Raw genomic sequence first — 57,671 nt, forward strand, 5'->3', positions numbered from 1 at the left:
CCGTCATACACACCATCCGCCTTGGAGTTGCGCCTGCGTTCGCGGCTAACCGTGCTCACGGACACCCCAATGGTACCCGCGATGAAACTAAGTGAGCATTTTCTTTGGAGTAACACACTTATTGTGTATCTTTGCTCCGGGGTTAATTGTTTATACATACGCAATACAAAATTAGTTAATCCCAGGGAGGGGGACGAAAGTTCCCCTCCTTTTTTGTATTGCTTAAGTTATCCGACGATGCTCTTTGGGGGCTTCGCGCCCCCAGCCGCAAGGCAAACCTCCGCGGTGTTTTTCATGGGTTATTCACCACGGAATGTTTGCACTTCTAAGTGGAAAGAGCAAACAATGGCAACTTTGGTAACGGAAACTGCCGGCTTGCTGGCACATCGCACCCTTATATTTGGGCTGCACATTGCCTTTCAGGATGCAAACACAAAAAAGGAGGACGCACCCTGCGGTGTATCCTCCCTGTAGCTGTTGGTTGCCGATGGGCTGATTTACATGACCCCGTCCTCGCGGAGCTTCTGCTGCCACTTCCAAGCCGATGCAAGTACATCGCCAAGCGGAGCCTCGGCTTTCCAGCCCAGCACGGTGTTGGCACGCGTGCAGTCGCCCCATATCTTTTCGATGTCGCCCTCGCGGCGCGGACCGAACTTCCAGTTCACCTTTACGCCGGTAGCTTGTTCGAATGTGTTTACTATCTCCAGCGTAGAGTTACCTTTGCCCGTGCCGATGTTGAAGTATTCCAGCGGTTCGGTATCCTTGTCGAGTACGCGGGTCATGGCTGCCACATGAGCCTTGGCCAGGTCTACAACGTAGATGTAATCGCGTATGCAGGTGCCGTCGGGAGTATCGTAATCGTTGCCGAAGATGGTCAGTTGCTCACGTATGCCCATGGCCGTCTGCGTTACAAAGGGAATGAGGTTGTTGGGCACTCCGTTAGGCAATTCGCCGATGAGGGCCGACGGGTGGGCGCCTATAGGATTGAAGTATCGCAGAATGATGCTCTTGATGGGAGCTCCGCTGTGTATGTCGTCGTAAATGATTTGCTCGTTTATTTCCTTCGTGTTGCCATAAGGAGAAGTCGCCTTCTGGTGAGGTGCATCCTCTGTTATGGGCAGATTCTCCGGCTTGGGCTGGCCGTAGACGGTGCAGGATGAAGAGAAGATAATTCCCTTTACATCGTACTTAGGCATCAGTTCCAGGAGGTTAACCAGCGAAACGACATTGTTACGGTAATAGAGCAAGGGCTTCTGTACGCTCTCTCCCACTGCCTTGGAAGCGGCAAAGTGGATAATTCCCTTGATGTCGCTGTACTTCCTGAACACATTCTCGGTAGCTTCCTTGTCCTTGAGGTCTACCTGCTCGAAAGCAGGACGTATGCCGGTAATCTGCTCAATACCGTCAAGCACCTTGATGTTGGAATTAGAGAGGTCGTCTACTATGACCACTTTGTAACCTGCCTGCTGCAACTCTACAGTTGTATGCGAACCAATAAAGCCGGTACCACCGGTAACAAGAATTGTCTGTCTCATTTGTTGTTTAGGTTTTAAAGTTCTTTCTGCCTGCAAAGTTAATAATAATATTTTGTTCGGAGTAATGGGTTTGTATGATTTTTTGTGGCCTGCGGCTTCTTTATTGCAATCCGAAGAGAGTCTTGAGGCCGCCGTCTACGCCGCTGAAACCCATGAAGGCCAACGACAACAGGCCGGCCGTAACCAAAACGATGGCCATGCCCTGCATGCCTTTAGGTATGCGGACCATAGACAACTGCTCGCGTATGCCGGCGAAAACCACCAGCGCCAGGGCAAAGCCCAAGGCCGTGGAGAAAGCATAGACAATGCTCTCCAGCAGGGTGAAGTCCTTCTGTATCACCAGTATGGCTACTCCCAAGACCGCACAGTTGGTGGTTATGAGGGGCAGGAAGATGCCCAAGGCCTGGTACAAAGCCGGCGAGGCTTTCTTCAAGATGATTTCAACCATCTGGACCAATGCGGCTATCACGAGGATAAAAGCCAAGGTTTGCAGGTACTGCAGGCCCAAAGGCGTAAGGATGTACTGCTGGATGAGAAATGTTACCACTGTAGACAAGGTCATCACAAAGGCAACTGCGGCACCCATGCCCAAGGCTGTATCTATCTTCTGAGATACCCCAAGGAAAGGACAAATGCCCAGAAATTGGGACAGGATAATGTTGTTGACGAATATCGCCGATATGAAAATCAAGATGTATTCCATAATGTGCTACGCTTTCTTTAGTCGGTTGAAAATCGCAATCAGATAGCCCAAGGTGATAAAGGCACCCGGAGGCAGAACGAAAAGAAGTACGTTGACGGTTTCCGGCAAGAGCTGGAGGCCGAATACACTGCCTGCTCCCAGCAGTTCGCGGATGGCTCCCAGCAGGGTCAGTGCAAAGGTGAAGCCCAAGCCGATGCCAATTCCGTCGAAGACGCTTGCCACCGGCGTGTTCTTGCATGCAAAGGCTTCGGCACGCCCCAGGATAATGCAGTTGACAACAATCAGCGGGATGAAGATGCCCAGACTCTTGTCCACATCGGGCGCATAAGCCTTGATGACAAGCTGGAGTATGGTTACAAAGGTTGCAATCACAACCACGAAGACGGGTATGCGCACCTTGTCGGGGGTGATGTTCTTGATACAGGAGATGGCAAAGTTCGTGCAGATGAGCACTGCCATGGTAGCCAGACCCATCGACAAGCCGTTGATGGCGCTGGTGGTTGTAGCCAAAGTAGGACACATACCCAGAAGAAGCACAAAGGTGGGGTTCTCCTTGATTAATCCGTTTTTAATGATATCTGAATAGCTCATAATGCAAGTTATAAAATCAATTCATGCGGAACGCGAGCTCCGTCGTTATTTTCCGGCGGCTTTACGCATGGCTTCGTGCGCCACGCCGACGGCTTTCAAGAAGGCTCTTGAGGTAATGGTAGAAGCCGTGATGGCATCAACGTCGCCGCCATCCTTGCTAACAGTGAGCGCTGCTGTCCCCGGATTCTTCCCTATAATGCTGCCCTTGCCGTCCTTCTGGAACCATTTGTCGGCCTTGGCGCCAAGTCCTGGCGTCTCGGATGATGCAAGGATGGTGTAACCCAGTATCTTGCCATCGGCCGAGAAGCCAACGAGGACCTTCATATCTCCGCCAAATCCCATCGTACTACTTTCCACTGCAGCGCCTCCGCCGGCAACTTTGTGAACCACGGATACCACTTCTTTCTCGTCTACCAGCTGCTTTACGGTGTCATTGGCTATAACTTTCACCTTGCGGGTACCCATCACCGCCCTGATGCCATTTGCCAGAGTTCTGTCAGCCTGCATGGCTATAGGGCCGGCGGTTACATGGTTCACCACGGCCAGCAAGCCGCCCGTAATCAGTGCCACGGCAACAAGTACAAGCACCATGTTGGTAAGTGATGATTTAATCTTTTCCATAACGCTTCGGCTTTACATAGTGATTAATCAGCGGAGTGAACCCGTTCATGATGAGGATGGCGAACGACATGCCCTCCGGATAGCTTCCCCAGTTGCGAATGACGACCGTGAGGAAACCGATGGCGACGCCATAGATGAGCTGCCCCTTGTGCGTCATGGGCGACGTAACATAGTCGGTAGCCATGAAGATGGCGCCCAGCATGAGGCCTCCGGTCAGTATAACCTGAAACGGATTGGCATAAACGGGACTCGCCCAGTGCAGCAGTGAGCTGAAAACAAACACGGTAGCGAGGATGGAAACAGGCGTGTGCCAGGTTATTATCTTCTTCCACAGCATGTAGGCAAGACCTAACAGCAAGGCCAAAGTAGACACCTCGCCAACCGTTCCGGCGCCAAATCCGTTGCCAACATTGCCTATCAGCAGGCTCATGCTGTCCGGAATGCCCGACAGGAGATTTACGTCGCCCGTCTTGATGGCTTCCTTCATATAATAAAGAGGTGTTGCGGCAGTCTCTGCATCCAGATGTTTCGTGAGCTGCCCCTGCACAGGCCATGACGTCATGGCTGCGGGGAAGCTGACCAGCAGGAAGCAACGGCCAACCAACGCAGGGTTGAACGGGTTGCAGCCCAGGCCTCCGAAGGTCATCTTACCGATGCCAATGGCCACCAAGGCGCCTAACAGCACAATCCACACCGGCAGGTTACTGGGCAGGTTGAGACCCAAAAGCAGACCCGTGATGACGGCAGAACCATCGGTAAGTGTTGGCTCACGCCGGAGGATATACTTTGTAATGGCCCACTCGAAGAACACGCATGCCGCCACACTTGACAAGCAGACGACTGCCGACCCGAGGCCGAAGAAGTAGAAAGAGGCCAACAACGCAGGCAGCAAAGCTATGATTACACCGTGCATGTTGCGCTCTATGCTATCGCTTCCGTGGGCATGGGGAGACAGCGAAACGATTAATTTATTCATCTTATTTCTGGTTTCTCGATTTGATAATTGCCATCACCTGCCCCTTGCCCAACAAGATGTTGTCGAGCAGCGGACGATGAGCAGGACACGTGAACTGGCAGGAACCGCAGGATATACACGAAACGATATCCTCCTGCTCGGCCTGTTCCCAACGATGGAGTGACGACAGCGTGGCCAGCAGATAGGGCTCGAGCCCCATCGGGCACACGTCAACACACTTGCCGCAGCGTATGCACGGCTCTACTGGTTTGCGCCGCGCATCGGCATCGGTGAGCACGGTAACGGAGTTGGTACCCTTGCATACCGGCACGTCTACGCTGCTAACGGCCTTGCCCATCATCGGACCGCCGGCCAAGACCTTGTTATCTCCCTCCGGCATACCGCCGCAGCAATCAATCAGCTGACCGAAAGGCGTGCCCATGCGAACCAGGAAATTGCCCGGCCGTTGCAGCTTCTTACCCGTCACGGTGGTGTATCTTTCAAAGAGAGGCTTATGCTTCATAACTGCCTGATATACAGCAAAAGCAGTGCCCACATTCTGAACAATCGCTCCAACATTGACCGGAATGGCCGGAGGAGCCGGCACCTGGCGCCCGATAACGGCATCAACCAGCTGTTTCTCGCCGCCTTGCGGGTATTTCATAGCCAGCGGAACGACTTCTATATTATCGTTACCGGCCGTTTTTTGCTGCAGGAGTTCAATGGCTTCAGGCTTGTTGTTCTCTATGCCGATGTAGCCTTTCTCTACCTTGGCTGCCTTCATCAGCAGCTCCAGTCCAACCAGTATCTCGTCTGCATGCTCCATCATGAGCCGGTAATCAGACGTGATGTAGGGTTCACACTCCACGGCATTGATGATTACACACTCTGCTTTGGCGGTCGGAGGAGGCGTTAGCTTGATGAAAGTGGGGAAGCCCGCGCCTCCCATTCCGGTGATGCCGGCGCTCTTCACGCAGCCGATGATAGCCTCGGGCGTAAGCTCAGGGTGCGCAGCCAGCGTCTCCAGCTTGTCCGTGCGGTCGATACCATCCTCCCATTCGTCGCCCTCCACGTTTACAAAAATACACGGAACGCGGTAGCCGGTGGCATCTATGGAGGTGTCAATCTTCAGCACCGTACCCGATACCGACGAGAATATGGGGGCCGAGACAAAGCCGCCGGCCTCGGCAATGAGCGTTCCCACCTTCACCTTGTCGCCTCTGGCAACCACTGGCTTGGCCGGAGCGCCAATGTGTTGGCTCAGCGGGAAGACGGCCACTTTGGGCAGTTCGGCCGGCCGGGTAGTCACTTCGGAGGTCAGTTTATTTTCCTCCGGATGTATGCCTCCTATCTTGAATGTATGCAGTTTCATGCTTCCACCTCTTTCCTTTCTGTTGTTACCGGCTTCCTTACCAGGAAGTTAACCTTGATGATGGCGCCCGTTGGGCATTCGTCTACGCACTTGGTGCAAAGCCGACATTTGTTGAAGTCGATGTACGAAAGGTTGTTCTCGATGGTGATGGCATCGAACTTGCACGCCTTCTCGCACTTGGAACAACCGATGCAGGCAGCCAGGCAGCCCTTGCGGGCTATGGCCCCTTTATCTTTGTTGACGCAACTTACGAAGATGCGCCTGCCCTTCGGCCCCTTCTTCCGCAGTTCGATGATGTGGCGCGGACAGGCTTTTACGCACGCCCCGCAGGCCGTACACTTCTCCTCATCTACCTCCGGAAGTCCTGTCTCGGCATTCAGATGGATGGCATCGAAGCTGCATGCCTGCACACAATCGCCGCAACCGAGGCATCCGAAGCCGCAGGCAGTCTCACCGGCACCGGCAGCGTGCATGGCCGCACAGGTGCGCAGGCCATCGTAAACGGCTGTACGAGGCCGGGCAGCGCACGTTCCGTTGCATCTCACTACCGCCACCTTGGGTTCCGTCTGTACAGCAACCATTCCCAGCGCGTCGGCCACCTGACTCATCACAGCCTGTCCGCCAACAGGACAAAGGAGGCCTTCGAGCGAGCCCTTGTCGGCTGCCTTCACCAGCGCATCGGCCATGCCGCTGCATCCGGGAAAGCCACAACCGCCGCAGTTGGCACCCGGCAGGATGTCCAAGACCTGCTCAACACGGGGGTCTTCCTGTACGGCAAACCGTCTGGACACTCCGTAGAGTATTACCGAAGCTACCAGTGCAATGGCACCGAGCACGATTACCGCAACCAAAATAAAATTCATAAGTCCTTGATTTTGTCTTAGTTTTCTATCTTAAAAGAGATTTTTTCCTTTATCCGGTTTCTGAAAAGGTACAGCAGCACATAGTAAGGCAGCAGCGAAGCCAGGCCGGCCAGCGCGGCTACAGCTTCGTTGCCGGTAGCCAATGTTACGGCCACAATGACCGCAACCAGCACCACAAGAGGCACTCCGAACCCCAAACCTACGGCCCGGAAGCCCGTAGCGGCATCGGTGCTCACGGTTACCTGCTGCCCTACGGCATAGGAGCTGGCGTCAGGGCAGATAACGTCGATGAGTTTCTCTTTGCTTTCGGCGGTATTACAATAGCCCGCAACCTTGCACGAGGAGCATGCCGACGTCTGGAGGATGCGTACCTGCACGCAATCGCCATCTATCCGTTCAATCGTTCCGGTATGCCTAATCTTCTCACTCATGCAACAAACTGCTTATTCTGCTAAGTAGACCTTACAATCGCAAAAGTAGTGTTTTTTCCCCGAACAAGCAATAAAAGATACTTTAAAAATAAAAAAACCGGGTTTTTTATTTGCTTATTCCACGATTTGGTTTATATTTGCATGGAATTAAATACATCGACAATGAAACCAACAGAGCAGACAACACAGCAGATTGAGCGCTTCATCAACAAGGTTGCACAGAAGTTTCCATCCAGTGAGGAAGCCTCCATCATCACTGACATACACCTGCGTGTGACCCAGGAAAGCGGCGAGATGGTGGCATTCGACGATGACGACCAGGAGATTACCCGCTGCGTAATTGAGCAGTGGATAGACAATAAAGACGAGGATTTCTACAAGAGCATAACCGTTGTACTGCGCAATGAGCTGAAGAAACTGCACACTGCATGCGACAACATCGGCATCCTGAAGCCTTACAGCTTTGTGCTCGAAGACGACGACAAGGAGAGTATATCCGAGCTGTACGTGGCCGACGACGAGACCGTCATCATTGGCGGAGACCTGATGGACGGTCTGGACAAGGAGCTTGACAACTTCTTCGACGACCTGATGAAGGAGAAGTAGCCCCCCACTCTGCCTGCGGCTGCGGGCGCATGAGCCGTAGGCAAACGCGCTTACGGGCTCCATTGCAACCGCAGCCACTGACTTTCAGGGCGGTTGCATCAATAACTAACCGAGGCAACTCGCCGCTATCTGTCAGCTTCACCTTATTTAATTATAGCAATAAAAAAGCCGGCCACGCAGCCGGCTTTTGTTGTTCGTGCCCCAGCCGGAGCGCAACGGCCCGGCCGTGCGCCCAACTGCAGGGGGCTATAATTTTATCTTTTTTTTCTTTGCCTTGCTCTCATTGTGCATCCGGTCCAGCGCCGTTACCACGTAAACGTACTTGGTCTTGCCGTCAACATAGGGCAACTCGAAGTACGTTTTGTCCGTAACGGCCGCTATCTTCGAGGCGTCATCGAGGTTTACACGTTCTCCATGAGCGAACCGATAGACCACGTACTGGCGCGCTTCGTTCTCCCATCCCTTGCCTTTGGGTGCCGTCCAGAAGAGCACGTAGCCACCCGAAGTCCACACGGGTTTCAGCTTGCGCGGCTTCTTAGGCGCCTTCCTGTCGATGAAAGGCATCAAGGGCTGCAGGGCGGGATGCTTCCAGTACACGTTCCGAAGCATGCTGCCGTAGTTGCCCATGTTGTCGACGGCAGCCTTGGCGTACCACAGCACGGTGCCTCCAACGTTGGGCATCTGCAGGTGCAGCTGGTGTTTGGCCGGCATCTGGTTTAGCTGCGGGTTCGCCGGGTCGGGAAACTTGACGGTGCGCTCAATGCTCTCGCCAATGAAGAGCGGACGGTTAGAGGCGTGCCGGTCCCACCACTGTATGAGCGTCTGGTAGTCGGCAGCCTTGTTGCCTATCTCCCAATAGAGTTGCGGTACGCAATAGTCAACCCATCCGTTGTTAACCCAGAGGAGCACGTCGGCGTACAGGTCGTCGTAATTCTGCAGTCCCGAAGTGTTAGAACCCACCTCGGCGCTCTTCTTGTTGCGGTAGATGCCGAAGGGCGAAACGCCGAACTTGACCCACGGCTTGAGCTCGTGGATGTGCTCGCCCAGCTCCTTGATGAAGATGTTCACGTTGTCTCGGCGCCAGTCGCCGATGTTGCTGAAGCCGCGCTTGTTGCGCTCGTAGAACTGCGCATCGGGTATCTGCTGGCCTGCGGCGGGGTAAGGATAGAAGTAATCGTCCATGTGCAGGCCGTCGATATCGTACCTTCTCACGATGTCTTCCACCACCTTAATAATATAGTCGCGCGTTTCTTTGAGCGCCGGGTTCAGTATGTACTGGCCTGCATAGCTAAAAACCCAGTCCGGGTGCTGCATGGCAACGTGGCTGCGGGCCAGCTCCGTGGTGCTTTTAGTCTTGGCCCGATAGGGATTAATCCACGCATGGAGCTCCATGCCGCGCTTGTGGCACTCGTCAATCATCCACTGCAGGGGGTCCCAGTAGGGCGATGGCGCCTGCCCCTGGATGCCTGTAAGATAGCGGCTCCACGGCTCCGTCCGGCTCGGATACAGGGCATCGCACTCTGCCCGCACCTGGAAGATGACGGCATTCACGCCGTCCTTCTGCAGTTCATCAAGCTGGTACGTGAGCGTTTGCTGCATGGCAGCCGTGCCCATGCCCTCGAATTGTCCGTTAACCGTCTGTATCCACGCTCCGCGGAACTGGCGTTTGCCACCGTCGGCATACAGGGCCGCAGGGCCGCACAGCAACAACAGCAGGAGCAACCGGAAAGTTCTCATGTTCAAAAAAGTCTTCATTCTACAAAACAAATTTTGCGGGCAAAGTTAATAAGAATAATCCACAAATCGCTCTCCGATGTCAACAAAAAGCATTATCTTTGCAGCATGACAGGACAATACATCATCATCGCCATCGTCCTTACGGCCTGCGTGGGTTATGCCGGCTACAGGATATATAAGGAGATAAAGCTGAACATTCTTTGCAAGAACTACGGTTGTGCAGGCTGTGCGTTCTATGAGAAATGCAAGAAGAACAGAAAAAAATAGGCCGAACATTTGGCATTACCGATTATTTGATTTACCTTTGCAATCGCAAATGCGAATGGTACCTTGGCCGAGCGGTTAGGTAACGGTCTGCAAAACCGTGGAGAGCAGTTCGACTCTGCTAGGTACCTCACTTTAAAAAACCGGAAACAACCTGCCAAAAGGTTGTTTCCGGTTTCTTGTTTAGGTACCTTCAAGAGGCCGACTGGGCACGTTTTACAAGCCGGCAGGCCACCTTTTACCTCACCAATACATAATTACCAACTTTTTACCGCTATCTGGTAAAGGCTTTACCAGTATCTGGTAAAGGAATTACCAACATGTGGTAAAGGCATTACCACTATGTGGTAAAGGCATTACCAGCATGTGGTAAAAAACTGGTAAACGTGTGGAAGCGTGGCAGGAGACGCCTTGCGCCATGCCCGGAAGAGGCCGGACGGCAGGCTGCCCTACTCGGCTTCTGCAGCCGGAGACCGACTGCACAGGCCGCAGTGCTGACTTAAAGAACTATACGGGGCCGTTGGCAGGGTCGTCTCTGAAGAGGTCGTCGGCTGCGCGAAGCTCGTCGTCATCGAACCACTGGCTCAACTTGGCCTTGGCCTTTGCCTTCACTTCGTCCGAAACTTCGTTCCATACCTTGTGCAGCACGTAGATAAGCACGGCCAGGTCGTCACCCAGTCCGGCGATGGGGATGGCATCCGGCACCACGTCCAGCGGACTGATGAGGTAGCCCAGGGCGCCGATGATGATGGCTTTGTCCTTCATCGAGACCTTGTCACTCTCCAAAGTATAATACAAAATGAGGGCAGCATAAACGAGCTTGGCCCCCGCCCGCTTGGCTATACGCTGTATCTTGTCGATAAATCCCTTGTTGGAGAACTTATCCTTGTAGCTCATGAAATCGGGTAATTGAATGTCCATCAGAGTTTGCAGTTTAGGTTTGGTTTTCAGAAAATCAGTAAGCGAGCACTTTTTCGATGTACCGCTCTATCCTGTCATCATAGAGCCGGCGGAGCTTGAGCTTGATGACTGTTTCCATGACGACGCGGTAAAGGAGTGCGAGCAGCAGTCCGATGCCCACCGAGAGCAGGATGGTGAGCTCGCCGAAGGGGAGCTTCTCGTCCGGGAAAGCGGCCTGTACGAGGATGGGGATGACCATCAGAATGCCGTAGACTGTGTAGCGGCTCTTCTCCGAACCGCGGCTGTCGATGATTGCCTGCTTGTCGAAGAGATAGCCGGAAAGTTCCTCACGGCTCACCTGGAAATCCTCCAGACGGGGGAAGCCGGGCTCTTCGCCGTAATCGCGTATCTTGTTTGTCACGCTGTGTTCGTAGTCGTTGAGTATGTCTCTTGTATCTTCCATCTTTCTGTAAACGTGGTTTTGTGTTGTTTATTGCCTTTTAGTTCGTCTTTATCTGCCCGCCGGGGTTCAGAGTTCTGCCAGCGGCACGCTCCGCAGGTCGTCCAGATACTTCTTCCGTAGGCCATAAAAGCGGGCCCAGCTCTCGTTGCTCATCATGCGGTCGAGGTCTATGTCCAGTTTCCATCGGCCTGCAGACTCCAGCCGGTCGACCATAGTTCCCATCGTGATGTTATCGAGCGACTCGGCCGGTTGGAACACCGGTTCGGCATCGCCGCTGTCACCCTGATGGTTCTCCGTTATCAGGTTCACCTTTACCATGTCGTGCAGCAGGTCGCTGGTGATGCGTATGGGGATTTCGGTCTCCAGCTTCAGTTCCAGCGCCGTGTAGGGTTTCTTGCCCTGGGCGAACCGCTTGCAGATGCGGCTCAGCAGCAGCGCGCTGAGCAACAGGCGGTAACGGTGGCTCAAATCGGCCGTGGTGGTGAGGAAAGCAAAGTCCTCCAGGTTCTGGTTCGTGTAGCTCAGCTCGGCTCCGAAGAGGCAAATCGTCCACGAAATCTGCAGCCACAGCATGAACAGAGGCAAGGCCGCAAACGAGCCGTAGATGGCATTGTAGCCCGAGAGCAGCATCTGGAAGTGGATGTAGAAGAACTGCAGCAGCTGCATGGCCACGCCGGCAAGGATGCCGGGAACGAGCGCGCTGGTGAGCTTAACCTTGGTGTTGGGCATGAAGATGTACAGAGCCACGAACACGACCGACATGAGCACGTAGGGCATCAGGTCCAACAGGAAGCGCATCAGGGGGCCAAGCAGGAGGAATTCGTTGAGGTTATCGACGACAACTGTCATGAAGATGGACAGTCCAGAGGTAAAGACGATGAACACGGGAATGAGCACGAACATGGCCAGATAATCGGTAAAGGTTCGCAGGATGCTGCGTTCCTGCGTTACCTGCCATATATCGTTGAACACGTGCTCTATGTTCCTGATCAGCAGGAGCACCGTACCGAGCATGACCACAAGCCCTACACCGAGGATGAGTCCGCTGTGGGTATGCACCAGATAGGAGTTTACAAAGGTAATGATGGTATCGGCCACCTGCGGCTGAGCCGACAAGGCATCGCGGAACCAGAGTTCTATGTACTTGGAATAGCCGAACCCCCGCGCGATGGCAAACACCACCGCAAGGATGGGAACCAGTGCCAGCATCGTGCTGTAGGTAAGCGCCGAGGCGGCGTCTATCACGCCTTTGTTGATGAAAAAGCGGACGGCAAGATACAGCTTCTTCAGCACTCCATAGACAAGATAACGCAAGGGAGAAACCTCTTCCAACGTAATCTGCCAGATATCATGGGTCATGAATTGAATAATTCGCTTGATGTTCATGGCTACTGTATCTATAATTCCTTAACTGCTTGCTAACTATAAAGAAAACAGTGTCCTCGTAAGCCGGGTTCTGTTTCCCTTGCGGGAGCCCTGTCATTTATCTACGCTGTGAGTCACCCCACAGCTCCAGCATTCTACCCTCCGTCGTTGTTCACAGGAACATCGGACGAGCAGCCCTCAAACGACGGTTTACATGAACTTGCAGCCTCCAGCGGCACGGCCTGATAGTCACCCATCAGCCGGTGGTCTCTTACACCACCTTCTCACCCTTGCCTGTTTACCAGGCGGTCATTCTCTTCTGCCTACACCTACTGTTACCAATAGCTTCTACTTTCGGAAGTGGAGTGCTCTGCGCTGCCCGGACTTTCCTCTCGCATCCATCAGATGCCAGCGATAGGGCCGGGACACTGTTTTCAGAATGCAAAGATAAACATAAAAATCCATACCGAGGCTCCCCTGGGCCACATTTTTCAACCTCGCAGCCTCATCAAGTGGCCTGACACGCCGCTCTGCAGGCTGTTTAAACGAATGTAAAAAGCCGCAGGCCGGCACTTAAGAGCCGTTAAGGAGTGATTTTGAATTGTTAAAATGGAATAAAGATAACGGACATTCTGGCAGTTTCACGTTTTTTGCTCCTATATTTGCATGCAGTCAGGCGAAGGAACGGACGGCGCTGCCAACACAACGCGAACAAACCCCGGCAGCCCGTGCCATTCACATAACGACAGCCGGTAAGCCAAAAGCCGAAAGCCAAACAAAGGAAAATAAGATTTTTAATAAAACAATAACAGAAATGAAAAAGTATTCTAAGTATTTGCTTGGTGCCATGTGCGTAGTCGCACTTGCATTTTCAGCCGGTGCCTTTATCAAGGCAAATGCGGCAACAGAGAGTACAACCGTGGCCGGACAACCGGTAGATCTCACCTATGCTGCCGACAAGGCGCTGCCCGCGGTGGTACATATTAAATACGTACAGAACTCGAAGGTGGAAACCGTCGACGTGCCCAGCAACCCGTTCGAAGACTTCTTCGGCGACTTCTTCGGCTTCGGCCAGGGCGAAGGGAACGGCAACGGAACCCGCCGGCAGAAAATCCAGACACCGAAGAAACAGGCCACCGGCTCGGGCGTCATCATCTCCCCCGACGGCTACATCGTAACCAACAACCACGTGGTTAACGGTGCCGACGAGCTTACCGTTACCCTGAACGACAACCGCGAGTACTCGGCACGCATCGTGGGAACCGACCCCGCCACCGACCTGGCACTCATCAAGATTAACGGCAAGAACCTACCGGCGCTGCCCATCGGCGATTCCGACAAGCTGAAAGTCGGCGAGTGGGTCATTGCAGTGGGCAATCCCTACGGCTTCAACAACACCGTTACGGCCGGCATCGTGAGCGCCAAGGCCCGTTCGCTCTATGCAAACGGCGTGGAGAGTTTCATCCAGACCGACGCTGCCATCAACCCCGGTAACTCCGGAGGCGCACTGGTAAACGCACAGGGCGAGCTGGTTGGCATCAACGCCATGCTCTACTCGCAGACCGGCTCGTACAGCGGCTACGGCTTCGCCATCCCTACCACCATCATGAACAGCGTGGTGGCCGACCTGAAAAAGTACGGTACCGTACAGCGTGCGCTGCTGGGCATCAAGGGCGGAGATGTGCTTAACTACATCAACGCGCAGAAAGACAACGGCAAGGATGTTGACCTTGGCACCAACGAAGGTGTGTATGTAGACTCTGTTGACCCTGATGGAGCAGGCGCATCTGCCGGTTTGGAGAAGGGTGACGTGATTGTCTCGGTCGACGGAAAGAATATTGCCAAGATGGCAGAGCTGCAGGAAATCATGGCCAACAAGCACCCCGGAGACAAGATTACCGTTACTTACATGCGCAACAAGAAGAAGAACAGCAAGACTGTTGTGCTGAAGAACGCCCAGGGCAACACCAAAGTAATCAAGACGGCCGACCTCGACGTGCTTGGCGCCAGCTTCGCCCCGGTGGGCAACGACACCAAGCAGCAGCTCGGCATCAACTACGGACTCGAGGTGCTGAAGGTGGACAACGGTTCGTTCAAGAGCGCCGGCATCAGCAAGGGCTTCGTTATCCAGCAGGCCAACGACGTGGTCATCAAGACCATTGACGACCTGCAGCAGGTTGTCAAGAAAGCCTCAACGAGCAAAGACCCCGTTATCTACATCAAGGGGATATGGCCTACAGGCAAGAAAGACTACTTTGCCGTTCAGGTAGAAGAATAGACAAAAAGTTTTTAATCCATCCTTTTAAGGGGGCGGTCCTGTATGCAGGCTGCCCCCTTTTTGCATGTCAGCCTTCGGCAAAGTACCAGGAACGGGGCGAAAGAGCATGAAGTCGCCCTCCTGAAGTCGTTCAGGCAGAGTGCAAAAGATATGCTTCGGGAACTTTCGACAAGTGTCGCACGATCGTGTGACAAGTGTCGCATAATCGTGCGACACCTGTCGAAAGTTGCTGCCGGCTGCCTGCAAGTCGGCTGCAACAGCCCTGCAGCCCCGCCCGGGCGCAGCTCCCGGCACCCGATAGCAGCAAGGCTGGCAGGGCAGTCGTATTTGTCGTTTTATCATTTATTTAGCAAAAAAATTTGCACAGTCCATCCGAAACCCTTAAATTTGCATTTATTCATCAACAAGGTAACGCTTAATGAGACAACTGAAAATCACAAAATCCATCACAAATCGAGAGAGCGCTTCACTCGATAAATATCTGCAGGAGATAGGGCACGAAGACCTCATCTCGGTAGAAGAAGAGGTGGAGCTGGCTCAACGCATCAAGAAGGGCGACCGGAAAGCACTCGAAAAGCTGACCAAGGCCAACTTGAGATTTGTGGTTTCAGTTGCCAAACAATACCAGAACCAGGGTCTCAGCCTGCCCGACCTCATCAACGAGGGCAATCTGGGACTTATCAAGGCCGCCGAGAAGTTTGACGAAACCCGTGGGTTCAAGTTCATCAGCTACGCCGTGTGGTGGATCAGGCAGAGCATTCTACAGGCCATCGCCGAGCAGAGCCGCTTTATCAGGGTGCCGCTCAATCAGGTTGGCTCGGTTAACAAGATTAACCGCGTGCTCAATAAGTTTGAGCAGGAGAACGAACGCAGGCCCAACATAGACGAGATAGCGGAGAAGGTGGACCTGCCGGAGGACAAGATAGAGGAGGCAATGAAGATAAGCGGGCACCACGTGTCAATGGATGCCCCGTTCCTGGACGGCGAGGAAAACAGCCTGCTGGATGTACTGCCTAACGAGGATGCGCCCCCTGCCGACAACGAGTTGGTGCTGGAGTCGCTGCGCGACGAGATATCACGCGCCCTGGCCACGCTCAACGAGCGCGAGCGCAGCATCATCGAGGCCTTCTTCGGCATAAACCAACCCGAGATGACGCTCGAAGAGATAGGCGACAAATACGGCCTCACGAGGGAGCGAGTGCGCCAAATCAAGGAGAAAGCCATACGGCGACTGCGCCATAACACTAAGAACAAACTGTTGAAGTCCTACTTAGGACAATAGATAAAAAGATGAAGAAACTTAACAGGTATTTTGCCTTGTTGCTGCTGGCCGTGCTGACAGCAACCGTGGCTACGGCCAAATCAAAGGTATCAACCATTTACGCGTTCGGCTTTGCAGCCTCTTTCAACGACTCTACTGTTTATTTCTCTGATATTCAGGAGATTCCCAACGCCTACTTAGACGCAAAGTCTAACTTCCTTCTCAGCAGGGAGAACTACTCCTACCAGCTGCGAGATTACCTGAACGAGAAGGGGCAGAGCAACCGCACCTGCGTCATCATATACGCTCCGGAGCGCAAGGACGTGGAAAAGAAGTTTGTAACTCTGCGCAAAAAATACACGAGCAGCAAGAAAGGGAACAAGCCTTTCGAGGTGAAGTACCTTCCCTCCAACGAGTTCAGGTTCAAGACCATAGTGCCTTACGAGGTTGAGGCCGAGCGCAGCAGTGAGGAGACCCAGGGGGCTGATGCAACCCCGCAGCAGTAACGCCCGGGCGTTGGCAGCCGGGAACAACATCTGAAACTGTACGGTATGAGTGTTCAGCCATCCATCAACAACTTCTGCATAGCAGAACATCATGTAAGGATAGTCTTCGCCGATTCTCCCCATAACGACATGCGTCTGTTGCCCTCTTTCGAGCCGTTCCGTGAGAGTGAGACTGCAGCCCCACTCTTTTTCAGGCTCACGGTAGACGACTCGCTGAAGCCATACCCAAAGGAAAGGCGCGAACCCATACGCACTTTCGACACCGGTAACGGCGATACCGTTATCGACAAGCTCGACGATGGGGGCTACCAGTACATCATCAAGAACCTAAACGGAGCCGACTGCTGCCTGCTGATAGCCAATAAAGACTTCAGCGACTGCCGCTGCGCGCTCAACGGAAACTACAACATGCGCTGCTTTGGGCTTAACAATGCACTCATGCTGATATTCGCCTTTGCGGGCAGTTTTCATGATACGCTCCTCGTTCATGCCTCGCTGGTACGGCAGAATGGCTACGGCTACGCCTTTATAGCCAAAAGCGGAACCGGCAAGAGCACGCAGGTGAGCCTGTGGCTGCGGTACATCGAGGGCTGCGACCTGATGAACGATGACAACCCAATCATCCGTATAACAGACGGCAAGCCCTACATCTACGGCGGTCCGTGGAGTGGTAAGACCCCTTGCTACCGCAACGTGAAAGCCCCGCTGGGCGCCATCACCCGCATTGACCGGGCCAAACAGAACAGCATAGAGAAGCTGCCGCCGGTTCAGGCGTTTGCCTCTTTTCTGCCTTCCTGCTCGGCTATGAAGTGGGATATCGACATCTACAACCACATTTGTAACATCATTACGAAGGTTGTAGAGACAACAGGAATCTACACACTCCACTGCTTGCCCGACAAGGAAGCTGCACTGCTATGCCACAGAACGATATCAAAGTAAGGGAAATCCAGGTATCCAATGCCGTCCTGTTGCCTGAAATCGTCAGGATGCTGGATGCAGGGCACACGGTTACCCTCCGCCTGAGGGGGTTCTCCATGAGGCCTTTTCTCGAAGATAACCGTGACAAGGCGCTCCTTACCAAGGCCGGGGACGTACGCGTGGGCGACCCTGTACTGGCCGAGATAAGCTCGGGGCATTTCGTTCTGCACCGCATTGTACGCCTTGAGGGCGATGCGGTGACACTGCGCGGAGACGGCAATCTGGGGGTAGAACACTGCAGGCTGCAAGACGTAAAGGGAGCCGTCATCGGTTTCTACCGCAAAGGCAAAGAGACGCTCGACCGCACCGACGGGGTCAAGTGGCGCCTGTACTCCTTTGTGTGGATGCACCTCTTCCCCGTGCGCCGCTACCTGCTGGCGGCCTACAGGCGTATTTGGCTCAGGTTCTTCAAGCCTGTCTGAGAGTAATCAACAATTAAACAACGCAGATATGAAAGCAAAAAAAGGGTTTAATCTTCGCACGGTGTACAATGAAAACATCATTGTGGCCGAAGGTAAAGAGAATATCGACTACAGCAATATCATCAGTATGAACGAGAGTTCGGCCTATCTCTGGCGGAACATTCAGGGCAAGGAGAGCTTTACGCCCCAAGACTTGGCCCTCCTGCTGACCGATGAATACGAGGTAGACGAGGCCACCGCACTGGCCGATGCGCAGAAAATAGCCGACCAGTGGAAAACTGCCGGCATCGTGGACGACTGAAACAACCACGCCACCAACTAAAAAAAGAGCCTCTGCAGCACAATGTTGCAGAGGCTCCTTTTGTTTGGGAATAAAGCCATTGGCTACCGGAGATGCTCCATGAACCAGCTGCTGATTTGCCGCAACAGGTGGTTGCGCGTGTTACCTCCGTAGATGCTGTGGTTGCGGTTGGTGTAAAGGTTCTCCTTGAAGTCCTTGTCGGCCTGAACCAGAGCTTCGGTATATTCGAACGTGTTCTGCGGATGCACGTTGTCATCAGCCACGCCGTGGCAGATGAGCAAGGCTCCGTGGAGCTTTTCGGCACGGCCAATCGGGTTGAGTGCATAACCTTCCGGGTTCTCTTTTGGGGTGCGCATGTAGCGCTCGGTGTAAACAGAATCGTAGTACTTCCAGTTGGTCGGGGGAGCCACTGCAACGCCCGCCTTGAACACATCGCGGCCTTCGCTCATGCTCATCAGGGTGTTGAAGCCGCCAAAGCTCCATCCCCAGATGCCTATCCGGTCCTTATCAACATAGGGCAAGCTGCCCATGTAGAGGGCTGTTTCTACCTGGTCGCGCGACTCGAGGTCGCCGATGTGCAGATAGGTGCATTTCTCGAACTCTGCTCCCCGGCCGCCGGTACCGCGTCCGTCGACACAAGCAACGATGAAACCTTGCTGTGCCAGATAGCTGTCAAAGGCTCCGCCACTGCCCATTGAGCCCGCATTCCAGGCGTTCTTGACCTCTTGGCTGGCCGGTCCGCTGTACTGGAAAAGGATGACCGGATATCGCTTGCCGGCATCAAAGTCAGCAGGTTTGAGCATCCAGCCGTCCAGTTTCACGCCTTCTGACGTGGTGAAGCTGAAAGGCTCGCGCTTGGAGAAGCCGTACTGTGCAGCTTTCGCCTTCAGTTCCGCATTGTTTTCCAACTCCGAGAGCACCTTTCCGCCGTTGTCCCTTACCGTATATAAATAAGGTGTATTGTAGTCGCTCCACGTGTTGACGAAGTATTTATAGTCGCCTGAGAAGATGGCGCTGTTCCATCCTTCTTGGTTGGTGAGCCGCTCGGTCTTGCCGTTCTTGTGGGTAACGAATATCTGGCGGTCGTGCGGATTGAGCGCGGCGGCCTGGTAATAAACGTCACCCGTGGCCTCATCGTAGCCATATACGGCGGTAATGTCGTAGTTGCCGTCGCCTATCTTGCGCTGCATGGCGCCGTTCATGTTGTACACGTAGAGGTGCAGATAGCCGTCCCGGTCGCTCGGCACAAGGATGGCAGACTTCCCGATGAGCACTCCTTCCATGGCTTCCTCTTTCACGTACCGCTTCGATTCCTCCTTCAGCAGCAGCTGCGACACGGTACTTCTGGGATTTACGGCATACAAGTTGAGCTGGTCCTGATGGCGGTTCATGGTGTAGATAATCACCTTCTGCGCGTCGTCAGTCATCTTGATTCTCGGAATATAGCCGTCGGCATCGAGCGGAACCAGCAGCTGCCGGGTCTGATGACTCTTGATATCGTAGCTCCAAGCGGTAACTTTTGAATTGTCTTCGCCGGCCTTCGGGTACTTGTAGGAATAGAGTCCGGGGTAATCGGAGTAAGCTGCGTTCTCCGGATATGAGCCTTTGAACAACTGGAGCGAATAGGTTTTAACCTTGCTCTCATCGTACTTTATCCAGCAGAGCATAGTGCCGTCGGCATTGAAACAGAATGATTGGTTGAAGCCGAACTCCTCTTCGTTCACCCAGTCGGGTATTCCGTTGATGATTTCATTAAACTTTCCGTCCTTGGTTACCTGGCTTTCAGCGTTGTCGTAAAGCAGTTTTACCAAGTAGATGTTGTTGTCTCTCACGAATGCTACCTGCGTTCCGTCGGGCGACCAAAGGGGAACTTGCTGCTTGCCACCGTCGGAGAGGCGTTCCAGCTTGGTGCTCTTGATGGTGTAGATATAGAAATCGGCCTTATAGGAGCGGCGGTAGATGCGCTCGGTACGGGTGCGGATAAGCATCTTCTGACCATCGGGCGACATGATGTAGCCATCAAAATCGCTTATCTTTTCACCCATTGTATTGTTCACATCGAACAAGACGGCCGTCTGCTTGCCGGTCTTGAACGAGTACTGCACAATCTGCTTGCCGTCCTGGCTAATCTGTGCATACTGGTCGGTACCGCTGATGGGGTCGATGCCGCTAATGGTTTTAGCCGCAAAAGTGCCGTCGTTCAGCATACGGATATCTATCTTCCCGGCAGCAGAAACAGCCGAGGCCAACATCAAAGTGGCCGCACATACGCATAAACTCTTTCTCATAAATGATGTTTACTGATTACTTACATGCAAATGTAGCTAAAAAATCTGATACCAGGTAACATGCAGCAACAAAAATAGACGATAATCTCCATCTCCCCGCTTTCACCTCTTCTCCACCCCGCCTGCCACGTTTCGTTGTCAAATAACAAACAGGAAAAGGGACTGATGACGAAAAATTTGCTTACTTTTGCATACTATATGGAGCAATTATACAATGATTTTGGCAGCTGGATACGCGGCAAATTCGCCTTCCGCGTGCAGAAGCTATCGGTAGACGGAGGCTTTTCGTGCCCCAACCGCGATGGCCGCATCAGCTTCGGTGGATGCACCTACTGCGATAACCGCACCTTCAACCCGGCCTATTGCGACCGCAGCAAATCCGTTACCCGGCAGCTGGAAGAAGGCAAGCGCTTCTTTGCACGCAAGTATCCTGACATGAAGTACCTGGCTTACTTTCAGGCTTTTACCAATACTTACGCCCCTTTGCCGCAACTGATGGACATGTACGAGGAGGCTTTACAGGTAGAAGACATAGTCGGAATAGTAATTGGAACACGCCCGGACTGCGTTTCCAGCGCCCTGCTCGATAGTTTGCAGGAGCTCAGCAAGCGCACGTTCGTGCTGGTGGAATACGGTATCGAAAGTGCCAACGACGAAACCTTGCGCCGCATCAACCGCGGACACGACTTCGAATGTAGCCGCCGTGCCATCGCAGAAACCCACAACCGCGGCATCCTCACCGGCGGACACATCATTCTGGGACTGCCCGGAGAGGATGCCGACGAGAGCATCCGCCAGGCTCCCCTCATATCATCGCTCCCGCTGGACATCCTGAAGATACACCAGATGCAGATTATCCGCGGCACAGCTCTGGCCCGGAGCTACGCCGAAAAGCCGTTCCACGTCTACACGGTAGATGAATACATTACACTGATTATTGCCTACCTGCGCCGTTTGCGCAGTGATTTGGTAATAGAAAGGTTCGTGAGCCAGTCGCCCGCCAACCTGCTCATAGCACCCAAATGGGGGCTGAAGAACTACGAATTCACAAATCTGCTCGTCGGCAGACTTCGCAACAGCGGAGCCCGCCAGGGCGATTTGGCCTACACCATCTGCGAGTAGTCGTCGCTGATGAGCAGCTGCGCCACCGGGATATGCTGGTGCTGGCGCATGTACTTCTCTACTCTGGCCACATATTCGGTCTTGAAGAAGTTGGTGCCCAGGGCCTTGTTAACCACCCACATCACCTTGCCCATGTGCATGTCCTTCTCGAACTGCGAGCGCGAATCGTACTGCTCCATGGGATAAAGACTCAAAAGATAGAACGTAAGGCAGTCGGGCACGATGTACCGCCGCGTCATGGTAACCCGCTGGGAGTAGTCATAATACTTGGAATAGAGCGGATAATTCTCGCCCATATACTTGTCCAGGCAAATGCCTATCTGGCGGTCGCCCACGATGATGCTGTGGTCCAGCGCACCTATCTGGGCGTACACCTGCGGCACGGGGAAGTCGGGAAGAATGGAGCGGAGATTGTCGAACGATGTTTGGAGCTGACTGTTCAGGTCGTCCATGTTGGCATATTCGGCCTCGGTGTCGGCTATCAGCATCTGCAACGTAGAGTCCTGGTAAAAGCGCAGGAACTTGTTGCTTATCTCGGGGTCGTTCACCTCGCCTATCTGCAGCACCTTCTCTATCAGCGTACGGGTCTCTACGGGGTACTCGATGTTCATCTGCTGCAAGGCCGAGAAGTCGCCCGTAGTAAGATAACGGCTCTCCAGGCGGTCGTAACGCTGCACCTCCACGTGAGCGCTACCATCGCTGTCTCCGTTTGGCTTGAGCTTCCACTCGCAGCCCGTACAGAGCATCAACACCGCTATTACTATGAAACTTAATCTTCTCACCCTGTATCTTACAATCTCGGTTTCACTCGCAAAAGTACTAAAAAATATTTTTTAATCCAAGTGTTTTGCTAAAAAAATTAAATTTTTCGGCATTTTTCGCCCTTTTCAATAAGAAGTGTAAAACTTCTGCCTGTTTCTTTCTGCCTCTCTGGAGCTCGGGAACCGGATTACGGCAAGCGGCCTTCAGCGGTCCAAAAGTTATGCTTGCCGGGGCTTGAAGCTATGCTTCAGGAACTTTCGACAAGTGTCGCACATGAATTCGACACTTGTCGCACGATTGTTTGACAAGTGTCAAAAGTTCCCGGATGATGCCTGTTGCACTCTCACGCCACTCTTTCGGCTACCCCGAAGCAGCGCTCCGGCGGCGTTACAGTCGGCTTGCGGCAAGCCCGCAGGCCGCCAGGCGGTCAGGGCAAGTCGGCATAATGCTTTCTGCCTTTGGCGTAATACTGCCACAGCAAGCTGAACTGGCGCCGCTCGCTGACGGTTTCCACCACACGCGATGCCTGTATCCGCGCCCTGTCTTCCTTGAAATCAGGCAGCCAGCTGCGGAAAGCCTTGCGGGCCCGGAATATGGCCTTGAAGTCGCCCACGTTCCTGTTTACTATCAAAGTCTCGAACGCCGCCAGGTAATCCAGGAACCAGCGCCAGCGCATAACGTGACGGAGTTCCTGCTCGGGTAGGTTCTTGTAGAGCATGGTGAGGTTGTTGCGGAAGTTCAGGAAGGTCTTCATCGGGTTGCCCTTGGGCAGTGTCCCGCCCCCCACATGGTACACGTAGCTCTCCGGTATGCAGTAGATTTTGCGGCCGAGCAGCCGCAGCCGCCAGCACATGTCTATTTCCTCGTTGTGCGCAAAGAAGCGACCGTCGAGCCCGTTCACCCGCCAATAGTCCTCACTGCGTATCATCAGGCAGGCGCCCGTTGCCCAGAGCACCTCCGTGCGGTAGTCGTACTGTCCGTTGTCAACCTCGACCGTATCGAAAATCCGGCCGCGGCAGAAGGGGTAGCCGTACTTGTCGAGATAGCCGCCCGACGCCCCCGCATATTCAAAACTGTCCCTGTCGTGCACCGAGAGCAACTTGGGCTGGCAGACGGCGCACTCCGGATGGTTGTCCATAAACTCGATGAGCGGCGTCAGCCAGTGGTGCGTTACCTGCACATCCGAGTTGAGCAACAGGTAGTAATCGGCCTCTATTCGGGCCAGCGCCTTGTTGTAGCCGTCGGCAAAGCCCCAGTTCTGCTCCAGCTGAATGGTCTTGACAGAAGGGAAGTCACGGCGGAGCATAGTCATGGAGTCATCGGTCGAAGCGTTATCGGCCACGAAGACAGTGGCCTCATCGCGTGAATATTCCAGCACCGTAGGCAGATACGTACGCAACATAGCCTGCCCGTTCCAGTTCAGTATGACGATAGCCAGCTTCATAAGAGTATGGCTTTGAGTGCCGTTCCGGCATGATTGAACTCGCCCAACCGCACCCGCAGCAGCTGGTTGTCGAACTCCTCGCGTGCTTCACGGGCGCTCAGCTCCACGCGGATGTAGTTACGCGTAAAACCGTGCATGGCCTTTCCGCGTGCCGCTTTCTCAAAGAGAACCTCTGCCTCCTGCCCTATGTGGGCGGCATAGAAGGCATGCGTCTTCTCGTCCGACAGCTTCAGGAGCCGGTTGCTGCGCGCTTTCTTGTCCTTGTCGGCCACCACGTAGGGAATGGACAGCGCGCTGGTGCCGGGCCGCTCGGAGTAAGGGAACACGTGGAGCTGGGTTACAGGCAGCGAGTCCAGGAACTCATAACACTCCTCGAACAGTTCCGGGCGCTCGCCACGGCAGCCCACCATTACATCCACCCCAATGAAGGCATCGGGCATTTTCTCCTTGATGAGCCGTATCTTGTGGGCAAAGAGCGCCGTGTCATAGCGCCGGTGCATGAGGCGCAGCACCTCATCAGAGCCGCTCTGCAGCGGTATATGGAAGTGCGGCATAAAGGCCCGGCTGCCTGCACAGTAGTCTATCAGCTCGTCAGTCAGCAAATCGGGCTCCAGGCTCGATATGCGGAAGCGGCTGATACCCTCCACTCCGTCGAGTGCTCTGACGAGGTCGATGAAGCGCTCGTGGGTGGTTTCGCCGAAGTCTCCGATGTTTACGCCGGTCAGCACGATTTCCTTTCCGCCCTCTGCCGCTGCCCTCCGGGCCTGCTCTACCAGCGAAGCGATGGTAGGATTGCGGCTGAACCCACGGGCATAAGGTATCGTGCAGTAGGTGCAGAAATAGTTGCAGCCATCCTGAACCTTGAGGAAATAGCGCGTGCGATTGCCTCTGGAGCACGAAGGCTGGAACGATGTGATATCTTTGGTCCTGACGGAATGGAACTCATGCAACGCCCCGTTGCCGCCTGCCGCATTACGAGCAGTGCCGTCTCTGGTGGCCCAGGCGTTGGAGAGATACTGCACCAGGTCGGCTTTCTCGTTGCTGCCCAGCACCAGGTCTACCCCGTCTATACGCGCCACATAGTCGGGTTTGAGCTGGGCGTAGCAGCCCGTCACCACGACAAAGGAGCCGGGGTTCTCCCTCACCATGCGGTGAATGGCCTGCCGGCACTTGTGGTCGGCCACCTCGGTAACCGAGCAAGTGTTGATGAGACATATATCCGCGCGCTCTTCCTTCTCCGCTGTCCGCACACCCATGTCCTGCAGCAGCCGGCCGAAAGTTGAGGTCTCGCTGAAGTTGAGCTTGCAGCCCAGCGTATAGTATTTGGCAGTTTTACCCTGAAAGGCACTCGTATCTATCATATATATAATAATGTATATCCGATTGGAGTTGCAAAGATACAAAATAAAGGAGAAAAAACGACCCTTTAAACCCTTTTTAAACGCGGTGTTGAAGCACGCGAAATACTTTAACCTCTATTAACTATTTGCAAGCTGTTGATATTCAATGGATTAGAAATTAGTTACAAAACAGACCAAAAAAAAACACAAAAAAAAGTACAGCATATCGAAAAAAGCCTTACCTTTGCAATGTTTTAATAAACAAATGATTGTTTTACAGATTTAAAAAGCAAAGAAAATGAAGAAATTAGTTTTAATGTTCGTAGCTATCGCAGCTATCTCTTTCGCATCTTGTGGTAACAAAACTGCAGCTCCTGCTGAGGGCGCTGACTCTGACACCGCAATGGTTGACTCTGCTGCCGATTCTGCAGCTGTTGACTCTGCAGCAACTGATTCTGCTACAGCTGAGTAATTATAGCTCGAACTGAAAAATGAGAGACGACCGTCCGGAACCAAGTTCCGGGCGGTTTTTTTGTTTATACGGGTAGGGGCCCGATGCCGTCCGGCGGCAGTTGAGCGGAAAGGCTGACGTCTGCGACGGGCTCTCCGACCCTCTTGAAGCATAGCTCTCACTCTGCAGGAGCTATGCTTCAACAGGCTCAAAGCATAGCTCTTTTTCGTAACGAGATGGCCTCACTACGATAGTGAGATGGCCTCACTACGATAGTGAGATGGCCTCACTGCGATAGTGAGATGGCCTCACTGCGATAGTGAGATGGCCTCACTACGATAGTGAGATGGCATCACTACGATAGTGAGATGGCCTCACTGCGATAGTGAGATGGCCTCACTGCGATAAGGAGATGGCCTCCTTACTTCCTTGCGATAAGTTGACGGGCTTCTTGTTTAATATTCGCCCCAGGCTTTAATGTCAATATCCTGCGGGCGAAGCGTGCAGAACGCCGTGATGAAAGCACTGGCCAGCCTGCTGTTGGTAATGAGCGGGATGTTGAGGTCGATGGCCGTGCGGCGGATTTTGTAACCGTTGGTCAGCTCGCGCGGCGTCAGGTCTTTCGGAATATTCACCACCATGTCTATCCGGCGGTCGCGCATGAGGGTGAGCGCCTGCGGCTCGCAGTTCTCGTCCGACGGCCAATAGACGCGCGTGTTCTCTACTCCGTTCTCGTCCAGGTACTTCGACGTGCCGCCGGTTGCATACAGTTCGTAGCCATGCTGCTTCAGCATCTTGGCCGCATCGAGCATCTCCGCCTTCTGCTTGGCACCGCCCGTAGAGAGGAGCACGGAGTGTTTGGGGATGCGATGGCCTACGGAGAGCATCGACTTGAGCAATGCCTGGTTGGTATCATCGCCCAGACAGCCCACTTCGCCCGTACTGCTCATGTCGACTCCCAATACGGGGTCGGCCTTCTGCAGGCGGTTGAAGCTGAACTGACTGGCCTTGATGCCAACGTAATCGAGGTCGAAGAGGTTCTTGTTAGGCTTCTCGACGGGCAGCCCCAGCATAATCTTGGTAGCCAGTTCGATGAGATTCAGCTTCAGTACCTTGCTCACAAAGGGGAACGAACGGCTGGCCCGAAGGTTGCATTCGATGACGAGTATATCGTTTTCGCGCGCCATGAACTGGATGTTGAAGGGGCCGTTGATGTGCAAGGCAGAGGCTATCTGACGGCTCACGCGCTTGATGCGGCGTACCGTTTCGACGTAAAGTTTCTGCGGAGGGAACTGGATGGTGGCGTCGCCTGAATGCACTCCGGCAAACTCGATGTGCTCACTGATGGCGTAGGCCATGATTTCGCCGTTGCGTGCCACGGCATCCATCTCTATCTCCTTGGCGTTTTCAATAAATTTGGAGACCACCACGGGATGGTCTTCGCTTACGTTGGCAGCCAGACGAAGGAAACGGCCCAGCTCGTCGGCATTGGAACATACGTTCATGGCAGCACCCGAAAGCACGTACGAGGGGCGCACCAGGACGGGGAAACCCACCCGAGCCACGAAGCTGTCAATGTCGCTCATACTGGTAAGGGCACTCCACTCGGGCTGGTTAATGCCCAGACGGGTGAGCATGGCCGAGAACTTGGCGCGGTCTTCAGCATTGTCTATGTCCTTGGCCGCGGTGCCCAGTATGGGCACGTTGGCAGCATCGAGCCACATGGCCAGGTTATTGGGAATCTGTCCGCCCGTAGAAACAACGACGCCGTAGGGGTTCTCCCACTCGATGATATCCATCACGCGCTCAAACGTGAGTTCATCGAAGTAGAGCCTGTCGCACATGTCGTAGTCGGTTGAAACAGTCTCGGGGTTGTAGTTTATCATGATACTACGGTAGCCTTCCTTGCGGATCGAGTTGAGTGCCTGTACGCCGCACCAGTCGAACTCCACGGAGCTGCCGATGCGATAGGCACCCGAACCGAGTACGATAACGGAGCGCTTGTCGTTGTAACTCGCCACATCGCTCTTTACGCCGGCATAAGTTACGTAGAGATAATTGGTCTGTGCAGGGTATTCGGCAGCCAAGGTATCAATCTGTTTCACCACGGGCAGGATGCCATAGTTCTTGCGCAGGTTGCGTATAACGAGCGTGGCTCTGTGCATATTGGCTATCTCATTCTCCAAACCTACGGCCCGCGCAATCTGGAAATCGGTAAAACCGTTGACCTTGGCCGTGCGCAGCAGCTCCTTGTCGAGCGTGTTGACATTGCGCTTCTTCAGTGTTTCGTCTATGTCGATGATATGCTTCAGCTTCTGCAGGAACCACTTGTCAATCTTTGTGAGCTCGTGTATCTGGTCGACGGTGTAGTCTTTGTGCATGGCTTTGGAGATAACGAACACGCGCTTGTCGGTAGGCTCTCGAAGGGCTGCATCAATGTCGGGAATTTCCAACTCCTTGTTTTCAACGAAGCCGTGCATGCCCTGCCCTATCATGCGCAAGCCTTTCTGTATGGCTTCCTCGAAGTTTCGGCCAATGGCCATCACCTCGCCCACCGACTTCATGCTGGAGCCTAACTCCTTATCAACGCCACGGAACTTGGACAAATCCCAGCGTGGTATCTTGCAAACCACATAGTCCAGAGCCGGCTCAAAGAAAGCACTCGTGGTCTTGGTAACGGAGTTCTTGAGCTCGAAAAGGCCGTAGCCCATGCCCAACTTGGCAGCAACGAAGGCGAGCGGATAGCCCGTGGCCTTGGATGCCAGAGCCGACGAGCGGCTCAAACGGGCGTTAACCTCGATGACGCGGTAGTCTTCACTCTGTGGGTCGAAGGCATACTGCACGTTACATTCGCCTACGATGCCGATGTGGCGCACTATCTTGATGGAGAGTGCACGCAGCTTGTGATACTCGCTGTTGGTAAGAGTTTGCGACGGAGCAATAACGATTGACTCGCCGGTATGGATGCCCAGCGGGTCGAAGTTCTCCATGTTGCAAACCGTGATGCAGTTGTCGTAGCGGTCGCGAACTACCTCGTATTCTATCTCCTTCCATCCCTTCAGGCTCTTCTCCACCAGCACTTGCGGAGAGAACGAGAAGGCTTTTTCGGCCAGTTTGTTCAGTTCTTCCTCGTTATCGGCAAATCCGCTTCCGAGTCCTCCTAAGGCGTAAGCGGCCCGAATGATGACGGGATAGCCGAGTTCGCGGGCTGCCTTGCGGGTTTGCTCAATGTTTTCGCAAGCCTCGCTGCTGATGGTATTGACCTTGATTTCCCTGAGTTTCTCGACAAACAGCTCACGGTCCTCGGTATCCATGATGGCCTGAACGGGTGTGCCGAGCACCTTCACATTATATTTATCGAGCACTCCGCTCCGGTAAAGCTCAACACCACAGTTCAAGGCAGTCTGCCCGCCGAACGACAGAAGGATGCCGTCGGGGCGCTCCTTCTCAATGACGCGTTCAACGAAATAAGGCTGCACGGGGAGGAAATAAATCTGGTCGGCAACGCCTTCGGATGTTTGCACGGTGGCAATGTTGGGGTTGATGAGTACGGTAGAGACTCCTTCCTCGCGCAAAGCCTTCAGGGCCTGGGAGCCGGAATAGTCGAATTCGCCGGCTTCTCCAATCTTCAGGGCGCCGGAACCCAATAACAAAACTTTCTTGATATTTTCGTCTTTCATGCTGTCTTTACCTTAGTGTTTCTACAAATTTATCGAACATGAACTCCGTATCCACAGGACCAGAACAGGCTTCGGGGTGAAACTGCGAGGTGAACCAGGGATTCTCCTTGTGGCGGATGCCCTCGTTGGAACCGTCGTTCATGTTCACGAAGAGCTCTTCCCAATCGCTTCCCAACGTTTTGGCATCAACGGCGTAACCGTGGTTCTGGCTGGTTATGTAGCACTTATTGGTGCCCACAAGCCGTACCGGCTGGTTATGACTGCGGTGGCCGTACTTGAGTTTGTAGATGGTTGCACCGGCTGCCTTGGCCAGAAGCTGGTTACCCATGCAGATGCCGCATATTGGCTTGCGGCTAAGAGACAGCTGCTTGCGGATTATCTTCACTGCATCCTCGCATGTATCAGGGTCACCCGGGCCGTTGGCAAGGAAGAGTCCGTCGAACTCCATGCCCGTATAATCATAGTTCCAAGGTACACGCACCACCTCCACTCCGCGGTTAATCAGGCAACGGATGATGTTGGCTTTCACGCCGCAGTCAACGAGGATGACTTTTTTTCCAGCTCCCTCGTTGTACCGGATGATTTCTTTGCAGCTGACCCTGTCTACAAAGTTCACGCCTTCATAATCGGCCTGGGGCACGTTGTCGGGTTCATCGTCAAAGATTATCTTGCCCATCATCACGCCATGTTCACGTAACACCTTCGTCAGTTCGCGCGTGTCAATGCCCGTTATGCCCGGCACATGCTCACGCTTCAGCCAGTCGGCCAGGCTCTCTACGGCATTCCAGTGAGAATACTCCTCACTGTAATCGGCCACGATGATGGCCGATGCGTATATCTTGTCACTCTCCATGTAGGTTGGCAGGTGGTTTTCCTCCATCGTGAAAGGAGGCACGCCGTAGTTTCCTACAAGCGGGTAAGTGAGCGTCATCAACTGTCCGGCATAGGAAGGGTCGGTTAAACTCTCCGGATATCCCGTCATGGCAGTGTTGAATACGACCTCTCCGGCAACGGGAGCAGCATAGCCAAAGCTCTTGCCATGAAACTTTGTACCGTCGGATAAAACAAGTGTTACATTCTTCATCTTTATCATCTTTAAGTTGGAACCGAGGTGGTCAGGGGGCTGGTTACTTGCCGTCAGTATCCGGTTCCATGCTTTTTAGAATTTCTGTTCGTATTGGTATACCTTCTCAATATAGTTGACAAAAGCCTGATTGCAGAGCTTTGTGCCGCCCGGTGTGGGATATTTGCCCGTAAAATACCAGTCGCCCTTATGGTTGGGGATGGCTTCGTGCAGTCCTTCTATTGACTGGAATACGATTTCTATCGGCGTTGTCACGCCCTCGGGGCGTAGCATCTCCACGATCTTCTCATTGATTTCCTCGACGGTAAACGGCTGGTAGATGTCCCGAACACAGTTGCGCATCTCGTTTTTAGGTTTCTTCACCTCCTCGACACAATTCCGGTAGGTGGTCTCTATCAGGTCGTACATGCCACGGTCTTTCAGCAATTCGATGGTTGCACGGAACACGCAGAACTCTTCCAAGCGCGACATATCGATACCATAATAATCAGGATAGCGGATTTGGGGCGCACTGCTGACTACGATTATCTTCTTGGGATGGAGGCGATCCAGGATACGGATGATGCTTTCTTTAAGTGTTGTGCCGCGGACAATGCTGTCATCAATGATTACGAGATTGTCCTCATGCGGCGTCAGACTCTGATAGGTGATGTCATACACGTGGGAAGCCAAATCGTTGCGGGCTGCTCCCTCCGTGATAAACGTGCGCAACTTGATATCTTTCCAAGCTACCTTTTCCATGCGCACCGACTCGGACAGAATGCTGTCCAGCTCTTCACGGGTAGGCTGATGGCCTAAACTCTGGATGGCTTTTATCTTTTTCTCGTGTATGTAATCCCTGAACCCTTGCAACAGTCCGTAGAAGGCAACCTCGGCAGTGTTAGGAATAAAGGAGAAAACAGTATGCTGCGTATCGTAATCAACGGCCTTGAGTATTGGCTGAGTCAACTGTGCACCGAGCTGTTTACGCTCTTTGTAGATATCTCTGTCGGACCCACGGCTGAAGTAGATGCGCTCAAAAGAACAGGCGGCATCAGCTTTCGGCTCGATAATCTGCTCCAAGGAGCATTCTCCGTTTCGCTTTACGATGATGGCTTCACCAGCTTTCAGTTCCTGAACATCACTGCACTCCAAGTCGAAAGTTGTTTGAAGAACGGGGCGCTCGGATGCCACCACGACAATCTCATCATTCTTATAATAGAATGCCGGACGGATGTTCCAAGGGTCTCTCATGACGAACGCCTCGCCCGAACCTGTCAATCCGCACACCGCATAACCACCGTCAAAGTTCTTCATTGAAGTCTTCAACACATTGCTAATCTTCACATGATTGTCAATGTAGCGCGTGATATCCTCATCCTCCAACTCCATGGCATGTGCAGCAACGAAGTTTCGTTCCACTTCGCGGTCGAGCCTGTGCCCCATCAGCTCCAACATCAGGTAGCTGTCACTGTAGATGCGCGGACATTGTCCCTGCTTAGTGAGCGTGCTGAATATCTCGTCGATGTTCGTCATATTAAAGTTACCGCAGATACACAAGTTCTTTGCTTTCCAGTTGTTCCGGCGCAGAAACGGATGCACATACTGCAAACCACTTTTTCCGGTTGTAGAGTAACGCAGGTGCCCCATATAGAGTTCTCCGGCAAAAGGCAGGTTCAATTTGGCAAAATCTGCATCTTTCAGCTTTTCCTCATCAACATTCTTATATGCCCCGCGTACGTTTCGGAAAATCTCCGTTATGGCATCCTTTCCCTCTGCACGCTCTCGGAACATGTATTCGTTACCGGGTTCCGTATCCAACTTTACGCAGGCAATTCCTGCACCCTCCTGACCACGATTGTGTTCTTTCTCCATCATCAGGTAGAGTTTGTTGAGTCCGTACATCCAAGTACCGTACTTGTGCTGGTAATAGCTAAGCGGCTTCAACAGTCTGACAAGTGCAATACCACATTCATGCTTCAAAGGCTCCATTTAGAATATCTCCCCATTCATAAAAAAATGAAGAATGCAATGTTTTTAAACCATTAGTCATTCTTCATTTCCAATTATCATCGTTATTTAATTTCGTAATATATTAACCAGCAGCGAGGCTACGGAAGTCGTAATACCGATAAGCGAGAACCAGATGGTTGTTGAGGCTCCAATTCCAGAACTCTTGGCCTTTACGCCGTTGGGCTCTACATATAGAATATCATTCTGCTGCATATAGTAATATGGCGAACTGAAAAGATTAGCGTCGTTCAAGTTCAATCGGTGCATACTCTTTTGCCCATTAGCATCTTCACGTATCAACATTACATTGTCGCGCTTGCCGTAGAGAGTCAAGTCACCAGCCTGGGCAAGTGCTTCCACTACGCTCATTTTCTCGGTGTTAACCGGAATCACGCCCGGGTTATTAACTTCGCCGGTAACCGTTACGCGATAGCTGGCCATTCGTACCGTTACTATAGGGTTCTCGCGGGCTGCCATATATGGTTTTATCTTGGCCGCAATTTCATCTTGACACTCATTCTTTGTCAATCCTTCTACATGAACCTTACCTACTACAGGAAAGTTAATATAACCTTCATTGTCTACCAGATAGCCTTGTAAAGAGCCTCCGCCGCTTGTAAGCTGCCCGCTGGTACCAACCGTGCTCCCCACCGAAAGGTTGAACGGCGCAGCTGCTGCAGGGTCTGTTGTATTAACCGTAATGGTCAGCATGTCCTTGGGCATGATTTTAGCATCGTACAAACCACGGCTTGCAGCCCAGTTGATGGAGTCTGCGTTCTGCCAGTAAGCTACCTTCTTGCTGCCTGCACAACTGCCAACCAGCAATATCATCATCAAAGCGACGAAAGGAACAAGTATTTTCTTCATATTTATATAAGTATATGTTACATTCGTATAAAAACACTGCAAAATTAAATTTATTTTTTTGAATTAGCAAATGTTTCCTCGAATAATTGTGGCAAAAACAGCAAGTCGCAGTTTTTCATGCCTTGCGATAACCATGAGGCGAAGAATGAGCGACAGCCTCCACAGCAGCAGGACACCGTCTGCGCAGAGCTATTTAGTCCACAGATAGTTCTTTACATTATGGTAACAGATATTCTCCACCATACGGTTCAGCGTGTCGCTGTCATCGGGCAGGATTCCCCGCTCCACATCATTGCCAATCATGTTGCACAGCAGGCGGCGGAAATATTCATGATAGGAGAAATCAAGGAACGAACGCGCTGCCGACTTTACGCCAATGGAACGCGACAACAACCCCAGCGACGAGAGCGTGTTAATTTGCTGAACCATGTTCTCCGCCTGGTTGTTCAGCCCCCACCCCAGCCCGAACTGGATGTTGCTTGAGGTCCTCAGCATGGAGGCGATGATGTCGTTGGCATTCGGCGACTGGCTGTACAGGATGGTTCTTGGCAGCCTGCCTTCCTCATCGAGACCGTGCAGATAGCGGTACATGGCGCGTGCAGCCTGTGTGCTGTCAACCGACCACAGGTGATATTGCTGTGTCCAGTTCGACTCAAAGTCCATTTCCGACATGCGCCGCAGGAAGCTGTGCTTGTATTGCTTGACTTCAAATTCGGGCAGGCACTGGCCGCGCATGGCTTTCTCAAATATTGTTTCTATCTGCGAGTCTGTGTGAGCCTCGTCGCTGAATTCGTAGATATCCAGATTGGAAACTACGCAGTGGTGAGCCTGAAAATACTCATGCCGCGCCTGCAGCACGTCCATCAGGTCGCGATAGCTGGTTATTTCCGTATTGGCTGTTTCCTCCAGCCGGTGTATGTAGGCAGCATAGCCGTCGCCTTCTATGTTCAGCGCCTTCACTGGATGCCACACAGGCAGCATCGTTAGACTGCAGGCTGCGCCCTCTCCGCCTTGCATCGTTTCATGAAAGCTAAGGTCATCGGTCGGGTCTTCCTCGCTCCCGATGCACTCCATGTTGAATTTCCGCATGATGCCCCTCACGGAGAAGTCCGCGTCAGCCAGCCTGCGGTTACATTCCTCGTATATTTCACGGGCTGTATCCTTATTGAGCAGCTTGTCGATACCGAAGATACGCTTCAGCTCCATGTGTGTCCAGTGGTAGATGGGGTTACGCAGGGCATTGCCAACAGCCTCGGCCCACTTGCTGAACTTCTGCCAGTCGTCGCCCCCGGTTTTCAGCTTCTCCACGTCGGTATCGTTCATGCGCATGATGTTCCACTTGCTGATATCGTCCTCAATCCACAACTCCGTGATGCTCTTAAAACGATAGTCCTCGGCCACTTTACGTGCGTCGAGCCTGCAGTCGTAGTCTATCACGGGCATAGGTTCTGCATGTCCGTGATACAGCTGGCGTGCGGTCTCGCTCTCCAGCAGGAAATCCTGATCCATAAACTTTTTCATATTGCAAATTTACATTATTTTTTGCGATTTAATAAAAAAGAGCTATATTTGCGTTGAAAATTAACAATCAATCACCATCAAGACATGTCCAATATATTAAATAAGGTATTGCTCATCTATACCGGGGGAACTATCGGCATGGACATCAACCCCGATACCAATGCACTTGAGCCTCTCGATTTCAACCACTTGTTTGAGCACATGCCCGAATTCCACTACCTCAAGACCGACATTGAAGTCCGCCAGTTCTCCACCCCGATAGATTCCAGCGACATGTCGCCCCTGATATGGGCACAGCTCGTTAACATCATAGCCACCGAATACGCCAATTACGACGGCTTCATCATTCTGCACGGCACCGACACCATGGCCTATACGGCCTCTGCCCTGTCCTTCATGCTCGAGAACCTGACCAAACCCGTTATCCTCACCGGCAGCCAGCTGCCCATCGGACAGCTCCGAACCGACGGCAAGGAAAATCTGCTCACCAGTATCGAACTGGCTTCCGCTCACCATGCCGACGGCACCCCGATGGTTCCCGAGGTGTGCATCTACTTCAGCGGACACTTGCTGCGCGGCAACAGGAGCACCAAGCAGAATGCCGACGGGTTTGATGCTTTCGACAGTTTCAACTACCCTCACCTCTGCGATGCAGGCGTAAACTTCGACTTCCACGACCATAACATCCTCACGCCCGACTACAGCCGACCCATGATTCCACACACACAGATGGACTCCCGGTCCATCGTTTTCTCCCTCTTCCCCGGTTTACAGGAGGACATCGTGCGCCATGTGCTTGGCTCGCCACAGCTGCGCAGCATCATCATGCGCACCTTCGGCAGCGGCAATGCGCCCCAGGATTTGTGGCTCATGAAGATTCTAACCGAGGCATCGGAGCGCGGTGTCATCATCGTAAACATCAGCCAATGCGTGAGCGGACGCGTTGAGATGGCCCGATACGATGCCGGATTCCAGCTTAAGAATGCCGGCATCATCAGCGGCTACGACAGTACGGTCGAAGCGGCCGTAACCAAACTCATGTATCTGCAGGCCCGTTACTCGGACGCTACCACCATCCGCAGCCTCATGAACCAATCCATCGCCGGCGAAATATCACTCCCTTAAAAAGACTTAATTTGTACTTTTTACAACTACTTTATTTGGTCAAAAGTCCAAAAAGTGCTATTTTTGCACTGCAATCATAAACGATACAATTTAAATTAGCGAACAGCAATGAAAGAATTAAAAGGAACAAAGACAGAGAAAAACCTGCAGGAAGCCTTTGCAGGCGAGAGTATGGCACGCAACAAGTACACCTATTTTGCCAGCAAGGCAAAGAAGGACGGCTTCGAGCAGATTGCAGCTATCTTCCAGGAGACGGCCGACAACGAGAAAGAACATGCCAAACTGTGGTTCAAATACCTTGAAGGCGGCGACCTCAAGTCGACCAAAGAAAACCTGAAAGCTGCTGCCGAAGGCGAGAATTACGAGTGGACCGACATGTACGACCGCATGGCCAAGGATGCCGAAGAAGAAGGCTTTACGCAGATAGCAGCCAAGTTCCGTGGCGTTGCAGCCATTGAGAAAACCCACGAGGAGCGCTATCGCAAGCTCCTGAAGAATATCGAGGACGCCCTCGTGTTCTCCCGCGACGGCGACGCCATCTGGGTTTGCCGTAACTGCGGCCATGTAGTAATCGGCCCCAAGGCTCCCCAGGTGTGCCCCGTATGCGCCCACCCGCAGAGCTTCTTCGAACTGAAGCCCGAGAACTTCTAAGCACTTGCACATACATCAGCTAATCAAGCAAGCCGGGCCGGCGGAGCAACAACTCCGCCGGCCCTTTCTCTTTTCTCCGCGCACGATAACCGATAACGGTGCAGAACGCCTGCTTAATGGGTATTGCCAGCCTCCGTCAAAATAGCGGGAAGTATGCTTCGGGAACTTTCGACAAGTGTCGCACGATGGTGTGACACCTGTCGAATAATCGTGCGACACTTGTCGAAAGTTCCTGCTCATGCCCATCAACACCTCTGAACCACCCTCCTAACAACCTTTACTCGTGCCTGTTGTCCTGCCTTCGGCGCTGTTACCGTTGGTTGCACACCCGCCGGCAGACATTAAAATGGCAGCAAAAAATGCAGTTGTATGTTTGTGTATTCTCCCGATTTGGCTTATCTTTGCAATCCGAACTATCAATATTAAACAGAAATGAGAGCAAGAACAGCCAACTGGTTTGAAACAACGGTTAAGTACGAGCGTGCCGGCGACGACGGCATGAACACCAAGGTAACTGAAACATACGTAGTAGATGCGTTGAGCTTCGGCGAGGCCGAGGAGACCATTACGACCGAGATGTCGTCGCTCGTGAGCGGAGAGTTCGTGGTAAAGAACATCACCCCCGCCGCCTACGGCGAGATTTTCTTCAGCGAGAACGAAAGTGACGACCGCTGGTACAAGGCCAAGCTGACCTTTATCACCATCGACGAGGAGAAAGGAAAGGAAAAACGCACCAGCGTGAACTATCTCGTACAGGCCGCCACCATTAACGGGGCGCTGAAGAATCTGGACGAGGTGATGGGCGGAACGGCCATTGACTACGTGGTGGCCAACATCAGCGAAACCAAGATAATGGATGTATATGAGCACAACGCACCGGCCGGCAAGACTGCTGCCGGCGACAAGCCGGAATACGAACAGGCCGAAACAGCGGGCAAGGAGGAAAAATAATGGACGTTGATGTAGCAAGAAACTTACACGAGGTGCTGGCCAACCTGCCCGAAGGAGTAAGACTGGTTGCCATCAGCAAGTACCACCCCAACGAGTACATTGAGGCGGCCTATGCCCAGGGTCAGCGCCTCTTCGGCGAAAGCAGAGAGCAGGAGCTCTCGCGCAAGGCAGGGTCGCTGCCTAAGGACATCAGGTGGCACTTCATCGGTCACCTGCAAACCAACAAGGTGAAGTATGTTGCACCCTACATCTCCATGATAGACGCCGTAGACAGCATGAAGCTGCTACGCGAAATAAACAGGCAGGCAGCCAAGTGCGGCCGCACCATCGACGTGCTGCTGGAGCTCCACATAGCCGAAGAAGAAACCAAGTACGGCCTCACCCTCGGCGCAGCAAGGGAGCTGCTGGACGGCGGCGAGTGGCGCGAACTGCACAACGTAAGAATTTGCGGACTGATGATGATGGCCAGCAACGTGGACGACGAGGCGCAGATAGCGCGCGAGTTTGACACTGCTGCCGCCTTCTTTGATGAGTGCAAGAAGACCTACTTCAAGGACGACGACGCCTTCTGCGAGCGTTCCTGGGGCATGAGTCACGACTATCAGCTGGCCATCGCCCACGGTTCTACCATGGTGCGGGTGGGCACTTCCATCTTTGGTCCTCGCGTGTACTGATACTCTTGCTACGCACTGTGCCATCCGCACAATTCAGAAAACTGGCAAACAGAAAAGGCTGACCTCACCGGTCAGCCTTTTCGTTGTATCATGCTGTAGCTTCGTTACTTGTTAACCACCTTGCGGCCGTTCTGTATATACACGCCTGCAGGCAGCAGTTCGAAGTCGCGCCCAACGTAGATACCGTCGAGCGTGAATATGCGGTCGTCGGCTTTACGTGCGCTTGGCGTGGTTTCCTGTACCCGGTCAAGGCCCGTGGTGGCGAAAACTTCGTTGAAGTCAACATACACCGTTCCGTCCAGCTCGTTGATGTTTGGCAGCCTGAAGGTAAAATCTCCGTTGTATGCTTTCATGTTGGGCAGCGTGCTGTTGGCTGCTATCTCCTTCACATTCTTCGTTCCCGGGAACGGGTCTCCGCCCAACTCGGCGTAATAGGTATCAGCATCTGTCGCATTGGCCGATGCCAGGCACTTGCCGTCGGCCGGCACCAAGGCAAAGCGGGGATGACCTGCAGTGTTGTTCACGTTGTTGGTAGGCAGCGAGAAAGCCGTCTTATCGTAATCTACATGGTAAATAATGAGGCCCTTACCGTGCTGTGCCTGGTTCCATTTCGTGTTCTGAATGTTCTCCAGTATCCAGTATTCATTGCCCGTGGCATCCTGGTCGTTCTTGATGCGATAGGCCTTTCCGCCCTCGTCTATGTTCACAAGAGCAACCTGCTGGGGCGTAGAGAGCGTTTCTATCTCCATCCAGCCAAAGGCCTCACGCTCCCAAGCAGTATAGGGAGTGGGCATTCTTCCGCTTGAAAGATATTCGCCTCCGTCCATCAGGTCCCAGTATTCCATGCTCTGGTTATCGTGTGTTTGCATCTCACTGTTGGTTGCATAGATATCCGGAAGGCCCATGGTATGGCTGAACTCATGGCAGAAGATGCCGATGCCGGCAATGGACTGGACTGTTGACTTCGGCGTTCCGTTCCTTTCTCCTGTCACGCAGTAACGTGAAACCGTTACTCCATCGCCGGTAGACACGCTTACTGCGGCCGAATTGGGCCAAATGTCGGCCTTGTTCTGGGTCATACTGCCCGAATAGCCGGCGTAGATGATGCAGCAAACATCTACCTTTCCGTCGCCATTGGCATCGTAATCCTTGAAGTTGATGTCGCCGTCGCAGGCTTTCACCACATCCGTAAACAATACCGACATGCCCTTTCCATTGCCGTAATAGGCTGATTGCTGGGTGAGTTTAATGGGCCCTTTCACATCGAAAACGGGCTTGAACTGGCCAAAGCTCATGTCTTCAAAGTACGAGCTCACGCTCTTGTAGTTCCTTGCCTCACCGAAGCCAAGGTCTGTGGGCCTGCCTTCACCGTTCAGGAACTGGTCGAAACTGGCCACTGGATCTTTCTCTTTGAACACTGTGTCGGCAAATTCCACAAGCAGCACGAGTGCCTTCGGCTGTCCCGTATGTGTAAAGAAGTTTTGCTGTTGCTGGATAGGTTCTCGGTTGATGGGTGCCCGCGTAACCGGCGCCGACAGCCTCCGGTCAAAATAAATCTTGCTTTCCTCCTGCAGGGCGATGGCTCTCAGCTCTGCCGCCAGGCGCAACTCGGGTTGGTGAGCCAGCTGGTCGGTTGCCGAAAGCTCGCCTTGCTCGCTGATGGCAGCTACATAGTAGGCTTTGTCTTGCTGCTTCAGGATAACGCCATCGGTCGTTGTTACCCAATTAAAATGCTCGTCGCCGTGCCCCACAACCCACAATTCGCTGCCGTCACTCTGGTTTACAAGCACGGGGGTAGGCAACGCCTTGGCGGCAAAAAGAGCCACGCAGGACAGGAATAAACAACAGGTAAGTAGAAATTTCTTCATATTTACGGTTCCGGTTTAATTGATTTCATCGTCTGGTCCGGCCGAAGAAATACTGGCCTTTGTGCTTTGTCCGGCCGCCGTATTCGATGGCATGATGCGGACAATGATGGTAGCAAGTGAAACAACTCAGGCAGTCGCCCTCGTGTTTCCACTGCGGCTCGCTGCCAAGTCCGCCGATGATGTCGTGCGTAGGGCACACGTCAGCGCAGATGCCGCACTTTACACAGCGGCTGCTGACGACATGGAAGGGCTTGTCTGTAATGAGATGCTTCTCGAAGAAGCCACCCACAGGCCCGCTGAAAAAGCCGGGTATGGGGCCTTTCTTTAGCTTCCGGATGCCCGTTCTACGGTTTCTGATGTCGTCAATAAAAGCGGCAAGGTCGGCTTCGGCCTGTTTTTTCTTCGCCGTCTCTCGCTCCTTGGAGTCTACATCCATAAAGGGCAAGCCCACATACGACTCGGGCATGATGAGCGAAAACTCGGCATCGGCTTGCAGCTGCTTGTCGGCAAGCTCGCGTTCTATATAATCCATAGCCAGTCCTATGCTGTCGCCGGCAGAACAGAGCGCATAAACATAATGGTGTGAGGCGGCCTCCACATCTTCCAAACGGAGCTTGCGGATGAACCGACGCACAATTTGAGGCGGCCTCCAGCCATGAATGGGGAACACGAAACCTATCATTTCGTCTTCCTTGAGCCGGAACTTACAGTCGCCGTTCATCACGTCCGGAATGTAGATAAGCTCTTCATTTAACTGCTGCTCCAAAGCCTTGGCAGCCCAGCGGGTATTACCTGTACCTGAGAAATAGAATATCATGGCGCAAAGGTAGGCATATTTATCGAATTGACAAAATAAATACAGGCTTTTCAACACAGGCTGCCAGCGGCTTAACTGCGCTTCATTGCTTACCTCTTCTGACTGTCCCCGGCTTCTTCCAGCGCAGCTGCAGCAGGGTTGCCGGCAGCCTGCAGCAAAAAGAAAGGCACACTCCGCGATTATTCAAATATATTTTCTATCTTTGCGTTGTCTACAGATGTACCTTGAAAAATAACGGATGAAGGACTCTTATGTGCTCGTATTTGTTACCGTGTCACTGATGACAGGCATCCTGACAGGTGAATATCTCCGGCCCGCTGTTCCCGTGTGGGTGTGGCCGGCGTGCCTGTTGCCATTGCTTCTGGTGCAGTTCGCGCACCGTATGGGCAACGGGCTGAAGAACTGCTGCCTGTATGCGGCCGTCATGCTGATGGGCATCTGGGTCCACGCCCTGCACGAGAAAGAAAACCGAGTGATGCTGACAGATGCCCCGGTGAGCTACGAAGCCGTGCTGCTAAGCAACCCGCAGGTACACGGAAAGGTCATTCAGTGCGACCTGATGGTCATCAGCAACGGGCTCACTCATAAAGTGAAAGCCTCCATCCTGCGTGATACCGTCGACAACAGATGGCAACGCATCCACCTGGGCGACGGCATCAGGGCCACCTCCGTGCTGCAGGAGCCCCGGAACTTCTATCCCAACGCAAACTTCGACTATGTGCGCTGGCTGCGCGTTCATGGCTTCCGGGCGCAGACCTTCATCTATTATGCCGACTGGCAGAAGGCAAGGGTGAAGCTGGCTCCGCTGTCCGCATTCGAGCGGTTGCGGCTACGGGCACTGCAATTCCGCAACAAACTCATCGACCGATACCGCATGCAGGGCCTGGACGGACAGCAGGAAGCTGTGCTGACGGCCATGACCTTGGGCGACAAATCATTGATATCCAACGATGTGCGCAATGATTATTCCATCTCCGGAGCATCACATCTCCTGGCTCTTTCAGGTCTCCATCTCGGCATTATCTATGCCATACTGGCCATGCTCACGGGCGGACGCCGCTACAGGAGCCAATGGCAGGAGTTGCTGCGGCAGTTCCTCATCCTCTCGGCTATATGGAGCTACACCGTGCTGGTGGGCATGTCGGCCTCCGTTATACGCTCGGCCGTCATGTTGACCATCTACGCCATCGTCATTCTGTTGCGCCGGCGGTCCTTCTCCCCCAACTCGCTGGCGCTGGCCGCATTCCTCATTCTGCTCCAGAACCCACTGGCTTTGTGGGACGTGGGGTTCCAGATGTCGTTCTTGGCCGTGGCCGGCATCCTGCTGTTCGTGCCGCTGATGGAGCGCTTCCTCACGGCTCCGGTACTGCAGAGGCGCGGCATCAGGTGGGTTGTATCCATGACCGAAGTCTCCATTGCCGCACAGCTGGGGGTGTTTCCCGTCACGATGTACTACTTCAGTCGCTTCTCCTCGTACTTCCTACTCACCAACTTCGTAGCCATACCGCTGGCCACCGCCGTTCTGTATCTTACCTTGCTGTTCTTTGCCACCAGTCCACTGCCGTGGCTGCAGCATGCCACTGCCACGGTCATAGGCACTGTTACAGGATGGCTCAACGGCAGTCTGTCGTGGCTGTCGGCACTGCCCGGCGCCTCCATTGAGAACATCCGCATCAACCACTGGCAGGTTGCGGCTATTTACATCATCATCCTTTGTGTGTATAGAATTATTTGTTTAACTTTGCACCCAAGATGACACAACGCTACTTCGTATATCTTTCGTACGACGGCACCGCCTATCACGGATGGCAGGTTCAGCCCAACGGCATCTCCGTACAGCAGGTTCTGGAACAGAAACTCACCACACTGCTCCGCCCTACCGATGCTGCCGGCATACAGGTAACGGGCGCCGGGCGCACGGATGCAGGCGTGCATGCCCGGCTGATGGTAGCTCACTTTGACACGGATACACCGATTGACTGCCCCCAGACAACCTACCGCCTGAACCGCATGCTGCCCCGCGACATTGCCATCAGCAAGATTGAGCCCGTGGCTGCCAACCTGCATGCCCGTTTCTCGGCCACTTCGCGCACCTATCATTATTATATCCACACGCAGCGCAACCCTTTCCTGCGCCATTATTCCTACGAAATGCCTTATAAGCTCGACTTCGGCAAGATGAACGAGGCCGCCCAACTACTGCTCAAGGTAGCCGATTTCGGCGCCTTCTGCAAGGCACACGCCGACGTAAAAACCACCCTCTGCCATGTAACCGAGGCCCGGTGGACGGCTGTGGAGGGCGACGACGAGGGCCGCTACTGCTTCATCATTACGGCCAACCGCTTTCTGCGCAACATGGTGCGGGCCGTAGTGGGAACGCTGGTTGACGTGGGCCGGGGCCGCATATCGGTCGAGGAATTCGGCCACATCATCGCTTCCGGCTCGCGCTCCAACGCCGGCGAGAGCATGCCGGGCAATGCCCTCTTCCTGTGGGACATCAGATACGGGAACGCCGAACGATAAAAGCCGAAAGTTATCCATCGTGAGCATGGTGCGCAGAGGGTCGGTTATCGTGAGTTTCATGTTGGGAGCGCTCCTCTTCCACGAGAAGAATCTCAAGGCCAAAGCCCTGGACCTGGCGCTGGTATTGGCAGGTATGGTTTTCCTGTGGATAGGCAGCAGATAGAGACAAATTACAAGATAAGTCCACAATACGCGGCCTAACTGTTTCTTTTTGAGGCTTTTTCTTTTCGGATTATAAAAAAAGTCGTATTTTTGCATGCGTGAACTACCGAGGGCAGTTTTCGCATTTCAGGAGTAACAACGACTGGAGAACCTACACTACATGACACAATACAAAAAACAGCTATAGCATGCGCAATATCTTCAAAGGGCTTGGCACAGCCCTCATCACCCCCTTTAATCAAGACGGAACGGTTGACTACAAATCGCTGAAGCGCCTCGTTGAATACCAGATAGACAACGGAGCCGACTTTTTCTGCATACTGGCCACGACGGGCGAGGTGCCCTGTTTGACGCGTGAAGAGAAGGACAAGATTACGCAACTGGTAAAAGACGTGAACCAGGGGCGGCTGCCCATACTCAAATACTGCGGCGGCAACGACACGGCAGCGGTGACAGAAGAAATACGGCAGACCGACTGGAGCGGCGTAGACGGCATTCTCAGCATCTGTCCTTACTACAACAAGCCGTCGCAGGAGGGCCTGTACCAACACTTCAAGGCCATCAGCGCAGCCAGCCAGCTGCCCTTGGTGCTGTACAACGTGCCCGGCCGCACGGGCGTGAACCTGAAACCGCAGACGCTGATTCGCCTCGCCAACGAGTGCGACAACATCGTTGCAGTGAAGGAGGCCAGCGGTTCGCTGGAGCAAGTAGATGAGATTGTCAAGAACAAACCGGCCAACTTCGACGTCATCAGCGGCGACGACGCCCTCACCTTCTCCATGATAGCCAGCGGTGCAGCCGGTGTTATCTCCGTGATAGGCAACGCCCTGCCCAAGGAGTTCTCGCGAATGATAAGGCTGGAGTTCCAGGGCGAGTACGAGCCGGCACGCAAAATACACCACATGTTTACCGAGTTGTACAAGCTGCTCTTCGTCGACGGCAATCCGGCCGGCGTCAAGGCACTGCTCAACGACATGGGGTTCATCGACAACGTGCTGCGCCTGCCGCTCGTTCCCACCACCATTGCCACCAAGGAAAAGATGTCGGCCATACTCAAGGAGCTGCGCATCTGACGCGCAATCCTTGCAACATGCACAGCCAAAGGCTCTCCATCGGGGGAGCTTTTTTTATGGCTCTACGGGCCAAAAGGCATGCTTCGGGAACTTTCGACAAGTGTCGCACAATCGTTTGACAGGTGTCACACCATCGTGCGACACTTGTCGAAAGTTCAGGCATGTGTCCTTCAAGCCCGTTGAAGCTATCATTCAACCTCCTTGAAGCTGGCCTTCGGCAGGCTTGACAGATACCTGCACCGGCGGGCGTTTACTGCTTGCATGCCGCCGCACTTTACGAAAGGCCGCGCGAAATATCGCCGTTTGTTTGCCTGTTCCAAATATAATTCATTATCTTTGCACCCTGAACGCAGATGCAAAGCATCCGCGCAGGATAAGTAACAAAGAGAATATGCCTGATATATCCATACGAGGACTGGAGATGCCGCAATCACCCATCCGCAAGCTCGCACCCCTTGCGCAGGCTGCCAAGGACCGAGGCATCAGGGTTTACCATCTCAACATAGGGCAGCCCGACCTGCCCACGCCGCAATGCGGGCTTGATGCGCTGAAGCACATAGACCGCAAGGTGCTGGAATACTCGCCCAGTCAGGGCTACAGGAGCTACCGGGAAAAGCTGACCCGGTACTACAGCAAATACGACATCAACGTAACCGCCGACGATATCATCATTACTTCCGGCGGCTCGGAGGCCGTGCTCTTTGCCTTCATGAGCACGCTGAACCCGGGCGACGAAATCATTATACCCGAGCCGGCCTACGCCAACTACATGGCTTTTGCTGTCTCGGCAGGGGCCACCATACGCACCATTGCCACCACGATAGACGAGGGTTTCGCCCTGCCACGTGTGGAGAAGTTCGAAGAACTCATCAATGAGCGCACCAAGGCCATCATGATTTGCAACCCCAACAACCCCACGGGCTATCTCTACACGCGCCGGGAAATGAACCAGATACGCGACCTGGTGAAGAAATACGACCTCTACTTGTTCTCTGATGAGGTGTACCGGGAATACATCTACACGGGAAGTCCCTACATAAGTGCCATGCACCTGCAGGGCATAGAGAACAATGTGGTGCTAATAGACTCCGTATCAAAACGCTACTCGGAGTGTGGCATCCGCATCGGAGCGCTCATCACGAAGAACGCAGAGGTGCGTAAGGCCGTCATGAAGTTCTGTCAGGCGCGCCTGTCGCCGCCCCTCATCGGGCAGATAGTGGCCGAGGCTTCGCTCGATGCACCGGAGAGCTACTACCGCGAGGTGTACGACGAGTACGTAGAGCGGCGCAAATGCCTCATAGACGGGCTGAACCGCATTCCCGGCGTGTACTCCCCCATCCCCATGGGAGCCTTCTACACGGTGGCCAAGCTGCCCGTTGACGACAGCGAGGAGTTTTGCCGCTGGTGCCTGGAAGAGTTCAGCTACGAGGGCGAAACCGTGATGATGGCGCCCGCAGCGGGCTTCTACACCACGCCCGGAGCCGGCCGCAACCAGGTGCGCATAGCCTACGTGCTCAAGCGCCAGGATCTGGAACGCGCCCTGCTGGTGCTCCGCAAGGCGCTGGAGGCTTATCCGGGCCGGGTTACGGACGAAGAAGCATAAACACCACCGCATGAACCTGCCTTTATTTATAGCACGCAGAATCTACGCCGAGAACGACGAGAAACGCCAAGTTTCGCGCCCGGCCATCCGGATAGCAACCGCCGGCGTTGCCATCGGTCTGGCCGTAATGCTGGTCTCGGTGGGCGTAGTCTTCGGCTTCAAGCACACCATCCAGGACAAGGTAATAGGCTTCGGGAGCCACATACAGGTAGGAGACTTCATGACGCTGCAATCGAGCGAGCAGTATCCCATACAGATGGACGACTCTATGGTGAACGTACTGAAAAGCATACCGGGCGTGGCCCACGTGCAGCGATTTGCCAACAAGCAGGGCATCCTGAAAACGGATTCCGACTTCCTGGGGGTGGTCTTCAAGGGCGTAGGGCCCGATTTCGACTCTACCTTCATCCATCAGAACATGACGGAAGGTTCCATCCCCAAGTTTTCCGACACCGCCAGCCACAACAAGATACTGGTGTCAAGAACCATGGCCGACAAGCTCAGGCTCAAGACCGGGCAGAAGCTGTTTGCCTACTTCATTGACCAGAACGGCGTGAGAGCCCGCAGATTTACCGTGCAGGGCATCTATCAGACCAACCTGTCGCAGTACGACCGCATCATCTGTTATACCGATTTATACACTGCCGTGAAGCTGAACGGGTGGGAAGCAGACCAGGCTTCGGGCGCCGAACTGACCGTAAAGGACTTCAGCCGGCTGCAGGAGGTGGAAGACATCATCGTGAGCAAGGTGAACAGAACCATCGACCGGTACGGCGAAACCTATTCTTCGCGCACCATCCAGGAGGCCAATCCCAACATTTTTCACTGGCTCGGACTGCTCGATATGAACGTGTGGATTATCCTCGCACTCATGACGGCCGTGGCCGGAGTGACGATGGTGTCGGGCCTACTCATTATTATATTGGAGCGTACCACCATGATTGGCCTGCTCAAGGCCATGGGCGCACGCAACGGGACCATACGCCGAACCTTCCTGTGGTTTGCCGTCTTCATCATCGGCAAGGGGCTGCTCATCGGCAACCTAGTGGGTATAGGGCTCATGGTGCTGCAGAAATTAACGGGAATAGTGAAGCTGGACGAGAGCGTTTACTACGTGAGCACGGTGCCGGTAGAAATCAACCCCGCCGCCATCGTTATCCTCAACGTCGCCACACTGCTCATCAGCGTCTTCGTGCTCATAGCCCCCAGCTATCTGATATCGCACATCCATCCGGCCAAGTCCATGCGGTACGAATAGCCGAAAAAGCAAGTCGGAAGATTTGAACACTTCATCTGACCTTTTGACCACTGCACAACTGCAGGCTTAGTGCCAAAGATTAACAAAAGTGAAAAGGATTAGTATTTGTCTAAAAATGTGCACATTAATTTTGGAAATGTGCATATAACGTAGTACCTTTGCACAATATTTGAATATTTGTGCAATGATTTCTATACCCAGTTTCAACTCTTACATTGAACGTTGTATAAAGGATAATTGGAATAAAGATGCCCTGACAGACTACAAAGGGGCAACACTGCAATACCACGATGTAGCCAGAAAGATTGAGAAGCTGCATATCCTGTTCGAAAACAGTGGCGTAGAGCCGGGCGACAAGATAGCCCTCTGCGGTCGCAACAGCGCTGCTTGGGCGTGTGCTTTCCTGGCAACCATCACCTACGGAGCCATCGTCGTGCCCGTTCAACATGAATTTACGCCCGACCAGGTTTACAATATTGTGAACCATTCGGAATCCAAACTGCTGTTTGTAGGCGACGTGGTAGCCACTACCATAGATGCAGAAGAGATGCCGGAGCTGGAAGGCGTCATCTACATTCCTGATTATTCGGTCATTGTTTCCAGAACAGAAAAGCTTTCCTACGCCCGCGAACACCTGAACGAAATGTTCGGTCACAAGTATCCGAAGTATTTCCGGCCGGAGCACGTGGGCTACTACGAGGATTCTCCCGAGGAGCTGGCAATGATTAACTACACCAGCGGAACGACGGGATTCTCCAAAGGCGTGATGCTTCCCTACCGCACCATGTGGAGCAACTACGACTTCCTGTACAATGCGGTGGGCAAACACGTGAAGAAAGACAGCAGCGTGCTGGCCATCCTCCCCATGGCTCACATGTACGGATTGCAGGTAGAATTCATTCTCGAATTCCTCATGGGCAATCATCTCTTCTTCCTTACAAGGCTGCCGAGTCCTACTGTCATTGCACAGGCTTTTGCCGATATCAAGCCGTCTGTCATTGTTTCGGTGCCGATGATAGTCGAGAAGATTATCCGCAAAAGGGTTTTCCCATTCATCCAAGACAATAAAATCAAACTGTTGCTCAACATGCCTGTCATTAAGAATAAGGTGAAGGAGCGCATCTACCAGATGGTACTCGATGTCTTCGGCGGCAACATGTACGAGATTATCGTGGGCGGTGCAGGACTGAGCAGAGAGATAGAAAACTTCCTGCTCGACATCAACTTCCCCGTTACCGTGGGTTACGGAACTACCGAGACGGCGCCACTGATATCATTCAGCGACTACAAGGACTTTGTTCCAGGCAGCTGCGGAACCGTGGTAGAGCACATGGAACTCAAGGTGCTGAGCAACGATCCGGAGCATGTTCCGGGCGAAATCGTTACCCGCGGACTGAATGTAATGACGGGATACTACAAAAACGACGAAGCCACCAAGGCCGTTCTGGACGACGAAGGATGGTTCCACACGGGCGACCTGGGTACGATGGATGCCACCGGACACCTGTTTATCCGCGGCCGCATCAAGAATATGCTCTTGGGAAGTAACGGCCAGAACGTGTATCCGGAGGAAATAGAAGACAAGCTCAACTCCATGATGATGGTCAACGAGAGCCTCATCATCCAGCGCGGAGACAAGCTGGTGGGGCTGGTTCATCCCGATATGGACGAAGCACAGTCCATGGGGTTCACGCCGGACGACCTGCAGGACATCATGAACCAGAACCTGCAACAGCTCAACGAAGTGCTGCCGCCTTTCTGCAAGTTAAGCGAAATACAGCTGCATGACGAGGAGTTTGCCAAGACTCCCAAGAAGTCAATCAAACGATACCTGTACCAGAACGCCGAAGCATAAGCCAAGGCACCAACTGAAAAAGAAGAGAGATTGAACCTGACACAGCCAATGTTTAATGTTCAAACCAATTGCTCATGTTAGAAATTCCAAGTTTTAACGAACTAATAGAGAAGAGCATCATCGACCATTGGGATCAAGATGCCCTGACAGATTACAAAGGCATCACGCTCCAATACCATGATGTAGCCAGAAAGATAGAGAAACTGCACATCATGTTCGAGAACGGTGGTGTGGAGAAAGGCGACAAGATAGCCCTCTGCGGACGCAACAGCGCCTCGTGGGCCTGCGCATTTCTGGCAACCATTACTTACGGCGCCATTGCCGTTCCCATCCTGCACGAATTCACAGCCGACCAAATTCACAACATCGTCAACCACTCCGAAGCCAAGTTCCTCTTTGTAGGAGACATCGTGGCCACGGAGATTGACGGTACCAAGATGCCCAACCTGAAAGGCATCATCTACATTCCCGACTACTCGCTCGTGCTCTCCCGCTCGGAGAAACTCACCTATGCACGCGAGCACCTGAACGAAATGTTCGGCCAGAAATACCCTAAATATTTCCGTAAGGAGCACGTGGTTTACTATCGGGAGAAAAGTCCAGACGAGCTGGCGCTCATCAACTACACCAGCGGCACGACGGGTTTCTCCAAGGGAGTGATGCTGCCTTACCGCGCGCTGTGGAGCAATGCCGACTTTGCCCAGCATGTTCTGGGGCCTGAACTTAAGCCCGGAGACAACGTCATCAGCATTCTGCCCATGGCGCACATGTACGGCATGTCCTTTGAATTCATCTTCGAATTCCTCAAGGGGTGCCACGTCTTCTACCTTACGCGCGTGCCCAGCCCGGCCATTATTGCCCAAGCCTTTGCCGACATCAAGCCGCGCATCATCATCTCCGTGCCGCTCATCATCGAGAAAATTATCAAGAAGAAAGTGCTCCCAAAGGTGCAGAACCACAAGATGCGCCTGCTGCTCAACATGCCGGTTATCAGCAAGAAGGTAAACGAGAAAATATGCGAGCAGGTTAGCGAGGCTTTCGGCAACAACTTCTACGAAGTAATCATAGGCGGAGCAGCCTTCAACCAAGAGGTAGAGGACTTCCTGCACAAGATTAACTTCAGATACACCGTGGGATACGGAGCTACAGAGTGCGCGCCCATCATCTGTTACGCCGACTACGCAACCTTTAAAAAAGGCAGTTGCGGCCGGGCAGCCCTGCACCAGCAGGTCAAGATTATGAGCACCGACCCCGTCAACGTGCCCGGCGAGATACTGACCAAGGGCCCGAACGTAATGTTGGGCTACTACAAAAACGAGGAAGCAACCCAAGAAGCCATTGACAGCGACGGCTGGTTCCACACGGGCGACCTGGGAACTATGGACGAGGAGGGCAACGTATTCATCAAGGGCCGCTCCAAGAACATGCTCCTGGGCTCAAACGGGCAGAACATCTATCCCGAAGAGATAGAAGACAAGCTCAACTCCATGACACTGGTAACGGAGAGCGTGGTGATACAGGACGGCGACAAACTCATTGGGCTGGTTTATCCGGACTTTGAAGAAGCCCAGGCGATGGGCTTCAACGACACCGACCTGGCCAACATCATGGAGCACAACCGGGAGGAACTCAACGCTCAGCTGCCGGCATACTGCAAGCTCTCTGCCATCAACATACACGAGGAGGAGTTTGAGAAAACGCCGAAGAAGTCTATTAAACGGTTCCTCTATACACAATAATCAGCTGCTTGAAGATATGCTTCGGCAACTTTCGACACTTGTCGCACGATTGTGTGACAGGTGTCGAATGATTATGCGACAAATGTCAAAAGTTCCAACTTGGCTGTTTTGGCTACCGAAGAAACACGCTCCGGAACGTAAAAAGCAGGTGAAAAAGAAAAAGCGATTGGGCGTCCAATCGCTTTTTTCATTTGTTGTAAGTGGCAAAGTCTAAGACTGCAGCATCGGTAGACAATTAGTCTTCCTTGAGTTCTGCAGTGCGTACGCGCGACAGCGTCTCCGGAGTCATCTGCAGATAACTGGCCACGTACACCAGCGGAGCACGCAGTACGACCTGTGGCATGAGCTTGCACATCTTCTTGTATCTGTCCTGCGCCGTCTCAAAACGCACCAAGTCGGCATGTACCTGCGACAGTATCAGGCTCTCTTCCAGTATCTTACGATACATCATCTGAATGTTTACATTATGCAGAGCCACCTCCTCAAGTTTCTTCATGGGCATGGAGTAAACCAGCGTAGGCTCCAAGGCCTCCACCTGCAGGCGGGTTGGCTCCTGGCGGAAGAGGCTCTCTATGCACATCACTATTCCGCCTTCTACGGACATGTGCTCAGTCAGTTCCTTGCCGTTCTTGTAATAGAACTGTCTTATCAGTCCTCTGCAAACGTACATGATGTCACGGCAAACCTCTCCTTCACGAAGAATAAGCTCGCCCTTGGCAAACTTCATCGGAACCAGAATGCTTTCCAGCGTATCCAGCTCTTCAAGAGTCATTGTACTGTACTTACGTGCCAATTCTCTCGCAACGTCTCGCGGCGTGTTCATTGTTTCGTTCATACGATTGTAACCTCCCTTATAATATTCTCTTTCTCTTAATCTAACTTCAACACGGCCAAGAAGGCTTTCTGCGGCACTTGCACGTTGCCAATCTGCTTCATGCGCTTTTTGCCTTTCTTCTGCTTCTCCAAGAGCTTTCGTTTTCGGCTCACGTCGCCGCCATAACACTTGGCAGTAACGTCCTTGCGAACTTGCTTCACCGTTTCGCGGGCAACAATCTTGGCTCCGATGGCGGCCTGAATGGCGATGTCGAACTGCTGCCGGGGGATGAGTTCCTTCAGCTTTTCGCACATTCGCCTGCCCATGCTCACTGCGTTGGCTTCGTGGGTCAAGGTAGAAAGAGCATCTACCGGCTCGCCGTTAAGCAGGATGTCGAGCTTGGCGAGTTTGGATGGGCGGAAACTGTCTACATGGTAATCGAACGACGCGTAGCCCTTGCTGATGGATTTGAGTTTGTCATAGAAGTCGATTACTATCTCGCCCAGAGGCAGCATGAAGTGCAGTTCCACACGGTTGCCGCTCACGTATTCCTGATTGATTAGCTCGCCTCGCTTGTCGAGACAGAGCTTCATGATGGGCCCGATAAAACTGGAATCCGTTATAATAGACGCGCGGATGTAGGGTTCCTCGATGTGTTCAATCATCGTTTGTTCGGGCAATCCGGAGGGATTATGCACCTCTTTGGCGTTGCCGTGCTTGTCGTAGACCATGTAGGACACGTTGGGTACGGTGGTGATGACATCCATGTTGAATTCGCGGTCCAAGCGTTCCTGCACAATCTCCATGTGGAGCAGGCCCAGGAAACCGCAGCGGAAACCGAACCCAAGCGCCACCGAAGACTCCGGCTGGAACGTAAGCGAGGCGTCGTTGAGCTGGAGTTTCTCCAAACTGGCACGCAGGTTCTCGTAGTCGGTGGGGTCAATGGGATAAACGCCGGCAAACACCATCGGCTTTACTTCCTGGAAACCGGCAATGGCATTGGCGCAAGGACGGGCCACCTCGGTTATCGTGTCGCCCACTTTAACTTCCTTGGCATCCTTTATACCGCTGATGATGTAGCCCACTTCGCCGGTCTTCAGCTTGCTACGCGGCAGCATGTCCATCTTCAGCACGCCAACTTCGTCGGCATCGTACTCCATTCCCGTATTGTAGAACTTTACCTTGTCGCCCTTCTTGATGGAACCGTTCTCGACCTTGCACAGGGTGATGATGCCGCGAAAGCTGTTGAAAATGGAATCGAATATGAGGGCTTGCAGCGGCGCCTGGGGGTCACCTTTGGGAGCCGGAATTCTATTTACAACAGCCTCCAGTATCTCGGCAACACCCTCGCCTGTCTTGCCCGAGGCGCGGATAATGTCCTCCGGTTCGCATCCAAGCAGCTCCACGATTTCGTCCTCCACCTCATCGGGCATGGCGCTGGGCATGTCAATCTTGTTGATAACGGGTATAATTTCCAGATTATGGTCTATGGCCATATACAAATTCGATATGGTCTGGGCCTGCACTCCTTGCGTGGCATCCACTACCAGCAGTGCTCCCTCGCACGCGGCGATGCTTCGGCTCACCTCGTAAGAAAAGTCCACATGGCCCGGAGTGTCTATCAGATTGAGAATATACTTCTGTTCTTGATGCGTATATTCCATCTGTATGGCATGGCTCTTGATGGTAATGCCCCGCTCGCGCTCCAAATCCATGTTGTCGAGCATCTGCCCTTCGGTTATCTGAATGGTCTTGGTGTACTCCAGCAAACGGTCGGCAAGGGTTGACTTACCATGATCTATATGGGCGATAATACAGAAATTTCTTATATGATCCATATATCTTTTTGCGTTCTTTTTGCGCAAAGGTAGTTAAAAATTCCCACATTCTTCGTATCTTTGCATAAAAATAAGGTGAATGATGAAAAAAAGTATCGTACTTTTATTATCGGTGTTAGCCCTTTCGTCTTGTCATCAAAACCTGCAGGAACGGGCTCAAAAAGAAGCAACTGAGTTTACGAAAAGAAACTGTCCCATGCGTGTGAGCGACATGGTGAGCTACGACAGCGTGGTTTTTGACAAGTCTACTACCACCTTCCACTACTATTATACGCTGAGCGGAAAGGCAGACGACGCTGCCACTCTGGCCGAGAAAGCGGATGAATACAGGCATCAGATGATTCATTCCATCAGGGAGGACGTGAGCAAGAAAGCCTATAAGGAGGCCGGCTACAGCTTTACAACAACCTACTTCTCGCAGAAGGACAAGGGCCGCAAGCTGCTGGAGACCACCGTTACACAAAAAGACTATCAGTAAACGCAGACATCCTGTCCGCAAAACAAAAAAGAGCCGGAGGTTTGTTCCGGCTCTTTCTCTTTCTGTTCTGTTGATTTCATCCTCTCAAAGTGAGGAATGAACCACCTCCGTCATCTTCCGTTTACTCGTCGGCAGGCTTCATATTGGTATATACGTTCTGCACATCGTCGAAGTCTTCCAGCCGCTCCACCATCTTGTCTATTGTCTCCCGCTCTTCCGGAGTTACGTCTTTCAGGTCGTTCGGAATACGGGTAAACTCGGCGCTCGTTATCTCGAAGCCGTTGTCTTCCAAGTATTTCTGGATGTCGCCAAAGCTGGTTGGTTCGCCGTAAATGGTGATTTCGCCTTCTTCCTCGTCCGTATCATACTCGTCGTCTACGCCGTAGTCGATGAGTTCAAGTATCAGTTCGTCCATGTCCAGACCGTCTTTTGTCTTGAAACTGAACACGCACTTGTGGTCGAACAGGAAGCTGAGCGACCCCTGTGTGCCCAGGTTACCGTTGAACTTGTTAAACACCGAGCGCACGTCGGCAACGGTACGAGTAGTGTTGTCGGTCAGTGCATCCACGAAAACGGCAATTCCGTGAGGGCCATATCCCTCGTACGGCACTTCCTTATACTCGCTGGTGTCCTTGCCCATTGCGTTCTTGATGGCGCGTTGGATATTATCCTTCGGCATGTTCTCACGCTTACAGGTCGCTATGATGGCACGCAGCCGCGGATTGTTCTCCGGCTCCGGACCTCCTGACTTTACGGCAATGGCAATCTCCTTGCCTAATTTTGTAAATGTGCGGGCCATGTGACCCCATCTTTTCAGCTTAGTAGCCTTACGATATTCAAATGCTCTTCCCATTGGAATAACTATTAATGTTTATTTTAGTTGTATTCTGTTCTTATCTCAGTTCGGCGTTTAGCTTGGTTGTGAGCTGATGAATCAGCTTCTGCATGATGGCATCTATCGCCTTGTCATTCAGCGTCTTGCTGTCGTCCTCCAGTACAAAGTTAACGGCGTAGCTCTTCTTTTCGGCCGGTAGATTTTTGCCTTCGTAGACATCAAACAGCTCAACACTCTTGAGTAACTTCTTCTCGGTCTGGCGTGCTATCTGTTCTATTTCGGCAAACTCCACGTCTTTGGAAACGAGCAAAGCTAAATCGCGGCTCACGGCCGGATACTTACTGATTTCACGGAACTCCAGTTTGTTGTTGCGGATAATCTTCATCAGCGCCGTCCAGTTAAGCTCGGCAAAGTACACTTCGTTGGCTATGTCGGCCGCCTTCTGCAGCTTGTGCGACAGTATTCCGAGCTCCGCAACCACCTTTCCGCCACGGTTCTTGAGCGTGATGCCCTTGGCAAAGATGTCGTTATCGCTGGGCCCAGAAGTCACAGTGCCGGCAGGAACACCCAGACGGGTCAGTATATTCTGCACGTAAGCCTTGAGTTCGTAGAACGAGCTGGACTCATCAGGATGCGCCCAGGAACCTTCCACGCGCTTGCCTGTCAGCCAGAGGCCGAGGTGATAATCCTCGGTGTAAGCCTTGACAGGGTTCTCCGGGTTCTTCTTCTCCGGGTCATAATGGTAGCAGTTGCCGAATTCAAAGAAGCGTAAGTTGGCATTCTTGCGGTTGGCATTGCGGTTGATGCTCTCCAATCCGCCAAAAAGCAGCGTCTGTCTCATCACGCCCAAGTCGGCGCTTAGCGGATTGAACACCTTCACGGTGGTGTCTTCGGTGTACTTGTTCAGTCCCTGTTGATAGTACGAAGTCTTGGTGAGCGAGTTATTCAGTATCTCGTTGAAGCCGCAGCCCACCAGCTGTTCGCCGATGAGATTTTCCAACTCGTGCTTCACGTCGTCGTCACCCTGGACGGTGAGCGAGCTCTTCAGCTGCGTTGGTATCTCCACCGAGTTGTAGCCGTAGATGCGGAGAATGTCTTCAACCACGTCGCACGGACGCTGAACATCCACGCGGTAAGCCGGCACATCAAGCTCCAGGCCTCCATTGGTCTCGCTTACCACCTTCATCTCCAGGCTGGTTACAATGCGCTTAATGACATCATGGCCGATGGCCTTGCCTATCAGACTGTCGCAGTAAGCATAGCTGAGCGGCACCCGGAAATCAGCCATCGGACTGGGATATACATCCTTTATCTGCATGCTCACCTTGCCGCCGGCCAACTGCTTGCAGAGAATAGCGGCCTGCTTGAGGGCATAGATAATGCCGTTAGGGTCTATACCGCGCTCGAAACGGTAGCTTGCATCGGTCGAAAGGCCGTGGCGCCGCGCACTCTTACGTATCCATGTGGGATGAAAGTAGGCACTCTCCAGCACCACGTTGCGCGTAGTCTCGTACGTTCCCGAGCCCTTGCCGCCGAATATACCGGCAATGCACATGGGCTCGTTGGCGTTACAGATGCTCAGGTCATGCTCGCCGAGGAGGTGCTCCTCGCCGTCGAGCGTAACGAACTTCGTACCCTCGGGCTGCGTGCGCACCACGATTTTGCGGCCCGTAACCATGTCGGCATCGAAGCAGTGCATGGGCTGTCCGTAGGCCATCATGATGTAGTTGGTAATGTCCACGATATTGTTAATGGGCCTGAGGCCGATAACGCGCAGCTTCTCCTGCAGCCACTTAGGGCTCTCCTTAACCTCGCAGTCGCTGATGCTCACGCAGGCGTAGCGCTTGCAGGCATCCGTTGCTTCTATCTCCACGTCAATGGGCAGTTCCTCATTGTCCACGCTGAAGTCCTCACATCCGGGCCTATGCAGACTTGTCTGATAGCCGTTCTGCACGAGCCAGGCATATAGGTCGCGCGCCACGCCATAGTGCGAGAGGGCATCGGCGCGGTTGGCAGTGATGTCAATCTCTATCACCCAGTCGCTTTCCAGATGGTAGTATTCAGCTGCCGGCGTGCCTACAACGGCGTCGTCGGGCAGTACGATGATACCGCTATGGTCGGTACCCACGCCAATCTCATCCTCGGCACAAATCATACCGAAGCTGTCGACGCCGCGTAGGCGCGACTTCTTGATGGTGAACTCCTTGTCGCCGTCGTACAACACGCAGCCCACATCGGCCACGATAACCTTCTGTCCGGCTGCCACATTGGGCGCACCGCACACTATCTGCTGGGCTTCGCCCTTGCCAAGGTCAACGGTTGTTACGTGCAGATGGTCCGAATCGGGATGTGCCTCGCAGGTAAGAACCTTGCCCACGTAGAGCCCCTTCAGGCCACCTCTTACGGATTGGACTTCTTCGAGGGCGTCGACTTCGAGACCGACCGACGTCAGCGCATCCGCCGTTTGCTGCGGCGTGAGGTCGAAATCAACGTACTCTTTAAGCCATTTATAAGAAATGTTCATTATGATGATTTTTATATATACTCAAAAACACTGCAAAATTACAAAAAAATCACCAACTAAAAGCAAATGAAAATGAAAAAATGCAGAAAACGAAACAGCAATCCACCCGCGCCCGGCAGTGTCAGCAGGCTATGCCCACCACTGCCGGACGAGAACCGTTCGCGTTTCCGGGTTCAG

At 53.2% G+C, this 57,671-nt stretch carries 50 protein-coding genes, 1 tRNA gene, 1 other RNA gene and 1 pseudogene; 24 read left to right on the top strand and 29 right to left on the bottom strand.

The features are described from left to right. The 9 genes from BMW31_RS08655 to BMW31_RS08700 form a co-directional block, all read right to left on the bottom strand. On the bottom strand, positions 1-158 hold a 158-nt coding region (locus BMW31_RS08655; protein ID WP_143049176.1), incomplete at its 3' end, for a helix-turn-helix domain-containing protein. 339 nt (positions 159-497) lie between these two features. Beyond that, positions 498-1,535 carry a UDP-glucose 4-epimerase GalE gene (gene galE / locus BMW31_RS08665; protein ID WP_091824172.1) on the bottom strand — a complete coding sequence of 346 codons (1,038 nt, stop codon included), beginning with the start codon at positions 1,533-1,535 and terminating at the stop codon, positions 498-500. Positions 1,536-1,635: 100 nt separating this feature from the next. Then, positions 1,636-2,238 carry an electron transport complex subunit RsxA gene (rsxA, locus tag BMW31_RS08670; RefSeq protein WP_091824177.1) on the bottom strand — a complete coding sequence of 201 codons (603 nt, stop codon included), beginning with the start codon at positions 2,236-2,238 and terminating at the stop codon, positions 1,636-1,638. A 6-nt stretch (positions 2,239-2,244) separates the two neighbouring features. Further along, positions 2,245-2,829 (bottom strand): electron transport complex subunit RsxE, encoded by a 585-nt coding sequence (rsxE, locus tag BMW31_RS08675; protein WP_091824180.1) that lies wholly within the window; start codon positions 2,827-2,829, stop codon positions 2,245-2,247. 45 nt (positions 2,830-2,874) lie between these two features. Next, positions 2,875-3,450 (bottom strand): RnfABCDGE type electron transport complex subunit G, encoded by a 576-nt coding sequence (locus tag BMW31_RS08680; protein ID WP_091824183.1) that lies wholly within the window; start codon positions 3,448-3,450, stop codon positions 2,875-2,877. Beyond that, positions 3,437-4,426: an RnfABCDGE type electron transport complex subunit D gene (locus tag BMW31_RS08685; protein WP_091824186.1), complete on the bottom strand. Its 990-nt coding sequence runs from the start codon at positions 4,424-4,426 to the stop codon at positions 3,437-3,439. Before BMW31_RS08685 ends, BMW31_RS08680 begins: the two co-directional genes overlap by 14 nt. Position 4,427: 1 nt before the next feature. Continuing rightward, on the bottom strand, positions 4,428-5,777 hold the full coding sequence (gene rsxC / locus BMW31_RS08690) for an electron transport complex subunit RsxC (protein WP_091824190.1): 1,350 nt from the start codon (positions 5,775-5,777) through the stop codon (positions 4,428-4,430). Further along, positions 5,774-6,640 carry a Fe-S cluster domain-containing protein gene (locus BMW31_RS08695; RefSeq protein WP_091824193.1) on the bottom strand — a complete coding sequence of 289 codons (867 nt, stop codon included), beginning with the start codon at positions 6,638-6,640 and terminating at the stop codon, positions 5,774-5,776. The genes rsxC and BMW31_RS08695 overlap by 4 nt, the downstream gene beginning before the upstream one ends. Before the next feature lie 17 nt (positions 6,641-6,657). Beyond that, a complete protein-coding gene (locus BMW31_RS08700; protein ID WP_091824196.1) occupies positions 6,658-7,071 on the bottom strand; it encodes a SoxR reducing system RseC family protein in 414 nt (137 codons plus the stop codon). Positions 7,072-7,233: 162 nt separating this feature from the next. Here BMW31_RS08700 and BMW31_RS08705 point away from each other — a divergent pair, with 162 nt between their 5' ends. Continuing rightward, positions 7,234-7,677 carry a hypothetical protein gene (locus BMW31_RS08705; RefSeq protein WP_091824199.1) on the top strand — a complete coding sequence of 148 codons (444 nt, stop codon included), beginning with the start codon at positions 7,234-7,236 and terminating at the stop codon, positions 7,675-7,677. 246 nt (positions 7,678-7,923) lie between these two features. Here BMW31_RS08705 and BMW31_RS08710 read toward each other — a convergent pair whose 3' ends face one another. Beyond that, positions 7,924-9,432 carry a glycoside hydrolase family 10-like protein gene (locus BMW31_RS08710; protein ID WP_255404920.1) on the bottom strand — a complete coding sequence of 503 codons (1,509 nt, stop codon included), beginning with the start codon at positions 9,430-9,432 and terminating at the stop codon, positions 7,924-7,926. Positions 9,433-9,519: 87 nt separating this feature from the next. Here BMW31_RS08710 and BMW31_RS08715 point away from each other — a divergent pair, with 87 nt between their 5' ends. After that, the gene (locus BMW31_RS08715) at positions 9,520-9,681 is read left to right on the top strand and encodes a FeoB-associated Cys-rich membrane protein (RefSeq protein WP_091824203.1); all 162 of its coding nucleotides are present in this window, start codon (positions 9,520-9,522) and stop codon (positions 9,679-9,681) included. Between the two features lie 57 nt (positions 9,682-9,738). Further along, a tRNA-Cys gene (locus BMW31_RS08720) sits at positions 9,739-9,809 on the top strand. A 376-nt stretch (positions 9,810-10,185) separates the two neighbouring features. Here the strand turns inward: BMW31_RS08720 and BMW31_RS08725 are convergent. The 4 genes from BMW31_RS08725 to rnpB form a co-directional block, all read right to left on the bottom strand. Continuing rightward, a complete protein-coding gene (locus BMW31_RS08725) occupies positions 10,186-10,599 on the bottom strand; it encodes a YkvA family protein (RefSeq protein WP_091824207.1) in 414 nt (137 codons plus the stop codon). Positions 10,600-10,633: 34 nt separating this feature from the next. Further along, positions 10,634-11,041, bottom strand: a complete 408-nt coding sequence (locus BMW31_RS08730; RefSeq protein WP_091824209.1) for a hypothetical protein — start codon at positions 11,039-11,041, stop codon at positions 10,634-10,636. A 66-nt stretch (positions 11,042-11,107) separates the two neighbouring features. Further along, positions 11,108-12,427 carry a YihY/virulence factor BrkB family protein gene (locus BMW31_RS08735; protein WP_091824213.1) on the bottom strand — a complete coding sequence of 440 codons (1,320 nt, stop codon included), beginning with the start codon at positions 12,425-12,427 and terminating at the stop codon, positions 11,108-11,110. Positions 12,428-12,470: 43 nt separating this feature from the next. After that, positions 12,471-12,838: RNase P RNA component class A (gene rnpB, locus BMW31_RS08740), an RNA gene on the bottom strand. A gap of 382 nt (positions 12,839-13,220) precedes the next feature. Between rnpB and BMW31_RS08745 the strand changes: the two genes are divergently transcribed. The 6 genes from BMW31_RS08745 to BMW31_RS08770 all read left to right on the top strand — a co-directional run bounded on the left by BMW31_RS08745 (position 13,221) and on the right by BMW31_RS08770 (position 18,155). Then, positions 13,221-14,684: a Do family serine endopeptidase gene (locus BMW31_RS08745; RefSeq protein ID WP_091824216.1), complete on the top strand. Its 1,464-nt coding sequence runs from the start codon at positions 13,221-13,223 to the stop codon at positions 14,682-14,684. 418 nt (positions 14,685-15,102) lie between these two features. Then, entirely contained in the window at positions 15,103-15,966 is an 864-nt protein-coding gene (locus BMW31_RS08750; RefSeq protein WP_091824220.1) for a sigma-70 family RNA polymerase sigma factor, read from the top strand. An 8-nt stretch (positions 15,967-15,974) separates the two neighbouring features. Further along, entirely contained in the window at positions 15,975-16,451 is a 477-nt protein-coding gene (locus tag BMW31_RS08755) for a hypothetical protein (protein WP_091824223.1), read from the top strand. Positions 16,452-16,496: 45 nt separating this feature from the next. Beyond that, positions 16,497-17,393 (top strand): hypothetical protein, encoded by an 897-nt coding sequence (locus BMW31_RS08760; RefSeq protein ID WP_091824226.1) that lies wholly within the window; start codon positions 16,497-16,499, stop codon positions 17,391-17,393. After that, positions 17,369-17,854: a S24/S26 family peptidase gene (locus tag BMW31_RS08765; RefSeq protein WP_091824230.1), complete on the top strand. Its 486-nt coding sequence runs from the start codon at positions 17,369-17,371 to the stop codon at positions 17,852-17,854. The genes BMW31_RS08760 and BMW31_RS08765 overlap by 25 nt, the downstream gene beginning before the upstream one ends. Positions 17,855-17,882: 28 nt before the next feature. Further along, positions 17,883-18,155 carry a PqqD family protein gene (locus BMW31_RS08770; protein WP_091824234.1) on the top strand — a complete coding sequence of 91 codons (273 nt, stop codon included), beginning with the start codon at positions 17,883-17,885 and terminating at the stop codon, positions 18,153-18,155. Between the two features lie 83 nt (positions 18,156-18,238). On the opposite strand, the gene BMW31_RS08775 is transcribed toward BMW31_RS08770, so the two are convergent. Next, positions 18,239-20,443 (bottom strand): S9 family peptidase, encoded by a 2,205-nt coding sequence (locus BMW31_RS08775; RefSeq protein ID WP_255404921.1) that lies wholly within the window; start codon positions 20,441-20,443, stop codon positions 18,239-18,241. 198 nt (positions 20,444-20,641) lie between these two features. On the opposite strand from BMW31_RS08775, the gene BMW31_RS08780 reads away from it, so the two are divergent. Beyond that, positions 20,642-21,565: a tRNA modification radical SAM protein MnmL/YtqA gene (locus tag BMW31_RS08780; RefSeq protein WP_091824241.1), complete on the top strand. Its 924-nt coding sequence runs from the start codon at positions 20,642-20,644 to the stop codon at positions 21,563-21,565. Here the strand turns inward: BMW31_RS08780 and BMW31_RS08785 are convergent. The 3 genes from BMW31_RS08785 to mtaB form a co-directional block, all read right to left on the bottom strand. After that, a complete protein-coding gene (locus BMW31_RS08785) occupies positions 21,547-22,347 on the bottom strand; it encodes a gliding motility protein GldB-related protein (RefSeq protein ID WP_091824244.1) in 801 nt (266 codons plus the stop codon). The two genes, BMW31_RS08780 and BMW31_RS08785, sit on opposite strands and share 19 nt — an antisense overlap. A 407-nt stretch (positions 22,348-22,754) precedes the next feature. Beyond that, a complete protein-coding gene (locus BMW31_RS08790; RefSeq protein WP_091824247.1) occupies positions 22,755-23,771 on the bottom strand; it encodes a glycosyltransferase family 2 protein in 1,017 nt (338 codons plus the stop codon). Continuing rightward, positions 23,768-25,132, bottom strand: a complete 1,365-nt coding sequence (gene mtaB / locus BMW31_RS08795) for a tRNA (N(6)-L-threonylcarbamoyladenosine(37)-C(2))-methylthiotransferase MtaB (RefSeq protein WP_091824250.1) — start codon at positions 25,130-25,132, stop codon at positions 23,768-23,770. The genes BMW31_RS08790 and mtaB overlap by 4 nt, the downstream gene beginning before the upstream one ends. A gap of 277 nt (positions 25,133-25,409) precedes the next feature. Here mtaB and BMW31_RS13470 point away from each other — a divergent pair, with 277 nt between their 5' ends. Then, the gene (locus tag BMW31_RS13470; RefSeq protein WP_177166298.1) at positions 25,410-25,583 is read left to right on the top strand and encodes a PG1828 family lipoprotein; all 174 of its coding nucleotides are present in this window, start codon (positions 25,410-25,412) and stop codon (positions 25,581-25,583) included. Positions 25,584-26,017: 434 nt separating this feature from the next. Here the strand turns inward: BMW31_RS13470 and carB are convergent, their stop codons facing one another. The 5 genes from carB to BMW31_RS08820 form a co-directional block, all read right to left on the bottom strand. Then, complete coding sequence (gene carB / locus BMW31_RS08800) at positions 26,018-29,242, bottom strand: carbamoyl-phosphate synthase (glutamine-hydrolyzing) large subunit (RefSeq protein WP_091824253.1); 3,225 nt, start codon at positions 29,240-29,242, stop codon at positions 26,018-26,020. A 7-nt stretch (positions 29,243-29,249) separates the two neighbouring features. Next, complete coding sequence (gene carA, locus BMW31_RS08805) at positions 29,250-30,326, bottom strand: glutamine-hydrolyzing carbamoyl-phosphate synthase small subunit (RefSeq protein WP_091824446.1); 1,077 nt, start codon at positions 30,324-30,326, stop codon at positions 29,250-29,252. Between the two features lie 75 nt (positions 30,327-30,401). Continuing rightward, complete coding sequence (locus BMW31_RS08810) at positions 30,402-32,297, bottom strand: amidophosphoribosyltransferase (protein WP_091824256.1); 1,896 nt, start codon at positions 32,295-32,297, stop codon at positions 30,402-30,404. A gap of 87 nt (positions 32,298-32,384) precedes the next feature. Beyond that, positions 32,385-33,185 (bottom strand): polysaccharide biosynthesis/export family protein, encoded by an 801-nt coding sequence (locus BMW31_RS08815; RefSeq protein WP_091824259.1) that lies wholly within the window; start codon positions 33,183-33,185, stop codon positions 32,385-32,387. A gap of 189 nt (positions 33,186-33,374) precedes the next feature. Next, positions 33,375-34,706: a glucuronate isomerase gene (locus BMW31_RS08820; protein ID WP_091824262.1), complete on the bottom strand. Its 1,332-nt coding sequence runs from the start codon at positions 34,704-34,706 to the stop codon at positions 33,375-33,377. Positions 34,707-34,790: 84 nt separating this feature from the next. Between BMW31_RS08820 and BMW31_RS08825 the strand changes: the two genes are divergently transcribed. From BMW31_RS08825 to BMW31_RS08840, 4 genes are all read left to right on the top strand, one after another. Next, a complete protein-coding gene (locus tag BMW31_RS08825; RefSeq protein WP_091824265.1) occupies positions 34,791-35,831 on the top strand; it encodes a type I asparaginase in 1,041 nt (346 codons plus the stop codon). A 108-nt stretch (positions 35,832-35,939) separates the two neighbouring features. Then, positions 35,940-36,482: a rubrerythrin gene (gene rbr / locus BMW31_RS08830; protein WP_091824270.1), complete on the top strand. Its 543-nt coding sequence runs from the start codon at positions 35,940-35,942 to the stop codon at positions 36,480-36,482. A gap of 432 nt (positions 36,483-36,914) precedes the next feature. Continuing rightward, on the top strand, positions 36,915-37,433 hold the full coding sequence (locus BMW31_RS08835; protein WP_091824273.1) for a DUF4494 domain-containing protein: 519 nt from the start codon (positions 36,915-36,917) through the stop codon (positions 37,431-37,433). After that, complete coding sequence (locus tag BMW31_RS08840; protein ID WP_091824277.1) at positions 37,433-38,107, top strand: YggS family pyridoxal phosphate-dependent enzyme; 675 nt, start codon at positions 37,433-37,435, stop codon at positions 38,105-38,107. The genes BMW31_RS08835 and BMW31_RS08840 overlap by 1 nt, the downstream gene beginning before the upstream one ends. Before the next feature lie 104 nt (positions 38,108-38,211). Here the strand turns inward: BMW31_RS08840 and BMW31_RS08845 are convergent, their stop codons facing one another. Both BMW31_RS08845 and BMW31_RS08850 read right to left on the bottom strand, forming a co-directional pair. Then, positions 38,212-39,975 (bottom strand): M6 family metalloprotease domain-containing protein, encoded by a 1,764-nt coding sequence (locus BMW31_RS08845; protein WP_091824280.1) that lies wholly within the window; start codon positions 39,973-39,975, stop codon positions 38,212-38,214. 25 nt (positions 39,976-40,000) lie between these two features. Then, on the bottom strand, positions 40,001-40,792 hold the full coding sequence (locus tag BMW31_RS08850; RefSeq protein ID WP_091824283.1) for an EFR1 family ferrodoxin: 792 nt from the start codon (positions 40,790-40,792) through the stop codon (positions 40,001-40,003). A gap of 238 nt (positions 40,793-41,030) precedes the next feature. Between BMW31_RS08850 and BMW31_RS08855 the strand changes: the two genes are divergently transcribed. The 8 genes and pseudogenes from BMW31_RS08855 to BMW31_RS08890 all read left to right on the top strand — a co-directional run bounded on the left by BMW31_RS08855 (position 41,031) and on the right by BMW31_RS08890 (position 51,005). After that, the gene (locus BMW31_RS08855) at positions 41,031-42,548 is read left to right on the top strand and encodes a ComEC/Rec2 family competence protein (protein WP_091824286.1); all 1,518 of its coding nucleotides are present in this window, start codon (positions 41,031-41,033) and stop codon (positions 42,546-42,548) included. After that, positions 42,545-43,315, top strand: a complete 771-nt coding sequence (gene truA / locus BMW31_RS08860; RefSeq protein WP_091824289.1) for a tRNA pseudouridine(38-40) synthase TruA — start codon at positions 42,545-42,547, stop codon at positions 43,313-43,315. The genes BMW31_RS08855 and truA overlap by 4 nt, the downstream gene beginning before the upstream one ends. A 10-nt stretch (positions 43,316-43,325) precedes the next feature. Continuing rightward, positions 43,326-43,478 (top strand): annotated as a pseudogene (locus tag BMW31_RS08865) (EamA family transporter); the annotation flags it as partial. A 187-nt stretch (positions 43,479-43,665) separates the two neighbouring features. Further along, entirely contained in the window at positions 43,666-44,550 is an 885-nt protein-coding gene (dapA, locus tag BMW31_RS08870; RefSeq protein ID WP_091824292.1) for a 4-hydroxy-tetrahydrodipicolinate synthase, read from the top strand. Positions 44,551-44,941: 391 nt separating this feature from the next. After that, positions 44,942-46,153, top strand: coding sequence for a pyridoxal phosphate-dependent aminotransferase (locus BMW31_RS08875; RefSeq protein ID WP_091824295.1), 1,212 nt, complete (start codon positions 44,942-44,944; stop codon positions 46,151-46,153). Positions 46,154-46,163: 10 nt separating this feature from the next. Further along, positions 46,164-47,411, top strand: coding sequence for an ABC transporter permease (locus BMW31_RS08880; protein WP_091824298.1), 1,248 nt, complete (start codon positions 46,164-46,166; stop codon positions 47,409-47,411). A 184-nt stretch (positions 47,412-47,595) separates the two neighbouring features. Beyond that, complete coding sequence (locus BMW31_RS08885) at positions 47,596-49,266, top strand: AMP-binding protein (protein ID WP_091824302.1); 1,671 nt, start codon at positions 47,596-47,598, stop codon at positions 49,264-49,266. Between the two features lie 74 nt (positions 49,267-49,340). Further along, positions 49,341-51,005 carry an AMP-binding protein gene (locus tag BMW31_RS08890; RefSeq protein ID WP_091824306.1) on the top strand — a complete coding sequence of 555 codons (1,665 nt, stop codon included), beginning with the start codon at positions 49,341-49,343 and terminating at the stop codon, positions 51,003-51,005. Positions 51,006-51,240: 235 nt separating this feature from the next. Here BMW31_RS08890 and BMW31_RS08895 read toward each other — a convergent pair whose 3' ends face one another. Together BMW31_RS08895 and lepA are read right to left on the bottom strand one after the other, a co-directional pair. Beyond that, positions 51,241-51,840: a Crp/Fnr family transcriptional regulator gene (locus BMW31_RS08895; protein ID WP_091824309.1), complete on the bottom strand. Its 600-nt coding sequence runs from the start codon at positions 51,838-51,840 to the stop codon at positions 51,241-51,243. Between the two features lie 35 nt (positions 51,841-51,875). Continuing rightward, positions 51,876-53,657 (bottom strand): translation elongation factor 4, encoded by a 1,782-nt coding sequence (gene lepA, locus BMW31_RS08900; protein WP_091824312.1) that lies wholly within the window; start codon positions 53,655-53,657, stop codon positions 51,876-51,878. 196 nt (positions 53,658-53,853) lie between these two features. Between lepA and BMW31_RS08905 the strand changes: the two genes are divergently transcribed. Continuing rightward, the gene (locus BMW31_RS08905; RefSeq protein ID WP_091824315.1) at positions 53,854-54,135 is read left to right on the top strand and encodes a hypothetical protein; all 282 of its coding nucleotides are present in this window, start codon (positions 53,854-53,856) and stop codon (positions 54,133-54,135) included. A gap of 121 nt (positions 54,136-54,256) precedes the next feature. Here BMW31_RS08905 and BMW31_RS08910 read toward each other — a convergent pair whose 3' ends face one another. Together BMW31_RS08910 and pheT are read right to left on the bottom strand one after the other, a co-directional pair. After that, complete coding sequence (locus BMW31_RS08910) at positions 54,257-54,988, bottom strand: YebC/PmpR family DNA-binding transcriptional regulator (protein ID WP_091824318.1); 732 nt, start codon at positions 54,986-54,988, stop codon at positions 54,257-54,259. A gap of 40 nt (positions 54,989-55,028) precedes the next feature. Further along, the gene (gene pheT / locus BMW31_RS08915) at positions 55,029-57,494 is read right to left on the bottom strand and encodes a phenylalanine--tRNA ligase subunit beta (protein ID WP_091824320.1); all 2,466 of its coding nucleotides are present in this window, start codon (positions 57,492-57,494) and stop codon (positions 55,029-55,031) included. Positions 57,495-57,671: the final 177 nt, after the last annotated feature.

Origin of the sequence: Prevotella sp. kh1p2 (assembly GCF_900111525.1) — a bacterium.
GTDB lineage: Bacteria > Bacteroidota > Bacteroidia > Bacteroidales > Bacteroidaceae > Prevotella.

Excerpts from the sequence above, each read along its gene's own strand:
- galE (WP_091824172.1), bottom strand. The coding sequence starts at position 1,535 with ATGAGACAGACAATTCTTGTTACCGGTGGTACCGGCTTTATTGGTTCG.
- rsxA (WP_091824177.1), bottom strand. The coding sequence starts at position 2,238 with ATGGAATACATCTTGATTTTCATATCGGCGATATTCGTCAACAACATT.
- rsxE (WP_091824180.1), bottom strand. The coding sequence starts at position 2,829 with ATGAGCTATTCAGATATCATTAAAAACGGATTAATCAAGGAGAACCCC.
- BMW31_RS08680 (WP_091824183.1), bottom strand. The coding sequence starts at position 3,450 with ATGGAAAAGATTAAATCATCACTTACCAACATGGTGCTTGTACTTGTT.
- BMW31_RS08685 (WP_091824186.1), bottom strand. The coding sequence starts at position 4,426 with ATGAATAAATTAATCGTTTCGCTGTCTCCCCATGCCCACGGAAGCGAT.
- rsxC (WP_091824190.1), bottom strand. The coding sequence starts at position 5,777 with ATGAAACTGCATACATTCAAGATAGGAGGCATACATCCGGAGGAAAAT.
- BMW31_RS08695 (WP_091824193.1), bottom strand. The coding sequence starts at position 6,640 with ATGAATTTTATTTTGGTTGCGGTAATCGTGCTCGGTGCCATTGCACTG.
- BMW31_RS08700 (WP_091824196.1), bottom strand. The coding sequence starts at position 7,071 with ATGAGTGAGAAGATTAGGCATACCGGAACGATTGAACGGATAGATGGC.
- BMW31_RS08705 (WP_091824199.1), top strand. The coding sequence starts at position 7,234 with ATGAAACCAACAGAGCAGACAACACAGCAGATTGAGCGCTTCATCAAC.
- BMW31_RS08710 (WP_255404920.1), bottom strand. The coding sequence starts at position 9,432 with ATGAAGACTTTTTTGAACATGAGAACTTTCCGGTTGCTCCTGCTGTTG.
- BMW31_RS08715 (WP_091824203.1), top strand. The coding sequence starts at position 9,520 with ATGACAGGACAATACATCATCATCGCCATCGTCCTTACGGCCTGCGTG.
- BMW31_RS08725 (WP_091824207.1), bottom strand. The coding sequence starts at position 10,599 with ATGGACATTCAATTACCCGATTTCATGAGCTACAAGGATAAGTTCTCC.
- BMW31_RS08730 (WP_091824209.1), bottom strand. The coding sequence starts at position 11,041 with ATGGAAGATACAAGAGACATACTCAACGACTACGAACACAGCGTGACA.
- BMW31_RS08735 (WP_091824213.1), bottom strand. The coding sequence starts at position 12,427 with ATGAACATCAAGCGAATTATTCAATTCATGACCCATGATATCTGGCAG.
- BMW31_RS08745 (WP_091824216.1), top strand. The coding sequence starts at position 13,221 with ATGAAAAAGTATTCTAAGTATTTGCTTGGTGCCATGTGCGTAGTCGCA.
- BMW31_RS08750 (WP_091824220.1), top strand. The coding sequence starts at position 15,103 with ATGAGACAACTGAAAATCACAAAATCCATCACAAATCGAGAGAGCGCT.
- BMW31_RS08755 (WP_091824223.1), top strand. The coding sequence starts at position 15,975 with ATGAAGAAACTTAACAGGTATTTTGCCTTGTTGCTGCTGGCCGTGCTG.
- BMW31_RS08760 (WP_091824226.1), top strand. The coding sequence starts at position 16,497 with ATGAGTGTTCAGCCATCCATCAACAACTTCTGCATAGCAGAACATCAT.
- BMW31_RS08765 (WP_091824230.1), top strand. The coding sequence starts at position 17,369 with ATGCCACAGAACGATATCAAAGTAAGGGAAATCCAGGTATCCAATGCC.
- BMW31_RS08770 (WP_091824234.1), top strand. The coding sequence starts at position 17,883 with ATGAAAGCAAAAAAAGGGTTTAATCTTCGCACGGTGTACAATGAAAAC.
- BMW31_RS08775 (WP_255404921.1), bottom strand. The coding sequence starts at position 20,443 with ATGAGAAAGAGTTTATGCGTATGTGCGGCCACTTTGATGTTGGCCTCG.
- BMW31_RS08780 (WP_091824241.1), top strand. The coding sequence starts at position 20,642 with ATGGAGCAATTATACAATGATTTTGGCAGCTGGATACGCGGCAAATTC.
- BMW31_RS08790 (WP_091824247.1), bottom strand. The coding sequence starts at position 23,771 with ATGAAGCTGGCTATCGTCATACTGAACTGGAACGGGCAGGCTATGTTG.
- mtaB (WP_091824250.1), bottom strand. The coding sequence starts at position 25,132 with ATGATAGATACGAGTGCCTTTCAGGGTAAAACTGCCAAATACTATACG.
- BMW31_RS13470 (WP_177166298.1), top strand. The coding sequence starts at position 25,410 with ATGAAGAAATTAGTTTTAATGTTCGTAGCTATCGCAGCTATCTCTTTC.
- carB (WP_091824253.1), bottom strand. The coding sequence starts at position 29,242 with ATGAAAGACGAAAATATCAAGAAAGTTTTGTTATTGGGTTCCGGCGCC.
- carA (WP_091824446.1), bottom strand. The coding sequence starts at position 30,326 with ATGAAGAATGTAACACTTGTTTTATCCGACGGTACAAAGTTTCATGGC.
- BMW31_RS08810 (WP_091824256.1), bottom strand. The coding sequence starts at position 32,297 with ATGGAGCCTTTGAAGCATGAATGTGGTATTGCACTTGTCAGACTGTTG.
- BMW31_RS08815 (WP_091824259.1), bottom strand. The coding sequence starts at position 33,185 with ATGAAGAAAATACTTGTTCCTTTCGTCGCTTTGATGATGATATTGCTG.
- BMW31_RS08820 (WP_091824262.1), bottom strand. The coding sequence starts at position 34,706 with ATGAAAAAGTTTATGGATCAGGATTTCCTGCTGGAGAGCGAGACCGCA.
- BMW31_RS08825 (WP_091824265.1), top strand. The coding sequence starts at position 34,791 with ATGTCCAATATATTAAATAAGGTATTGCTCATCTATACCGGGGGAACT.
- rbr (WP_091824270.1), top strand. The coding sequence starts at position 35,940 with ATGAAAGAATTAAAAGGAACAAAGACAGAGAAAAACCTGCAGGAAGCC.
- BMW31_RS08835 (WP_091824273.1), top strand. The coding sequence starts at position 36,915 with ATGAGAGCAAGAACAGCCAACTGGTTTGAAACAACGGTTAAGTACGAG.
- BMW31_RS08840 (WP_091824277.1), top strand. The coding sequence starts at position 37,433 with ATGGACGTTGATGTAGCAAGAAACTTACACGAGGTGCTGGCCAACCTG.
- BMW31_RS08845 (WP_091824280.1), bottom strand. The coding sequence starts at position 39,975 with ATGAAGAAATTTCTACTTACCTGTTGTTTATTCCTGTCCTGCGTGGCT.
- BMW31_RS08850 (WP_091824283.1), bottom strand. The coding sequence starts at position 40,792 with ATGATATTCTATTTCTCAGGTACAGGTAATACCCGCTGGGCTGCCAAG.
- BMW31_RS08855 (WP_091824286.1), top strand. The coding sequence starts at position 41,031 with ATGAAGGACTCTTATGTGCTCGTATTTGTTACCGTGTCACTGATGACA.
- truA (WP_091824289.1), top strand. The coding sequence starts at position 42,545 with ATGACACAACGCTACTTCGTATATCTTTCGTACGACGGCACCGCCTAT.
- dapA (WP_091824292.1), top strand. The coding sequence starts at position 43,666 with ATGCGCAATATCTTCAAAGGGCTTGGCACAGCCCTCATCACCCCCTTT.
- BMW31_RS08875 (WP_091824295.1), top strand. The coding sequence starts at position 44,942 with ATGCCTGATATATCCATACGAGGACTGGAGATGCCGCAATCACCCATC.
- BMW31_RS08880 (WP_091824298.1), top strand. The coding sequence starts at position 46,164 with ATGAACCTGCCTTTATTTATAGCACGCAGAATCTACGCCGAGAACGAC.
- BMW31_RS08885 (WP_091824302.1), top strand. The coding sequence starts at position 47,596 with ATGATTTCTATACCCAGTTTCAACTCTTACATTGAACGTTGTATAAAG.
- BMW31_RS08890 (WP_091824306.1), top strand. The coding sequence starts at position 49,341 with ATGTTAGAAATTCCAAGTTTTAACGAACTAATAGAGAAGAGCATCATC.
- BMW31_RS08895 (WP_091824309.1), bottom strand. The coding sequence starts at position 51,840 with ATGAACGAAACAATGAACACGCCGCGAGACGTTGCGAGAGAATTGGCA.
- lepA (WP_091824312.1), bottom strand. The coding sequence starts at position 53,657 with ATGGATCATATAAGAAATTTCTGTATTATCGCCCATATAGATCATGGT.
- BMW31_RS08905 (WP_091824315.1), top strand. The coding sequence starts at position 53,854 with ATGCGTGTGAGCGACATGGTGAGCTACGACAGCGTGGTTTTTGACAAG.
- BMW31_RS08910 (WP_091824318.1), bottom strand. The coding sequence starts at position 54,988 with ATGGGAAGAGCATTTGAATATCGTAAGGCTACTAAGCTGAAAAGATGG.
- pheT (WP_091824320.1), bottom strand. The coding sequence starts at position 57,494 with ATGAACATTTCTTATAAATGGCTTAAAGAGTACGTTGATTTCGACCTC.